General features: G+C 62.3%; 51 protein-coding genes and 1 tRNA gene. 25 read left to right on the top strand and 27 right to left on the bottom strand.

Going from position 1 to position 52,301, the window contains the following annotated elements; all coding sequences use genetic code 11:
* Both groEL and NKH90_RS27650 read right to left on the bottom strand, forming a co-directional pair.
* Positions 1 to 895: chaperonin GroEL (gene groEL / locus NKH90_RS27645; RefSeq protein WP_352822206.1), on the bottom strand; the 895-nt coding region annotated here is incomplete at its 3' end.
* Between the two features lie 101 nt (positions 896 to 996).
* A complete protein-coding gene (locus tag NKH90_RS27650; RefSeq protein WP_352471004.1) occupies positions 997 to 1,335 on the bottom strand; it encodes a co-chaperone GroES in 339 nt (112 codons plus the stop codon).
* 242 nt (positions 1,336 to 1,577) lie between these two features.
* Between NKH90_RS27650 and NKH90_RS27655 the strand changes: the two genes are divergently transcribed.
* On the top strand, positions 1,578 to 1,850 hold the full coding sequence (locus tag NKH90_RS27655; protein ID WP_352471005.1) for a hypothetical protein: 273 nt from the start codon (positions 1,578 to 1,580) through the stop codon (positions 1,848 to 1,850).
* The gene (locus NKH90_RS27660; protein WP_254819951.1) at positions 1,847 to 2,113 is read left to right on the top strand and encodes a DUF1488 family protein; all 267 of its coding nucleotides are present in this window, start codon (positions 1,847 to 1,849) and stop codon (positions 2,111 to 2,113) included. Before NKH90_RS27655 ends, NKH90_RS27660 begins: the two co-directional genes overlap by 4 nt.
* A gap of 30 nt (positions 2,114 to 2,143) precedes the next feature.
* Here the strand turns inward: NKH90_RS27660 and NKH90_RS27665 are convergent, their stop codons facing one another.
* Both NKH90_RS27665 and NKH90_RS27670 read right to left on the bottom strand, forming a co-directional pair.
* Positions 2,144 to 2,335 carry a hypothetical protein gene (locus NKH90_RS27665; protein ID WP_352501784.1) on the bottom strand — a complete coding sequence of 64 codons (192 nt, stop codon included), beginning with the start codon at positions 2,333 to 2,335 and terminating at the stop codon, positions 2,144 to 2,146.
* Positions 2,336 to 2,378: 43 nt separating this feature from the next.
* Positions 2,379 to 2,594: a hypothetical protein gene (locus tag NKH90_RS27670; RefSeq protein WP_352471007.1), complete on the bottom strand. Its 216-nt coding sequence runs from the start codon at positions 2,592 to 2,594 to the stop codon at positions 2,379 to 2,381.
* Positions 2,595 to 2,870: 276 nt separating this feature from the next.
* Between NKH90_RS27670 and NKH90_RS27675 the strand changes: the two genes are divergently transcribed.
* The 14 genes from NKH90_RS27675 (at position 2,871) to NKH90_RS27740 (ending at position 18,826) form a co-directional block, all read left to right on the top strand.
* On the top strand, positions 2,871 to 3,281 hold the full coding sequence (locus tag NKH90_RS27675) for a DUF3168 domain-containing protein (protein WP_352471008.1): 411 nt from the start codon (positions 2,871 to 2,873) through the stop codon (positions 3,279 to 3,281).
* 380 nt (positions 3,282 to 3,661) lie between these two features.
* Positions 3,662 to 3,961: a hypothetical protein gene (locus NKH90_RS27680; RefSeq protein WP_352471009.1), complete on the top strand. Its 300-nt coding sequence runs from the start codon at positions 3,662 to 3,664 to the stop codon at positions 3,959 to 3,961.
* A 64-nt stretch (positions 3,962 to 4,025) separates the two neighbouring features.
* A complete protein-coding gene (locus NKH90_RS27685) occupies positions 4,026 to 4,691 on the top strand; it encodes a response regulator transcription factor (protein ID WP_023718390.1) in 666 nt (221 codons plus the stop codon).
* 10 nt (positions 4,692 to 4,701) lie between these two features.
* Positions 4,702 to 6,129, top strand: a complete 1,428-nt coding sequence (locus NKH90_RS27690; RefSeq protein WP_352471109.1) for an ATP-binding protein — start codon at positions 4,702 to 4,704, stop codon at positions 6,127 to 6,129.
* A 121-nt stretch (positions 6,130 to 6,250) separates the two neighbouring features.
* Entirely contained in the window at positions 6,251 to 6,685 is a 435-nt protein-coding gene (locus NKH90_RS27695) for an RT0821/Lpp0805 family surface protein (RefSeq protein ID WP_352770670.1), read from the top strand.
* A 279-nt stretch (positions 6,686 to 6,964) separates the two neighbouring features.
* Positions 6,965 to 8,101, top strand: a complete 1,137-nt coding sequence (gene ccmI, locus NKH90_RS27700) for a c-type cytochrome biogenesis protein CcmI (protein ID WP_352770673.1) — start codon at positions 6,965 to 6,967, stop codon at positions 8,099 to 8,101.
* A 3-nt stretch (positions 8,102 to 8,104) separates the two neighbouring features.
* Positions 8,105 to 8,548 (top strand): cytochrome c maturation protein CcmE, encoded by a 444-nt coding sequence (gene ccmE / locus NKH90_RS27705; protein ID WP_352770675.1) that lies wholly within the window; start codon positions 8,105 to 8,107, stop codon positions 8,546 to 8,548.
* Positions 8,549 to 8,562: 14 nt separating this feature from the next.
* Complete coding sequence (locus tag NKH90_RS27710) at positions 8,563 to 10,551, top strand: heme lyase CcmF/NrfE family subunit (RefSeq protein ID WP_352822209.1); 1,989 nt, start codon at positions 8,563 to 8,565, stop codon at positions 10,549 to 10,551.
* Positions 10,548 to 11,012, top strand: a complete 465-nt coding sequence (locus NKH90_RS27715) for a cytochrome c-type biogenesis protein (protein ID WP_352770680.1) — start codon at positions 10,548 to 10,550, stop codon at positions 11,010 to 11,012. The genes NKH90_RS27710 and NKH90_RS27715 overlap by 4 nt, the downstream gene beginning before the upstream one ends.
* Before the next feature lie 116 nt (positions 11,013 to 11,128).
* The gene (locus NKH90_RS27720; RefSeq protein ID WP_352770683.1) at positions 11,129 to 12,685 is read left to right on the top strand and encodes a Do family serine endopeptidase; all 1,557 of its coding nucleotides are present in this window, start codon (positions 11,129 to 11,131) and stop codon (positions 12,683 to 12,685) included.
* A gap of 399 nt (positions 12,686 to 13,084) precedes the next feature.
* Positions 13,085 to 13,759, top strand: a complete 675-nt coding sequence (locus tag NKH90_RS27725) for a response regulator transcription factor (RefSeq protein WP_254819962.1) — start codon at positions 13,085 to 13,087, stop codon at positions 13,757 to 13,759.
* Positions 13,760 to 13,765: 6 nt separating this feature from the next.
* Entirely contained in the window at positions 13,766 to 15,235 is a 1,470-nt protein-coding gene (locus tag NKH90_RS27730; protein WP_352822212.1) for a sensor histidine kinase, read from the top strand.
* Positions 15,235 to 18,201: a bifunctional [glutamine synthetase] adenylyltransferase/[glutamine synthetase]-adenylyl-L-tyrosine phosphorylase gene (locus NKH90_RS27735; RefSeq protein WP_352770688.1), complete on the top strand. Its 2,967-nt coding sequence runs from the start codon at positions 15,235 to 15,237 to the stop codon at positions 18,199 to 18,201. Before NKH90_RS27730 ends, NKH90_RS27735 begins: the two co-directional genes overlap by 1 nt.
* A gap of 145 nt (positions 18,202 to 18,346) precedes the next feature.
* Complete coding sequence (locus NKH90_RS27740) at positions 18,347 to 18,826, top strand: EF-hand domain-containing protein (RefSeq protein ID WP_352770692.1); 480 nt, start codon at positions 18,347 to 18,349, stop codon at positions 18,824 to 18,826.
* 50 nt (positions 18,827 to 18,876) lie between these two features.
* On the opposite strand, the gene NKH90_RS27745 is transcribed toward NKH90_RS27740, so the two are convergent.
* Positions 18,877 to 21,204, bottom strand: a complete 2,328-nt coding sequence (locus NKH90_RS27745) for a PAS domain-containing sensor histidine kinase (RefSeq protein ID WP_352822215.1) — start codon at positions 21,202 to 21,204, stop codon at positions 18,877 to 18,879.
* A 189-nt stretch (positions 21,205 to 21,393) separates the two neighbouring features.
* Positions 21,394 to 24,039, bottom strand: a complete 2,646-nt coding sequence (gene pepN / locus NKH90_RS27750) for an aminopeptidase N (RefSeq protein ID WP_352822218.1) — start codon at positions 24,037 to 24,039, stop codon at positions 21,394 to 21,396.
* Between the two features lie 154 nt (positions 24,040 to 24,193).
* Here pepN and NKH90_RS27755 point away from each other — a divergent pair, with 154 nt between their 5' ends.
* Both NKH90_RS27755 and NKH90_RS27760 read left to right on the top strand, forming a co-directional pair.
* Positions 24,194 to 24,418 (top strand): hypothetical protein, encoded by a 225-nt coding sequence (locus NKH90_RS27755; protein WP_352616908.1) that lies wholly within the window; start codon positions 24,194 to 24,196, stop codon positions 24,416 to 24,418.
* Complete coding sequence (locus NKH90_RS27760) at positions 24,415 to 25,392, top strand: DMT family transporter (RefSeq protein ID WP_502897762.1); 978 nt, start codon at positions 24,415 to 24,417, stop codon at positions 25,390 to 25,392. The genes NKH90_RS27755 and NKH90_RS27760 overlap by 4 nt, the downstream gene beginning before the upstream one ends.
* Here NKH90_RS27760 and NKH90_RS27765 read toward each other — a convergent pair whose 3' ends face one another.
* From NKH90_RS27765 to NKH90_RS27775, 3 genes are all read right to left on the bottom strand, one after another.
* Positions 25,393 to 26,208: a helix-turn-helix domain-containing protein gene (locus NKH90_RS27765; RefSeq protein ID WP_352770701.1), complete on the bottom strand. Its 816-nt coding sequence runs from the start codon at positions 26,206 to 26,208 to the stop codon at positions 25,393 to 25,395.
* Between the two features lie 105 nt (positions 26,209 to 26,313).
* The gene (locus NKH90_RS27770; protein ID WP_352822220.1) at positions 26,314 to 27,195 is read right to left on the bottom strand and encodes a uracil-DNA glycosylase; all 882 of its coding nucleotides are present in this window, start codon (positions 27,193 to 27,195) and stop codon (positions 26,314 to 26,316) included.
* A gap of 37 nt (positions 27,196 to 27,232) precedes the next feature.
* Positions 27,233 to 27,877: a hypothetical protein gene (locus NKH90_RS27775; RefSeq protein WP_023677808.1), complete on the bottom strand. Its 645-nt coding sequence runs from the start codon at positions 27,875 to 27,877 to the stop codon at positions 27,233 to 27,235.
* Here NKH90_RS27775 and NKH90_RS27780 point away from each other — a divergent pair.
* The 3 genes from NKH90_RS27780 to NKH90_RS27790 all read left to right on the top strand — a co-directional run bounded on the left by NKH90_RS27780 (position 27,828) and on the right by NKH90_RS27790 (position 30,504).
* A complete protein-coding gene (locus NKH90_RS27780) occupies positions 27,828 to 28,010 on the top strand; it encodes a hypothetical protein (protein WP_198023574.1) in 183 nt (60 codons plus the stop codon). The two genes, NKH90_RS27775 and NKH90_RS27780, sit on opposite strands and share 50 nt — an antisense overlap.
* A 106-nt stretch (positions 28,011 to 28,116) precedes the next feature.
* Positions 28,117 to 29,796, top strand: a complete 1,680-nt coding sequence (locus NKH90_RS27785; protein WP_352471023.1) for an electron transfer flavoprotein-ubiquinone oxidoreductase — start codon at positions 28,117 to 28,119, stop codon at positions 29,794 to 29,796.
* Positions 29,797 to 29,907: 111 nt separating this feature from the next.
* A complete protein-coding gene (locus tag NKH90_RS27790; RefSeq protein ID WP_352770709.1) occupies positions 29,908 to 30,504 on the top strand; it encodes a DUF922 domain-containing protein in 597 nt (198 codons plus the stop codon).
* A gap of 30 nt (positions 30,505 to 30,534) precedes the next feature.
* Here the strand turns inward: NKH90_RS27790 and NKH90_RS27795 are convergent, their stop codons facing one another.
* The 5 genes from NKH90_RS27795 to NKH90_RS27815 form a co-directional block, all read right to left on the bottom strand.
* The gene (locus tag NKH90_RS27795; RefSeq protein WP_352770712.1) at positions 30,535 to 31,572 is read right to left on the bottom strand and encodes an endonuclease/exonuclease/phosphatase family protein; all 1,038 of its coding nucleotides are present in this window, start codon (positions 31,570 to 31,572) and stop codon (positions 30,535 to 30,537) included.
* Positions 31,573 to 31,652: 80 nt separating this feature from the next.
* A complete protein-coding gene (locus NKH90_RS27800; RefSeq protein ID WP_352540756.1) occupies positions 31,653 to 33,155 on the bottom strand; it encodes an AMP nucleosidase in 1,503 nt (500 codons plus the stop codon).
* 80 nt (positions 33,156 to 33,235) lie between these two features.
* Positions 33,236 to 33,430, bottom strand: a complete 195-nt coding sequence (locus NKH90_RS27805; protein ID WP_352454349.1) for a hypothetical protein — start codon at positions 33,428 to 33,430, stop codon at positions 33,236 to 33,238.
* A gap of 41 nt (positions 33,431 to 33,471) precedes the next feature.
* Entirely contained in the window at positions 33,472 to 33,624 is a 153-nt protein-coding gene (locus NKH90_RS27810) for a hypothetical protein (protein ID WP_023677802.1), read from the bottom strand.
* Positions 33,625 to 33,833: 209 nt separating this feature from the next.
* Positions 33,834 to 34,178 carry a DUF2147 domain-containing protein gene (locus tag NKH90_RS27815; RefSeq protein WP_023677801.1) on the bottom strand — a complete coding sequence of 115 codons (345 nt, stop codon included), beginning with the start codon at positions 34,176 to 34,178 and terminating at the stop codon, positions 33,834 to 33,836.
* A 459-nt stretch (positions 34,179 to 34,637) separates the two neighbouring features.
* Between NKH90_RS27815 and NKH90_RS27820 the strand changes: the two genes are divergently transcribed.
* Positions 34,638 to 34,904, top strand: coding sequence for an SEL1-like repeat protein (locus tag NKH90_RS27820; protein WP_010915070.1), 267 nt, complete (start codon positions 34,638 to 34,640; stop codon positions 34,902 to 34,904).
* Positions 34,905 to 35,294: 390 nt separating this feature from the next.
* On the top strand, positions 35,295 to 36,416 hold the full coding sequence (locus NKH90_RS27825; protein ID WP_352471026.1) for a branched-chain amino acid ABC transporter substrate-binding protein: 1,122 nt from the start codon (positions 35,295 to 35,297) through the stop codon (positions 36,414 to 36,416).
* Between the two features lie 99 nt (positions 36,417 to 36,515).
* Here NKH90_RS27825 and NKH90_RS27830 read toward each other — a convergent pair whose 3' ends face one another.
* The 12 genes from NKH90_RS27830 to NKH90_RS27885 all read right to left on the bottom strand — a co-directional run bounded on the left by NKH90_RS27830 (position 36,516) and on the right by NKH90_RS27885 (position 48,247).
* Positions 36,516 to 38,504, bottom strand: a complete 1,989-nt coding sequence (locus NKH90_RS27830; RefSeq protein WP_352822222.1) for an acetyl/propionyl/methylcrotonyl-CoA carboxylase subunit alpha — start codon at positions 38,502 to 38,504, stop codon at positions 36,516 to 36,518.
* Positions 38,505 to 38,820: 316 nt separating this feature from the next.
* Entirely contained in the window at positions 38,821 to 39,372 is a 552-nt protein-coding gene (locus NKH90_RS27835) for a hypothetical protein (RefSeq protein WP_352822224.1), read from the bottom strand.
* Positions 39,373 to 39,443: 71 nt separating this feature from the next.
* A complete protein-coding gene (locus NKH90_RS27840) occupies positions 39,444 to 39,818 on the bottom strand; it encodes a hypothetical protein (RefSeq protein ID WP_352822232.1) in 375 nt (124 codons plus the stop codon).
* Positions 39,819 to 39,930: 112 nt separating this feature from the next.
* Positions 39,931 to 40,461, bottom strand: coding sequence for an O-acetyl-ADP-ribose deacetylase (locus NKH90_RS27845; protein WP_352616871.1), 531 nt, complete (start codon positions 40,459 to 40,461; stop codon positions 39,931 to 39,933).
* Position 40,462: 1 nt separating this feature from the next.
* Positions 40,463 to 42,070 carry a carboxyl transferase domain-containing protein gene (locus NKH90_RS27850; protein ID WP_352540760.1) on the bottom strand — a complete coding sequence of 536 codons (1,608 nt, stop codon included), beginning with the start codon at positions 42,068 to 42,070 and terminating at the stop codon, positions 40,463 to 40,465.
* Positions 42,071 to 42,074: 4 nt separating this feature from the next.
* Positions 42,075 to 42,458: a type II toxin-antitoxin system VapC family toxin gene (locus NKH90_RS27855; RefSeq protein WP_023677795.1), complete on the bottom strand. Its 384-nt coding sequence runs from the start codon at positions 42,456 to 42,458 to the stop codon at positions 42,075 to 42,077.
* A complete protein-coding gene (locus NKH90_RS27860; protein WP_352770722.1) occupies positions 42,455 to 42,847 on the bottom strand; it encodes an AbrB/MazE/SpoVT family DNA-binding domain-containing protein in 393 nt (130 codons plus the stop codon). Before NKH90_RS27860 ends, NKH90_RS27855 begins: the two co-directional genes overlap by 4 nt.
* 82 nt (positions 42,848 to 42,929) lie before the next feature.
* A complete protein-coding gene (locus NKH90_RS27865) occupies positions 42,930 to 44,093 on the bottom strand; it encodes an isovaleryl-CoA dehydrogenase (RefSeq protein ID WP_352770725.1) in 1,164 nt (387 codons plus the stop codon).
* Between the two features lie 47 nt (positions 44,094 to 44,140).
* Complete coding sequence (locus NKH90_RS27870) at positions 44,141 to 44,803, bottom strand: TetR/AcrR family transcriptional regulator (protein WP_352822227.1); 663 nt, start codon at positions 44,801 to 44,803, stop codon at positions 44,141 to 44,143.
* Between the two features lie 150 nt (positions 44,804 to 44,953).
* On the bottom strand, positions 44,954 to 45,232 hold the full coding sequence (locus NKH90_RS27875) for an acylphosphatase (protein ID WP_352770729.1): 279 nt from the start codon (positions 45,230 to 45,232) through the stop codon (positions 44,954 to 44,956).
* 90 nt (positions 45,233 to 45,322) lie between these two features.
* Positions 45,323 to 46,429 (bottom strand): pyridoxal phosphate-dependent aminotransferase, encoded by a 1,107-nt coding sequence (locus NKH90_RS27880; protein ID WP_352770732.1) that lies wholly within the window; start codon positions 46,427 to 46,429, stop codon positions 45,323 to 45,325.
* Positions 46,430 to 46,945: 516 nt separating this feature from the next.
* A complete protein-coding gene (locus NKH90_RS27885; protein WP_352822229.1) occupies positions 46,946 to 48,247 on the bottom strand; it encodes an outer membrane protein in 1,302 nt (433 codons plus the stop codon).
* A 361-nt stretch (positions 48,248 to 48,608) separates the two neighbouring features.
* Here NKH90_RS27885 and NKH90_RS27890 point away from each other — a divergent pair, with 361 nt between their 5' ends.
* Complete coding sequence (locus tag NKH90_RS27890) at positions 48,609 to 50,261, top strand: tetratricopeptide repeat-containing sulfotransferase family protein (RefSeq protein ID WP_352770738.1); 1,653 nt, start codon at positions 48,609 to 48,611, stop codon at positions 50,259 to 50,261.
* A 253-nt stretch (positions 50,262 to 50,514) separates the two neighbouring features.
* On the opposite strand, the gene NKH90_RS27895 is transcribed toward NKH90_RS27890, so the two are convergent.
* Positions 50,515 to 51,666: a porin gene (locus tag NKH90_RS27895; protein ID WP_352770741.1), complete on the bottom strand. Its 1,152-nt coding sequence runs from the start codon at positions 51,664 to 51,666 to the stop codon at positions 50,515 to 50,517.
* Positions 51,667 to 52,115: 449 nt separating this feature from the next.
* Here NKH90_RS27895 and NKH90_RS27900 point away from each other — a divergent pair.
* Positions 52,116 to 52,206, top strand: a tRNA-Ser gene (locus NKH90_RS27900).
* Positions 52,207 to 52,301: the final 95 nt, after the last annotated feature.

Below are 52,301 nucleotides of genomic sequence, written 5' to 3' on the forward strand. Positions count from 1 at the left end.
GTCCGGCGGTGAGCACGGCGATGTCTTCCAGCATCGCCTTGCGGCGGTCACCGAAGCCAGGCGCCTTGACGGCCGCTACCTTGAGGCCGCCGCGCAGCTTGTTGACGACCAGCGTTGCCAGCGCTTCGCCCTCGACGTCCTCGGAGATGATCAGCAGCGGCCTGCCGCTTTGCACCACGGCTTCGAGGATGGGCAGCAGCGCCTGCAGATTGCCGAGCTTCTTTTCGTGGATGAGCACGTAGGGCTCTTCCAGCTCGACGCGCATCTTCTCGGCATTGGTGACGAAATAGGGCGAGAGATAGCCGCGGTCGAACTGCATGCCTTCGACGACGTCTAGTTCGGTTTCGGCGGTCTTGGCCTCCTCGACGGTGATGACGCCGTCATTGCCGACCTTGTCCATCGCCTTGGCGATCATGGCGCCTACGCTGGTGTCGCCATTGGCGGCAATGGTGCCGACCTGCGCGATCTCTGCTGAGGACTTGACCTTCTTGGCGCGCGCCTGAATTTCCTGGACGACGGCGCTGACGGCAAGATCGATGCCGCGCTTGAGGTCCATCGGGTTCATGCCGGCGGCAACGAATTTGGCGCCCTCGCGCAGGATGGAAGCGGCAAGCACCGTGGCGGTGGTGGTGCCGTCGCCGGCAAGGTCGTTGGTCTTCGAGGCCACTTCGCGCACCATCTGCGCGCCCATGTTTTCGAACTTGTCGGAAAGCTCGATTTCCTTTGCCACGGCCACCCCGTCCTTGGTGACGCGCGGCGCGCCGTAGGCCTTGTCGATAATGACGTTGCGGCCTTTGGGGCCGAGCGTCACCTTGACGGCGTTGTTGAGGATTTCGACGCCGCGCAGCATGCGGTCACGCGCGTCGGTGGAGAATTTGATTTCCTTGGCAGACATGATCTTTTCCAGTTCGGTTGTCGTGGCAAGGCGCTTGCAGCGCCTGAATCAAAGCTCGGAGCGTCCTTTGCGCGCGCGCGGGAGGGCGCGCGGCCTTCCAATCAGGCGGCCTTCTTGGCAGCCACGGTCTTGTCGATGATGCCCGTCTCGCTTTTTTCGATGATGCCCATGATATCGGCCTCCTTCATGATCAGAAGGTCCTCGCCGTCTATCTTGACCTCGGTGCCGGACCATTTGCCGAACAGAATGAGGTCGCCGGCCTTGACGTCGAGCGGGATCAGCGCGCCGCTTTCGTCCCGCGCGCCCGGCCCGACAGCGATCACTTCGCCTTCCTGCGGTTTTTCTTTGGCATTGTCGGGGATGATGATGCCGCCCTTGGATTTGGTGTCGCTTTCGGCGCGCCGAATGACGACGCGATCGTGGAGTGGCCGGAATTTCATGGGGACTCTTTCTGGGGCCAGCTTAGGCGGCCGCCCCTCTCTATAGGCGCCCTGGCACTCGATTGATAGGAGCGCCAAAAAATATTCATAGGGCACATGAAATATTGAACGTATTATCTTGCCTGGTTATCCCCTGGTGTTCGGGCCTTGCCGAATATTAATGAAATTGAATTTCTATCTTTGAACACCTATTTTCTGGTGAATTCACATTCACGACTTTCGCTGCAAGGGAGATTTTACCGATGGCCGAAGGCAATCAGAACATCATGGAAAAAGCTCAGGCCCGCTTCATGGAAAATCAAAAGAAGACGGCGGAGCGGAACAAAGCAACTGCCGAATATCTCTCGGAAGCCAAGGCGAGGAGCATCAAAACGGCAAGGCTGAGGGAATTGCGACTGGCCAAGGAAGAGGCGGACCGCGCGGCGGAAGCTCTGAATCCGGTCGCACCAAAGAAGAAGCGGGCGTCACGGGCAGTCAAGAAGGCCGTATCTGCATCGACGGAGGCGAAATCATGAGCCTGACATTTCCCAATCCCAGCCGCAGCTACGACGAGGCAAGCAAACGCATCCGCTTCGTCGGCCATGACGGGATGTTCCAGATTTCCTTCTCTGTCGCAACCGATGCCATCTCCAAGATGCAGCCGGGAACGGCGGCCTCAGAAGCTACCTACCTGGCAGCCTTCGACACGGCTTCCAACTCGATCCACGATGTCGCCAGGAATGCCTATGCCCGCACCCGCAGGAGCATATATGTGCTGACTGCGGCCGATTTTCGCTAGTCCGTCGCGATCCGTCCACAAGACGCTTTCTCAGGGCTTCCGGTCCGCCTTCGCTCGCCGCTTGACGTCGCGACCGTTCAGCCGGTCGACCATCGCGTCCGCATCGCGCGTGTTCAAACTGGCCGTGAGTTGCTGCTTGAGCTCGACCGGCTGGCCGGTGAAGACGTCGAAGACGGTCCAGCTGTGAGGATGTTCCATACGGAGCGCGTAGCGCTTTGCCATCTTGGGTCCTTTCGTTTCCGCCCAATCAATGAATGTCGCTCGATCAGGCCTGGGCGATGAAGAATACTGCCGCCACGACAAGCACCGTCCACAAAACGACGGACAGCTTCAGGGCCAGGCTACCGTACGCCGAGAGCACCTCCCGAGTGTGGTTGACCAGACTCTTGACGGTCATCGACATGGTCGACGCCGCAATCGCGACCGGCGGCGCCTTGGCCCCAAGCTTTCCGAAGACAGGCAGCAGCGACGGCTCGCGCACGAAAAACGACCTCGAATGTCTGGAAACCAGACATCGTCATAGCATCCTTTTTTCGAACTCCTGCATGCCAAATGACTTCGCGCAGGTTGGCATCACCCTCAAGGGTCCGTGGCGCGGACGGCCGGGGCGTCGCGCATTCCAGGAGCAGGGCTTATTGCCGAGATCATGAAGGTTCATAATCCGCATGAGACGCGCTGATTCGCGCTTTGGCGGGATGCCTTCATGCAACGCAGCTACGCAGCCGGGAGGTCGACGCGACGGACGAAGGGAAAGACGATGACCGCGCCGGCCGTCGAATTGCAGAAGGCCATATTCGAGGCAGTGAATGACGATCCCGATTTATCGGCGGCACTGGGCGACGCACGATTGTTCGACCGTGCGCCGGAAAATGTTGCGTTCCCCCACATGACCTTCGGCCGCACCAGCGTCTACGATTGGGCAACGGGAATGGAGAACGACGCAGAACAGTTGCTGACGTTGCATGTCTGGTCGAAATCAGAGGCCAGCAAGGAAACCAATGACATCATGGACCTTGTTAGCACCCGCCTGCGCGATACGGCTCTCTCGCTCGGCGAACATCGCCGCGCCTACCTCAAGCTCGAATTCGCCGAAGCCCGCTACGACGAGGACCTTTCGGCCCATCACGGGCTGCTGCGCTTCCGCGCCGTGATCAAGGACGAGGGCTGACCACCGGGCATTTTTTACAATCCGGCAATTTTGTTCTTGCTTTGTGCCAGCAGCTATGCTACTAATTCGGCTATGGTGCTGATGGCGCCAGCGACCCGCCGCAGAGGCGGGTTTTTATTTCCGGTCGGTTCGCCTGAATCTGCCTTCGGTTGCCGGATCGATTGTCGAAGTCGGGGCAAACCTGAAGCGATTGCCTTTCACTGCCAAACGATGCCCGGTTGTCGGCGAAGGATCGGAGGGCTAGGTTAAACTTGGCAATTTCGCGGGATGGGCGGCGAAATGGCAATCCGGTAATCTCGCGCTTCAGGGGTGTGGCGGGCATGCATTCGAGCGTTCACCGTTCATATCACGTTCAGCACCGGCGCGTTAGAACGCTGACCATGAAAACCCTTCGCTCCCACTTCCGGACCGCGGCACTGGCGCTGTCAGCCGCCGGTCTGCTTGCGTCGCAGGCGATGGCGATCCCCGTTGTCGTGCCCGAGCAGCCCCAACCGGTCGTCCTCGCCGCCTCCGACTGCTATGCGATCGGCCAGCAGGTGGCCGAGCAGAATGGCGGCACCTTGGCCAAGGCCTCGCAGTCGACACGCGGCGGCCAGCCGGTCTGCGTCATCGTCGTGCTGGTTCCGGGCAAGGAAGGGCAGCGTCCGCGTCGCTCGGAGATCGTCGTTCCGCTGAACTGAACCGTGCCGTTTCCCAGTCTGCCGGAATCGGCCTATATCTGAACAGCTTCAACAGGCCTTCCGCATGCGCGTACTCGTCGTCGAAGATGACAAGGATCTCAACCGGCAGATCGGCGACGCGCTGGTCGATGCCGGCTATGTCGTCGACCGCGCTTTCGACGGCGAGGAAGGGCACTTTCTCGGCGACACCGAGCCCTACGATGCCGTGGTGCTCGACATCGGCCTGCCGCAGATGGACGGCATCAGCGTGGTCGAACGCTGGCGGCGCGGCGGCCGCAAGATGCCGGTGCTGATCCTGACGGCACGCGACCGCTGGAGCGACAAGGTTGCCGGCATCGACGCCGGCGCCGACGACTACGTCACCAAACCCTTCCACATCGAGGAAATCCTGGCCAGGGTGCGGGCCTTGATCCGGCGTGCTGCCGGGCACGCTTCGTCCGAACTGACCTGCGGGCCGCTCCGCCTCGACACCAAGGCCTCCAAGGCCGACGTCGACGGCGTGCCGCTGAAGCTGACCTCGCACGAATTCCGCTTGCTTGCCTATTTGATGCACCACATGGGCGAGGTGGTGTCCCGGACCGAGCTGGTCGAGCATCTCTACGACCAGGATTTCGACCGCGATTCCAACACGATCGAGGTCTTTGTCGGACGGCTTCGCAAGAAGATGGGCATCGACATGATCGAAACTGTTCGCGGCATGGGCTACCGCATGCGTAAGCCGGAGGCGTAACGCGGAACCGCTGCCTACAAAACCCGCCGTCTCGAACACGCCGTCGCTGCGGTCATGGCCGCGTTCGGTGGCGTTTCGCGTCATCGCCTTTTCCACCGTCTGGGCGATCCTCACTCTGGTCGTCATCTTCACCTTGATCACCACGCTCTATCGCCAGGCCAGCGAGCGCGGTTTCGACAGCCTGCTTTCGGCGCATCTGTTCAACCTGATCGGCTCGGTCGGCGTTTCTGAAAGCGGCCAATTGACCGGCGCCCCCGACCTTGGTGATTTGAGGTTCTCGGAACCGAATTCCGGCTGGTACTGGTCGGTCGAGCCTGCCTCGGAAGGCGTGCACGGCGATCTCCATTCGTCGTCGATGACCAAGGCGATCCCGTCGCCAAGCGTTGCCGAGGTGCCCTTCAATGCCAGCTTCCAGCGCAGCTATTCAGCGGACGGCATCGAAGGCGAGCAGTTGGAGGTGTTCGAGAGCGAGTTCGTGCTCGATGCGAAAAACCGCGCCGCGCGCTTCCGCGTCATGGGCAACCAGACCGAGCTCGAGCAGGAAATCGCCACCTTCCAGCGGCGCCTTTTGACCTATCTGTCGCTGTTCGGCGTCGGCATGATCGCCATCAATGCGATTGCCATCCTGCTCGGCCTGCAGCCGCTGCGCCGGGTCAGGAATGCGCTTGCCATGGTGCGCGAAGGAACCGCGCAGCGCCTAGACGGCCGTTTCCCGGCCGAGATAGAGCCGCTCGCCAACGAGACCAATGCGCTGATCGAGAACAACAGGCGTATCGTCGAGCGGTCGCGCACGCAGGTCGGCAACCTCGCGCACTCGCTGAAGACGCCGCTTGCCGTGCTGCTCAACGAGGGACGGGCGCTGGGTGGCGCCAAGGGCCAGCTGATCGCCGAGCAGGCCGCTTCCATGCAAAAGCAAGTGGACCATTATCTGCAACGTGCCCGCGTCGCCGCGCAGCGCGACAGCGTCGTCTACCGTACGCCGGTGGCGCCGCTGGTCCAGCGCATGGTTCGGGTGCTGCAAAAGCTCAACCCGCAGACGGCGCTGTCGCTGTCGCTGCCGGCCACCGACATCGTCTTTGCCGGCGAACGCGAGGACCTGGAGGAGCTGCTCGGCAATCTGCTCGACAATGCGATGAAATGGGCAAGGAGCGCGGTCGCCGTTTCGGTCAAGCCAATCTCCAGCAAAGGTGGCGCTGGCACGGAAGGCGCAGCCAACCTGTTCGAGATCAGCATCGAGGATGACGGCCCCGGCATTCCCGACGACAAGGCGCGCGAGGTGTTGCAGCGCGGCCGGCGGCTCGACGAGACAAAACCGGGCAGCGGGCTCGGACTTGCCATTGTCGCCGACCTTGTCAACGAGTATGGAGGCTCTCTGGCGCTGGAACGATCCATCATGGGTGGATTGAAGGCGATGGTTCGATTGCGGAGCCTTCAGTAATGCTTTTCCAGATTGCTTTTCCAGGTGGCTGGCTGCGGCCAAATTTCCGACAAACATCGACATTATGGCCGCGCCAGCTGCTGACAGCGCGGCGGTCCAGCTCAAGAAAGCCGGTATTGGCATGAAGATTCGCGTCGCGCTCGTTTCCGCCCTGCTCGCCGTCTCCGGCTGCACGACGCTCGGCAAGGGCCCGGCCGTTACGGTGACGCCGGCCGCGACGCCCCCCAGCGGCGCCAAGGTGGCGATGACGATCATCTCCGCCATGGGCGGCGGCCTCGTCGGCGGTTCTATCGGCGCCGGCCTGAGCGAGACCGAGAAGCGCAGCGCGCTCGAGGCGGAATACAAGGCGCTTGAATACACGGCGAGCGGCCAGAAAGTGGCTTGGAAGAGCGACAGTTCGGCCCATCGCGGCGAAGTGGTCGCCGCCCAGCCCTATCGCGTCGGCTCGCAGGACTGCCGGCAATACACCCATACGGTGTTTACCGGCACCGCCGGCGCCACCGCGCGCGGAACCGCCTGCCGCAATGCCGACGGCAGCTGGACGCCGCTGACGTAGCGCAATTCCAGGAAAAGTGTGAAACGGTTTTCCGTCCGGAATTGCGCAAAAACAAAGACGCCCGGCCGTCGATCCGCCGATACCGGTCCGGCACTAAAGCGCGTCGCGTTCGACCGGCGTCATGCGACGCGCTATAGGTTCTTGTTTTGATGCATGGTCGTTATCGCAAAACCGCTGCACACTTTTGCGCGACATGCATTATCGATCGGAGCGGCCCCGCCAAAGCGTCGCAGCACGCTTGTGTTGGCAGGGCAAGGGTCTCGTTCTATTGGAAGAGCCATGCTGTTTTGGGTCATAGCCGCACTCCTGACGCTGGGCGCAAGCTTGGCGGTGCTGCTGCCGTTGGCCGGCGGATCGAAGAACGCGTCCGCTGCCGGCGATCACGACCTTGAAGTCTATCGCGACCAGCTGGCGGAGCTTGACCGCGATATGGCGCGTGGCCTGATCCGGCCAATGGAGGCCGAAGAGGCACGCGCCGAAATCGCCCGCCGCATCCTTCGCCTGAGCAATGCCGGCCACGCCGACGAGACGGCGACGCAGCCGTCGCGGTCGACAAGGCTGGTGGCGACGGCGGCCGTGCTGCTGGTTCCGCTGGTCAGCTGGGGCCTCTATGGCCAGCTCGGCTCACCCGACCTGCCGTCGCAGCCGCTCAGCGAACGCCTGGCCAAGAACCCCGCCGACAGCTCGGTCGACGAGCTGATAGCCCGCGCCGAGGCGCACCTGGCGGCCAACCCATCCGATGGCCGCGGCTGGGACGTGCTGGCGCCGGTCTATCTGCGCATGCAGCGATACGCCGATGCGGTGACCGCCTATCGCAACGCCATCCGCCTCGACGGCGACAGCGCCGCCCGCCAGGCGGGTCTTGGCGAGGCGATCGCCAATGCGGCCGGCGGCATTGTCTCCGCCGAAGCGCAGGCGGCTTTCGAGGCGGCGTTGAAGCTCGATCCGGCCAATCCGAAGGCCGCGTTCTATTTCGCCATGGGCATGGCACAGGAAGGCCGCATAGCTGAAGCCACGGCGGCCTGGCAAAAAATGCTTGCCGCCTTGCCGCAGGGCTCGCCGTGGCGCGGCGCCGTCGAGCAGGCGCTGGCCGAATCCGCCGCCCGCAGCGTCGCTTCGGAGGCGCCCGCCAAAGGGCCGACCGCCGAGGATATCGATGCTGCCTCCTCGATGTCGCCGCAGGACCGGCAAGCCATGATCAGCACCATGGTTGCCGGCCTCGACGAAAGGCTTCGGCAAAATCCGCGCGACGAGGAAGGGTGGATGCAGCTCGTTCGTTCCTATGCCGTACTGGGCAAGACAGATCAGGCGCGTGACGCGCTCAATCGCGGTATCGCCGTCTTTGGCGCGGACAGTGACCAGGCCAGGAAATTCGCCGCCTTTGCCGCCTCGCTTGGCGTGACGGCGACGGAGTAGACGATGACGCGCAAGCAGAAACGACTGTCGGTGATCGCAGCGGGGCTGGGGTTTCTCGGTGTTGCCACCGGGCTGACCTTCTACGCGCTTGGCCAGAAGGCCTCCTATTTCTACATGCCGGCCGATCTGGCCACCGCCAGCCTTCAGCCGGGCCAGCGCATCAGGCTCGGCGGTCTCGTCGAAAAAGGCACGGTCGAGCGTGGCCAAGGCGCCACCGTCGCCTTTTCGGTGACCGACAACCAGAAGAACGTCAAGGTCACCTATACCGGCATTCTTCCCGACCTCTTCCGGGAAGGGCAGGGCGTGATCACCGAAGGCTCGTTTGGCCCTGACGGAATCTTTGTCGCCGACAGCGTGCTGGCCAAGCATGACGAGACCTATATGCCCAAGGAAGTGGCCGACGGCCTCAAGGCCAAGGGCGTATGGCAGGAGAGCAAGAGTGACTAGCGGGTGCGGTGACAATGGTTGAAACCGGACATTTCGCCCTGGTCCTGGCGTTTGCGCTGGCCCTGGTGCAGACGATGGTGCCGCTGTTCGGTGCGCGCACCGGCAACCACAAGATGATGGCCGTCGGCGCACCGGCCGCGCTGACCGGCTTTGCCTTGACGGCGCTGTCTTTCGTGGCGCTGGCAACCGCCTACGCCGGCTCCGACTTCTCGGTTGAGAGCGTCTGGGAGAACTCGCATTCGCTGCAGCCGCTGATCTACAAGATCACCGGAACCTGGGGCAATCACGAAGGTTCGATGCTGCTCTGGGTGCTGATCCTGACCTTCTTCGGCGCGCTCGTCGCCGTCTTCGGCGGCAATCTTCCGGCGACGCTCCGGGCCAATGTGCTTGCCGTGCAGGGAGCGATCGGCGCCACTTTCTTCCTGTTCATCCTGACGACGTCGAACCCGTTCGTCAGGCTCAATCCGGCGCCTATCGAGGGCCGCGATCTCAACCCGATCCTGCAGGACCTCGGCCTCGCCATCCATCCGCCGCTGCTTTATCTCGGCTATGTCGGTTTCTCGATCTGCTTTTCCTTCTCTGTCGCTGCCCTCATCGAGGGCCGCATTGACGCTTCGTGGGCGCGCTGGGTAAGGCCGTGGACATTGGTTGCCTGGATGTTCCTCACCGGCGGCATCGCCATGGGCTCCTACTGGGCCTATTACGAGCTCGGCTGGGGCGGCTTCTGGTTCTGGGATCCGGTCGAGAACGCATCCTTCATGCCGTGGCTGGCGGGCACGGCGCTGCTGCATTCGGCGATCGTCATGGAAAAGCGCTCGGCGCTGAAGATCTGGACGCTGCTTCTAGCGATCCTGACCTTCTCACTGTCGCTGCTCGGCACCTTCCTGGTGCGCTCCGGCGTGCTGACCTCGGTGCACGCATTCGCCACCGATCCGACGCGTGGCGTGTTCATCCTCTGCATCCTGACGCTGTTCATCGGCGGCTCGCTGGCGCTGTTTGCCTTGCGCGCCTCCCGGCTGACGGCCGGCGGCCTGTTTCACCCGATCTCGCGCGAAGGCGCGCTGGTCCTGAACAATCTGTTCCTGACCACCGCCACCGCCACCGTGCTGGTCGGCACGCTCTACCCGCTCGTGGTCGAAGCCCTGTCTGCCGACAAGATTTCGGTCGGCGCGCCCTTCTTCAACCTGACATTCGGCCCGCTGATGGTGCCGCTCTTGGTCGTCGTGCCGTTCGGGCCGCTCCTCGCCTGGAAGCGCGGTGACATTTTCGCGGTCGCCCAGCGTCTGATGGCGGCTTTCGCGGCGGCGCTGCTCGCCGTGCTGGTGACGGGCCTGTTCATCGATGGCGCTTCGGTGTTGGCGGCACTCGGTGTCGGCCTTGCCTTCTGGCTGATCTGCGGCGCGCTCACCGATCTCGCCGTCAAATCCGGCTTCGGCACCGTCGCGCCAGCCACCATGCTCAGGCGCTTCGCCGGCCTGCCGCGCTCGGTCTTCGGCACAGCGCTTGCGCATCTCGGCCTCGGGCTGACAACGCTCGGCATTGTCGGCACGCTTTGCTTCGGCACCGAAAAAATCCTGTCGATGCATGCCGGCGAGACCGTCGAACTGTCCGGCCACAAGCTGCGCTTCGAGGGGCTCTACCCGGCCCAGGGGCCTAACTACAGTGAGGATCGCGGCCGCTTCGCCCTGCTTGGCGCCGACGGCAGCGTCGCAGGCGAGATCACCTCGGCCAAGCGCTCATATCCGGTGCGCCAGATGACCACGACCGAATCCGGCATCAGGACGATCGGCTTCAGCCAGCTCTATCTTTCGCTTGGCGACGAGGGCAGCGATGGCTCTGTGGTCGTTCGTCTGTGGTGGAAGCCGCTGGTGACGCTGATCTGGGGCGGCGGAATGGTGATGATGGCGGGCGCGGCGATGTCGCTGCTCGACCGCCGCCTGCGCGTCGGCGCACCGTCGCGCCGCAAGGCTGCGGCCGGCGTGCCATCGGCGAGCCCGCAATGAAAAGGGCCACGCTGGCCTCGCTGGTCCTGCTGCTGGCGCTGTTGTTCGCCGGCGCCACGCAGGCCGTCAAGCCCGACGAGGTGCTGGCCGACCCGGCACTCGAGGCGAGGGCGCGCGCATTGTCGGAAGGCCTGCGCTGCATGGTCTGCCAGAACCAGTCGATCGACGAGTCCGATGCCGACCTCGCCCGCGACCTGCGCATCCTTGTGCGCCAGCGCCTGGTCGCCGGCGATACCGACCGGCAGGTGATGGACTATGTCGTTTCGCGCTACGGCGAATTCGTGCTGCTGAAGCCACGCTTCAATCTGCGCAATGTTTTGCTCTGGGGGACGCCAGTTCTTCTGCTGCTCGTTGGCGGGACATTCATCCTGCTGGCCGCCCGCTCGCGCCGTTCGACGGTGACCGCTGCATTAACTGCCGAGGAACAGGCGGCGCTGGACAAGATGCTCCGCCGCGATTGATCGATACATTACGAAAGTTTCATGTACCGGAAATGGCGCCGTAATGTGCGGCTCTCTATTTCCTTTGTCGAGGATGCCAATCAAGGGGCGTCCCTTGAAAAGAGGATACGAGAACCATGAATGTTGCCCCCAATTCATATCTACGCACCCGCAAACGCCTGCTGGCCGCAGCCGCATCCCTGGCCATTGCCGGCGCGATCGGCTTTGGTGCTGTTGCCACCGGGACAGCCCCGGTGCTGGCCGACGCCGTGCGTGTCGAGGCACCGCAGGTCCCGAGCTTCGCCGATGTGGTCGAGCGCGTTTCGCCGGCGGTCGTCAGCGTGCGCGTCAAGGCCAAGATCCAGTCGACGGCCGATGACGGTTCCGGCCAGATGGACGACGAGGACGGCTTAGGCAATCTTCCCGACAACCCGCAGCTGCGCCGGTTCTTCCGCGAATTCCGCGGCTTTGGCGATCAAGGCGGCGATCAGGGCCCGAACGGAATGCGCCGATTTGGACACCGCGACCGCAACAACGACCAGCCGCGGCCGGTGGCGCAAGGGTCCGGTTTCTTCATCTCCGATGACGGCTATCTCGTCACCAACAACCATGTCGTCGAGGAGGGCACCGCCTTCACCGTGGTGACCAATGACGGCAAGGAACTCGACGCCAAGCTGATCGGCACCGATCCGCGCACCGATCTTGCCGTGCTCAAGGTCGATGACGGCAACAAGTTCACCTATGTCGACTTCGCCGACGATTCCAAGGTTCGCGTCGGCGACTGGGTGGTGGCTGTCGGCAATCCGTTCGGCCTCGGCGGCACGGTTACCGCAGGCATCGTTTCGGCCCGCGGCCGCGATATCGGCGCCGGTCCCTATGACGACTTCATCCAGATCGACGCCTCGGTGAACCGCGGCAATTCGGGCGGCCCGACCTTTAACCTCAACGGCCAGGTTGTCGGCATCAACACCGCGATCTTCTCGCCGTCGGGCGGCAGCGTCGGCATTGCCTTCGACATTCCCGCTTCGACCGCCAAGCAGGTCGTGCAGGATCTGATGAAGAACGGCACCGTGCAGCGCGGCTGGCTCGGCGTCGAAATCCAGCCGGTCACGCCCGAAATCGCCGAATCGCTTGGCCTTGGATCCGGCAAGGGCGCGCTCGTTGCCAGCGCGCAGGACAGCGGTCCCGGCAAGAAGGCCGGCATCACCGCCGGTGACGTGATCACCCAGGTGGACGGCAAGGATGTTGCTTCGCCGAAGGAACTCGCCCGCCTGATCGGCGCTTACCCGCCCGGCAAATCTGTCGATGTCACGGTGTGGCGCAACGGCAAGAGCGAGGCGGTCAAGGTCGATCTCGGCAAGCTGCCGTCGAGCGACAAGCAGGCCTCGGCCGACCAGCAGCCTGCCCCCGCGCCGAAGACCGACACGCTCGCCGATCTCGGCCTGACCGTCACCAAGTCTGACAATGGCAAGGGCCTTGTGGTGACCGATGTCGACCCTGACAGCGATGCCGCCGATCGCGGCATCCAGCCCGGCGACGTCATCACCTCCGTCAATTCGGCGGAAGTGAACGGCGCCGGCGACGTCGACAAGGCGATGGCCGACGCGATGAAGTCCGGCCGCAAGGCGGTGCTGATGCAGATCACCCGCGACGACAGCAACCGCTTCGTCGCACTGCCTGTCGCCAAGGGCTGAGCGCATGACCCCGAACACGTATTCCGTTTTCGGAAAGGCTCATGCGCCGATTCAAGGTGCTAGAGCGTCCTTTGCGCGTCCAAGAGGACGCGCGGCGCTCTAGTGGTCGACTTTTCCGGTGCGGCGGTTTTCAACACCCCCGAGCCGCCGCACGGGAAAGCACGGGGCCTGAATACGTTCGTCATCCATCGTGTTCCGCCCCAGCGGCAGCGGGCCTCCCATCGCCCGCTGCCGCTCGAACATGCCGCTCAAGGCGTGAGGCGGTTTTAGGCTACGACATGCTAAAACAAAGACTTACCGCGTATCCCTGAATCACTTTGTTCGCGATACGCCATGGAGAAGGCCACGATGCATATGCCGGCCACTCAATCTTCCAGCGAAATCGCGTATAACGGTTCTATGAAGATTCTCGTCATAGAAGACGATCGCGAGGCAGCCGACTACCTGCAGAAGGCGTTCGCCGAGGCCGGCCATACCGCCCATGTCGCCGGCGACGGCGAAACCGGCTTCGCGCTCGCTGATTCCGGCGACTATGACGTCATGGTCGTTGATCGCATGATGCCGCGCCGCGACGGCCTGTCCGTCATTGCCGGGCTCAGGTCCCGGGGCAATACGACGCCCGTGCTGATCCTGTCGGCGCTCGGCGAAGTCGACGACCGGGTCACCGGTCTGCGCGCCGGCGGCGACGACTATCTGACCAAACCCTACGCCTTTTCCGAACTGCTCGCCCGCGTCGAGGTGCTGAACCGCCGCGCCAGCGCCAGGGAAGCCGAAACCGTCTACCGGGTCGGTGATCTCGAACTCGACCGACTGTCGCACTCGGTCCGGCGCGCCGGGCGCGAGATAACGCTGCAGCCGCGCGAGTTCCGCCTGCTCGAATATCTGATGCGCCATGCCGGCCAGGTGGTGACCCGCACCATGCTGCTCGAGAATGTCTGGGACTACCATTTCGATCCGCAGACCAATGTCATCGACGTTCATATCTCGCGGCTGCGGGGCAAGATCGAGAAGGGCTTCGACAAGCCGATCCTGCACACGGTTCGCGGCGCCGGCTATATGCTGAAAAGCGGCTAGAACCCCATGGCTCTTTCCGTGCCGGCCATCATGAAGACGACGGCAGCGCGGCTTTCGGCGCTCTACTTCCTGCTGTTCGCCATCTGCGCGGTGCTGCTCGTGTTCTACATGACCTCGCTGTCGGCGCGCATGCTGACCGGCCAGACCCAGGACACGATCAACGACGAGGTGCTCGGCCTCGCCCGCGCCTATCAGCGCGGCGGCCTCCCGCTGCTGGTCCGCGTCGTCGAGCAGCGCTCCCGCCAGCCCGGCGCCAATCTCTATCTGATCGCCGATGCCAACGGCCAGATCCTGACCGGCAACGTGCAGAGCCTGGAGCCGGGCGTGATCGAGGCCGAGGGCTGGACCACCGAGCCGTTCTCCTACCGCCGCTTCGGCGAGGGCGAACTCGAGCGGCAGCGCAACCCGGTCTCCGACCCGAACGAGCCCGCCCAGAGCGAAGTACAGGCCGAAGGCGAGAAGGGCCATAACGCCATTGCCCTGGTGCTGCGCCTGCCCAACCAGATGATCATGCTGGTCGGCCGCGACCTCGGCGAGCCGGAGCGCTTCCGCGCCGTCATTCGCCGCGCTCTGATGCTGGCGCTCGGCATGATGGGCGTCGGCGGGCTGCTGATCTGGTTCTTCGTCGGGCGCGCGGCGCTGAAGCGCATCGACAGCGTGTCGGAGGCGAGCCGCCGCATCATGGGCGGCGATCTTTCCGGCCGGCTGCCGGTCACCGGCGCCGGCGACGAGTTCGACCGGCTGTCGGAAAACCTCAATTCCATGCTGGCCAGGATCGCCACGCTGAACGAGGGCCTGAAGCAGGTCTCCGACAACATCGCCCACGACCTGAAAACGCCGCTCACCAGGCTGCGCAATCGCGCCGAGGCGACGCTTTCCGGCAAGCACAACACCAGCGACTACCGGCAGGCGCTGGAAGGAACGATCGCCGAATCCGATCAGCTGATAAAGACCTTCAACGCCATCCTGATGATCTCGCGACTGGAAGCCGGCTATTCCTCGGAAAGCACCACGAGGGTTGATCTGGCCGCTGCCGTGCACGACGTCGTCGAACTCTACGAGCCGGTAGCGGAGGAGGCGGGCGTGACGCTCGAAACTTCGGTGCAAGGTTCCTTCGCCGTCAACGGCAATCGCGAGCTGATTGGCCAGGCGCTGTCCAACATCGTCGACAACGCGATCAAATATTCGACCGACTCGACCTCCAGGCCTATGGTTCGCGTGACGCTGGAGCGTGTCGGTAGCGAGATCAGACTCGCCGTCTCCGACAACGGCCAGGGCATTTCCGACGATGTTGACCGCGCCAGGGTGACCGAGCGTTTCGTGCGGCTGGAAAAGAGCCGCTCGCAGCCGGGATCCGGCCTTGGCTTGAGTCTCGCCAAGGCGATCATGACATTCCACAATGGACGGCTTGAGCTTCTGCCCGGCAATCCCGGATTGTCGGTCGTCATGAGTTTTCCCGGGCGGGAGGATCGCTGATGGTTGCGAGGATGGCAGTGCGACGCCTCGAAACGGACTGGCTGTTGAAGCCGGCGGTAGAGCTCGTTCCGCTGGATGCAAGCCGCGCCAGGCAGGAATTGTCGGAGATCGCCGACGCCGCGCGGCAAAAGGAACTGCCGCGACTGGCGAAATCTCTCGCCGGCAAGGGGGTCGTCCAGGATTTCCTCGCCGCCGTGTTCGACCTGTCGCCGTTCCTGCGCGATACCGCGCGCCGCCGGCCACGGATACTCGATGCGCTTTTCGACGGGAGCGTCGAGGCGCGGCTGTCATCGATCGGCGCCGCGGTCGACACGGCAGCACGCGTAGAGGCCGTCTCCGAAAGCAGCCTGATGATGGAGCTGCGCCAATGTAAGGCGGAGGCGCATTTCCTGATCGCCTTGGCCGATCTCGCCGGCGAGGCCGAGACCTCGCTGACGGTGCGGCGACTGAGCGACCTTGCCGACGCCTGCACGCGTGCGGCTGTCGATTTCCTGCTCCGCGACGCGCATGAGCAAGGCAAGCTCCGATTGCCGGATGCCAAAAATCCGGCGCGACGCTCGGGCTGGATTCTGCTCGGCATGGGCAAGCTCGGCGCGCATGAGCTGAACTTCTCCTCCGACATCGACCTCGTCGTCTTCTTCGACCCCGATGCGCCTGCCGTCGTCGATCCGCTCGATGCCACAGAGCTGTTTTCGCGCCTGACCCGCCGGCTTGTTCGTATCCTCCAGGACCGCACCGAGCACGGTTACGTCTTCCGCACCGATCTCAGGCTTCGTCCCGACCCCGGCTCGACGCCGCTGGCGATCCCGGTCGAGGCGGCGCTGCGCTACTATGAGGCGCGCGGCCAGAACTGGGAGCGCGCCGCCATGATCAAGGCCCGCCCGGTGGCTGGCGATCTTGCCGCCGGCGCCGCGTTCCTGAAGGAACTGCAGCCCTATATCTGGCGCAAATACATGGACTATGCGGCGATTGCCGACGTCCATTCGATCAAGCGCCAGATCCATGCCCACAAAGGCCATGGCGAGGTCGCGGTCAAAGGCCACAATGTCAAGCTCGGTCGCGGCGGCATCCGCGAGATCGAGTTCTTCGTCCAGACCCAGCAGCTTATCGCTGGCGGCCGCTTTCCCGAACTGCGCGGCCGCGAGACCGTGCCGATGCTCGGCGACCTCGCCGCGCGCGGCTGGATCACCGCCGACGCGCGCGATGCGCTCACCAGGCAATACTGGTTCCTGCGCCGCGTCGAACATGCCATCCAGATGGTTGCCGACCAGCAGACGCATATCCTGCCGGAGGACGAAGAGGGGCTGGAGCGCGTCGCCCGCATGCTGGGCTTTGCCGATGCGGCAGGCTTTGCCGAAACGTTCCGCGCGGCGCTGCACCAGGTCGAGCGTCACTATGCAGCGCTGTTCGAAACCGCGCCGGAGCTTTCGGCCGGCATCGGCAATCTGGTCTTTACCGGGGACGTCGACGATCCCGATACCTTGCAGACCTTGCAGCGGCTCGGCTTCCAGCGGCCGAGCGACATCTGCCGGGTTATCCGCGGCTGGCACTTCGGCCGCTACCGCGTCACCCGGTCGGCGGAGGCGCGCGAGCGGCTGACCGAACTGACGCCGGCGCTGCTGCAAGCCTTCGGTCAGACGCGGCGGGCGGACGAGGCAGTGATCCGCTTCGACGAATTCCTTGCCGGCCTGCCTGCCGGCATCCAGCTGTTTTCGCTGCTGCAGTCGAATCCGGCTTTGCTGAAGCTGATGGCGACTATCATGGGCGCGGCACCGCGGCTGGCCGCCATCATCACGCGCCGGCCGCATGTCTTCGATGGGCTGCTCGATCCGGCGCTGCTGAGCGAACTGCCAAACCGCGCCTATCTGTCGGCGCGCCTTGCCGCCTTCCTCGAAGGCGACAGAGCCTATGAAGACTTGCTCGACCGGCTGCGCATCTTTGCTTCGGAGCAAAAATTCCTGATCGGCGTCAGGCTGCTTGCCGGGTCGATCGACCCGCCGCGCGCCGGCCGCGCTTTTTCCGATCTCGCCGACCTGACCATCGAGGCGGCATTGCAGGCGGTGATGGCGGAATTCGCTTTGCGTCATGGCCATATTGCCGGCGGCCGGGTCGCGCTGCTCGGCATGGGCAAGCTCGGCAGCCGCGAACTGACGGCGGGCTCCGACGTCGACCTCATCCTGCTCTACGATCACGACGCCGATGCGGAGGAGTCCGACGGCGACAAGCCGCTTGCCCCGTCGCATTACTACAGCCGGCTGACGCAGCGGCTGATCGCCGCCGTTTCCGCGCCGACCGCCGAGGGCGTGCTCTACGAGCTCGACCTTCGCCTGCGGCCGTCCGGCAACAAGGGGCCGGTGGCTACCCATGTCGACGCCTTCAAGAAATATCAGCGCCAGGACGCCTGGACATGGGAGCACATGGCGCTGGCGCGCGCCCGCACGATCGGCGGCGATGCCGAACTCTGCCGCGAGATCGAAGGGGACGTTGCCGCAGTGCTCGCTCTGCCGCGCGATCCAGCCAAGGTGATGGCCGAGGCATCCGAGATGCGCGCCATGGTCGACAAGGAGAAGCCGCCGCGCGATCCCTGGGACATCAAGCTGATCCCGGGCGGCCTCATCGATCTCGAATTCATTGCCCAGGTTGCGCTGATCACCGGAAAGATCGAGGCAGGCCGCAGGGCCACCGGCACGGCTGAGGTCCTGTCGCGCCTGGCGCCGGATTTCGCCAGCGCGCAGGTCAGGCAGGAACTGGTGGATGCCTATTCGCTCTATTTGGCGCTGACCCAGATGATACGGCTTTGCCTCACCGGCGCGTTCGAACGCGACGACGTTCCGCCAGGGCTTTCGGATCTGCTTCTGGCCATCACCGACCTGCCGGATTTCGGGGTGCTTGAAGCGCATCTCGGGGAGACGTCGCAGAAGGTCAGAAAGGATTTCGACCTTCTGCTTCGTGCGAAACAACCGTGACGGCAACCAGCCGTACGGGCGAGAGCATCGGACCCAAAATTGCGACCTGCTTTGGGAGGTTCCGATGTTCAATCAAAGAGATGGAGCGGGGGATTGAAGGTCCGCCGCTCTAGCATCGGGGGTGACGATGCAACAGGAGAAGACCATGAGAAAGACAACCAGACTTGCACTCGTTTTCGCAGCCCTGGCCGGCGCCGTCGGCACCGCTGCCTATGCAGACGAGCACTCCGTGGCCGGGCCGCGCGACGGCATGATGATGCGCCTCGGCAAGGTCATGAAGGACAATGACGGCACGATCACCTTCGACCAGTTCTCCGACGCCATGAACGCGCGGCTGAAGAAGATGGTCGCCGACAATGGCGGCAAGCTGACCGTGGCACAGCTCGCCGACGCGCTGGAGAAAGCACGCTTCGAGCAGATGGCCAGGCGCATCATCGCCCGTTACGACACCAAGGGCGACGGCACGCTGACCGCCGATGACATCGCAAGCCGCCAGAAGAAGGTCTTTGCCATGCTCGACCGTGACAATGACGGGAAAATCGAGAAGAACGAACTGCCGAAGGGTCCCGGCGGTCACGGCCAATGGGACGGCGAGGGCAATGACGGCGCTGACGGCATGCAGTGAGAATTGATAACGCTCCGGCGGTGCGAGCCGCCGGAGACTTATTTTGTCATTCAGGCAGCCGCCTTGACCGCCTGCGCGGCTTTCTTGATCGGGATGCGTACCGAGACGATCGTGCCGGTGCCTTCGGTCGAGCGGATCTTCAAGGCGCCACCCTGAAGTTCGGCCAGCGAGCGCGAGATGGCGAGGCCGAGGCCGGAGCCGGCATGGCTCTTGGAGAACTGGTTTTGCACCTGTTCGAATGGCCGCCCGAGCTTGCTCAGCGCCGCCTTCGGGATGCCGCAGCCATTGTCCTCGATCGTCAGGATCAGCGCGCTGGAAATGCTGCGGGCTCTGACCGAGATGTGGCCGCCTTGCCCGGTGAACTTCACCGCATTGGACAGAAGGTTGATGAGGATCTGCTTGATCGCCCTGCGGTCGGCGAACAGCGTCAGCGAATCGGCGATGCGGGTTTCGACGGTGATCGACTTTTCCGCCGCCTGCAGAGAAACGACGCGAACCGTCTCCCTGATGAGCGGGCAGAGATCGATTTCTTCCTGATCCAAGGCGAACTGGCCGGCCTCGATCTTCGACATGTCGAGGATGTCATTGATCACACCGAGAAGATATTTGCCGCTTGCGTTGATGTCGGTGGCATACTCTTCGTAGCGCGGCGAACCCAGCGGCCCGAACAACCGCCGTTCCATCAGTTCCGAGAAGCCGATGATCGCGTTGAGCGGGGTGCGCAACTCATGCGACATGTTGGCCAGGAATTCGGATTTGGCCCGGTTTGCCGCTTCGGCGCGCTCGGTTTCCTTCATGTATTTGCGATTGAGTTCGACGAGCTCACGCGCCCGTTCTTCTTCCGCGCGGCGGGCAAGGCTGAGGTCATGGATTGTCGCCATCAGCCGGCGCTCGCTGTCGACCAGCTTCTCCTGGTGCAGCTTGATCTGGGTGATGTCGGAGCCGACAGAGACGGTACCGCCATCCCTTGTCCGCAACTCGTTCACCTGCAGCCAGCGGCCGTCGGCAAGCTGGCGCTCGAAGGTCACGCCTCCCTGCGGTCCGTTGGTGTTGGCAAGCCGCCGCTCCGAGGCGAAGGCCAGCATGCGTTCTTCCAGAACGGCGCGCGGAGCGCCCGGCATCACGTCGCGATCCAACAGGCCGTTGTCCTGCTGGTATTTGGAATTGCACATGATCAGGCACTCGGACGAATCCCACAGCACGAAAGATTCGTTGATGTTTTCGATGGCCGTCCTCAGGCGCAGGTCCGCCGCTTCGGAGCGCAGCGCCAGATGCCGCTGCTCGGTGACGTCGACGGCGATGCCGATCAGCTGGATCTCCGGCGCTTCCGGGTCGATAACGTGTGCTCTTGCGCGCATCCAAACCCATTGCCCGTCGGCATGGCGCATCCGGAACACCTGGTCGATATGGTCGATCTCGCGTGCGACGATCCTGTTGGCGAGTTCGAACAAATCGCCGTCCTCGGGATGAATGATTTCATCGACTTCGCCGAACGACAGCATCGTGTCACAAGGCTCGTAGCCCAGCATGTCGTACATCGAGCGCGACCAGTACATCTTGCCGCGCACCATGTCCCAATCCCACAGGCCGCAGCGGCCGCGTACCAGCGCCATGTCGATGCGCTGGTGGGCTTCGAGATAGATGCGATCGGCGGCCTGGGCGCGCGCCGCCTGGCCGAAATAGGCGTAGAGGATGATGATCAGCACACCGGCCGTCAGCACGAACAGCGTGACATTGAGTGACACCGTCTTGCGCCAGGCGTCAAAAACTGCCTCCCGCGGCACGAACGCTGCCGCGGCACCCTTTCGGCCGTTCGCCAGGCTCACTGCCGCGTACCAGTCCTGTCCGCCGATGCTGACCTCCATCACCCCGGCGCGGTCGCCGAACATGAACAGCGGCTGCCCGCCCTGTACGACGCCATCGAGCGACCGGCCCTCCCAGTGCATCGACTGCGGCGATACGGCAATGATCTTGAAGGCGCTATCGGTGATCGCCAGTACGTGGCTTCGGCCCATCGCGCCCTGACGACCGGTGCTCTCCAGCAGGTCCTGGATCGCACCTGGCGTGGAACCCATTGTCGCATCGGCAGCGATCGAACTGGCCAGTTGGCCGGCGGCCAGCGCAAGGATCGCCTTGGCGTCGCGCTCGATCTCGTCGCGCTCGTTCATCAGTGACAGAAAGCGCAGTACTGCGATGATCAACAGAAACATGATGATGAGGGCCGGTATCGATCGCCGCAACAGCGGCTCGGCTGCCAGCAGCCGTCGGTAGGCAGGTTCGGCGATTAGCCGCGTATTGCCCGCGAGACCGTCGCTTCGCGCCTCGCGCCGCCCAAAAGCCGTCCCACCGGGCGCGCCCCACGCGTCCGCCTTCGCCATAAATGGCACTCCCCGATTTTCTGTCCCGCTTGACGATCCGGCAACGCCGCACTTCCGAATCGTCACTAAAGAATCAAAGGTGATTCGCCTTGTCCAGAGGCGCGGCGAAAAAAGATTAAAAATCGACTAAAATAATGGGGTTTTCGAGTGGTCTTCCCTTTTTCCCACAAGGGGAGAACGGGAGGTCGCTTACGCCAGGGTGCGCTCGACGATGTCTCGCAAATCGGCCGACAGCTTCTCGGTATTGGCGATCGAAAGCAACGCCTCCCTTGCCTTGGCCTGCCGCACCGGTTCGAGCGAGCGCCACGACCTGAGCGCCGTCGCCAGCCTGGCGGCCACCTGCGGGTTGCGTTTTTCGACCTGCAGCACCGTTTCGACGAAAAGCCGGTAGCCTTGGCCGTCGGCGCGATGCAAGCCGGTCTGGTTGGCGCTGGAAAACGTGCCGATGAGTGCCCGTACCCGGTTCGGGTTGGCCATCGAGAACGCAGGATGGCCTGTCAAGGCGCGCACCGCGTCGACGGTTTGCGGGCCGGGCACGCTGGCCTGGATCTGGAACCATTTGTCCATGACCAGCGGATCGGTTGCATATTTCGCCTCGAAATCGGCCAGCGCCTTGGTCGCCTCCGGTGAGCCATGGTGACGGTGCGCAAGCACGGTCAACGCCGCGGCCCGGTCGGTCATGTTGGTCGCCGATTGGAAGTGCCCGGCGGCGAGTTCCGCACCTCCCGGCAGCAAGCACAGATAGTCCAGCAGGACATTGCGCAGCGCCCGCCGCCCGGCACTGGCCGCGTCCGGGCTGAACGGACCAGTGTCGGCGAGCCGATCGTAAAGTTTGGAGAATATCTCGCGGTTGGCCTCGGCGATCGCAACCGCCAGCGCCTCGCGCGCCGCGAAAATGGCGTCGGGGTCGATGTTCTTGCCGATGTCGCGGGCGATATCGGCCTCGCCGGGCAGCGCCAGCGCCAGTGCCCGATAGGCGGGTTCGAGCGCTTCGTCGCCGGCTGTCTTGCCGGCAAGCCCGGTCAGCCGGGCGCTGAACTCGGGTTGCCTGTGGTCCAGGATCTGGCGGAAGGCTGCAATCAGCGCATCGGTCAAAAGCGTGTTGAACGACTGCCAGCGCGAGAAGGCGTCGCTGTCGTGCCCAGCCAGAAAAAACTGGTCGTCGGGCCGCTGCTCGACCGAAAGTGTCACCGGCGCCGAAAAGCCGCGGTTGAGCGACATGGCTGGACGCTCGCCAATCCCGGAAAACCTGACGACATGGCGGCGTTTGCGGATATGGATGACACAGTCCTCGACGTTCGCCCCTTCGGCGCCGCTGTGGGCTATCGCCTCGCCACCGGCGCCAACCAGGCCGAAGGCAAGCGGAATGTGCATCAGCCGCTTGCGGCTTTCCGACGGCGTTGGCGGCACCGACTGCTCGATTTCGAGCGTGAATTCCCGCGCTGCCGGATTATACGCCGAACTGACGGTCAGGTTCGGCGTACCGGCCTGATGATACCACAGCGAAAACTGCGACAGGTCGCGACCCGAGACGTCTTCGAACACTTTGATGAAGTCTTCGATCGTCGCCGCCTGGCCGTCGTGACGTTCGAAGTAGAGGTCCATGCCGGCGCGGAACGTCTCGGCGCCGAGGATGGTATGGATCATGCGCACGACTTCCGAGCCTTTTTCGTAGACCGTCGCCGTATAGAAATTGTTGATCTCGCGGTAGCGGCGAGGCCGGACCGGATGCGCCAGCGGCCCTTGGTCCTCGGGAAACTGATGGGCGCGCAGCGTACGAACCTCGGCGATGCGCTTGACGGCGCGCGAGCGCTGATCGGCGGAGAATTCGTGGTCGCGGAAAACGGTCAGGCCTTCCTTCAGGCAAAGCTGGAACCAGTCGCGGCAAGTGATTCTGTTACCTGTCCAATTGTGGAAATACTCATGGGCAATGATGGCCTCGATATTGGCGAAATCGGCGTCGGTCGCGGTTTCCTGGTCGGCCAGCACATATTTGTCGTTGAAGATGTTGAGACCCTTGTTCTCCATTGCTCCCATATTGAAGTCGGACACAGCGACGATGTTGAAGACATCGAGGTCGTATTCGCGGCCGAATGCCTCCTCGTCCCATTTCATCGACCGTTTCAAAGCGTCCATGGCGTAGCCGGCGAGCCTCTCCTTGCCCGGTTCGACATAGATTCCGAGCTCGACCCTGCGGCCAGACAGGGTGACAAAACTGTCCGAGATCTTGCCGAGGTCGCCCGCCACCAGCGCAAACAAATAGGACGGCTTGGGGAAGGGGTCGTGCCAGACCGCATAGTGCCAGCCGCCGGCAAGCTCGCCGCGATCGGCCGGGTTGCCGTTGGACAAAAGCAGCGGCGCCTCATTGCGCTCAGCTTCGATACGCACCGTATAGACCGACAGGATGTCGGGACGGTCGAGGAAATAAGTGATGCGGCGAAAGCCTTCGGCCTCGCATTGCGTGCAATAGACGTCGCTCGAGCGATAGAGGCCCATCAGCGCTTCGTTCTGCGCCGGCGCCAACACGGTTTCAATTCTTAGCTGGAAGCGCCTTGTCGCAGGAGGGCTGATGATTGTCAGTTGATCGGCCGTGACGAGAAAATCCGCAGGGCTCGGCTCCTGGCCGTCGATGGCAATGCCGCGGAGCGTCAGCCCGTCGCCATCCAGCACCAGTGGCACCGACGCCGCAATCCCGTCGCGGCGTTCGACCGTCAGCACGGCGGTCACATGCGTTGCTTCAGGCGAAAGGCGGAAAGTCAGGCTGGTTTCCGGAATGAGATAATCACTGGGGCGATAGTCTTCGAGCTTGAAGACCTGGCCGGTATCTGTGCGCATTCCTTGATTTTTCCTGTCGATCCGGGTGCGGCGGGCGGGTCCGCTGGTCCAAATAATTTGAAGTCTGCGCTCTTTACACGAAACGCTCCCTCGACAAAACTGCAGCGACGTCTATTTCAGGCGATCATTTCCCAAGCATCATCGCGAGGCTTCCATGACCGTCGTCACGCCGAAATTCGGAACGAGCGCCTCTGTGTTGCGTCGCGAGGATGTGGCCTTCATCAAGGGCGCGCGGGAGGCGGGTACGATCGGGTCGACGCCTGCCGCGCTCAATGCGGTGACCGACGCGCACTACCGCACCTACGGCATCAGGCATATCGACATGCCGGCAACGCCGGCGTGCATCTGGGCGGCGATCGAGGAAGCAAGAGGGGCGTGACAGCCAGACCGGATTTGCCAGTGCTTGCAGTTGGCGACCTTGCCGGCGAGCACAGCACGCTGACCGGGATCTTGCTCAAGATCGTATCGGTGGCGGTCTTCGTCGGCATGTCGTCCTGCATCAAGGCGGCAGGCACCGTCCCGGCGGGCCAGATCGTCTTCTTCCGCTCCTTCTTTGCCATTTTTCCGATCATCGCCTTCCTCGCCTTCCAGGGAAAACTCGGAACCGCCTTTTCGACAAAGCGCCCGCTCAACCACATTGCGCGCGGCGTCGTCGGTGTCTGTGCCATGGGGCTCGGCTTCTTCGCGCTGACGCGGCTGCCGCTGCCGGAGGCGATCACACTGAACTACGCGCAGCCGCTGCTGGTCGTGGTGTTCAGTTCGATCTTCCTCGGCGAAGCCATCCGCATCTATCGCTGGAGTGCGGTTGCCGTCGGCCTGGTCGGGGTGCTGATCATCTCGTGGCCGGAACTGACGCTGCTCAGTTCGGGCGCTGCCCTTGGCGATCAGGAGGTGCTTGGCGTCATCGCCGCCCTGATAGCCGCGGCGATCTCGGCCATCGCCATGCTCCTGGTTCGCAACCTCGTCCAGAGTGAGCGGACGGCGACCATCGTGCTGTGGTTTTCGGTAACCGCGAGCGTCATGGCGCTGCTTTCGCTGCCATTCGGCTGGCAGGCGCTGACGCCAGCACAGGCGGGGCTTCTGATTGCCGCGGGTTTTTGCGGCGGGCTTGGCCAGATTCTGATGACCTCGGCCTATCGCCATGCCGAGGCTTCCGTCGTAGCACCTTTCGAATACACTTCGATGATCCTCGGCGTCGTCGTCGGCTATCTGGTCTTTGGCGATATCGCCACGATCAACATGCTGGTCGGCGGCATGATCGTGGTTGCGGCGGGGATTTTCATCATCTGGCGCGAGCGCCAGCTGGGTCTCGAACGCACCCGCACCCGCAAGGCCGTCGCGCCGGAAGGGTGATCAGCCCGCTGCGTCGGTCCGCTCTTTCGCCAGCCGCATCAGCACCGCCCGCGTCTGCTCGTCGGCGGGGAAAAAAGATTCGATCGCCAGCTCCGCCAGCGTCACGTCGAGCGGCGTGCCGAACACGGTGATGGTGCTGATGAACGACAGCACCGCGTCGCCATGGGCAAGCTTGAGCGGATAGACAATCGCGTTCGGTTCGACCGGCGCCGGCCGGCTGCTTTTAAGGCCGGACAGATAGGCCCGAAGCTCGCGCTCGAGCTCGACCAGAACCGGATCGGCGGCAGCGTCGTTCTGCCGCTTCAGCCGCTCCAGAAGATGCGTCCGCCATTCCGCAAGGTTGACGATGCGCGGCGCGATGCCGCCGGGATGCAGGCTGAGGCGCAAAACGTTGACCGGCGGCTTCAGCAGGGAGGCGTCGGCGACATTGGCGAGGAACGGGCCGATGGCGGCGTTCGCCGACACCAGGTTCCAATGCCGGTCGACGGCAAGCGCCGGGAACGGCTCGTGCGCCTTGAGCACGGTCTCGACCGCCGCCATCGCCGGTGCCATCGAGGCATCGTCAAGTGGTCGTTCGCTGAAGCTCGGGGCAAAGCCGGCGGCCAGCAGCAGCTGGTTGCGCTGCCTGAGCGGGATCGAAAGCTGCTCCGCCAGATGCAGCACCATGTCACGCGAGGGTGCGGCGCGGCCGCTTTCAACGAAACTCAGATGCCGCTGCGAGATCTCGGCCTCCATGGCGAGGTCGAGCTGGCTCATGCGCCGGCGTGTACGCCATTCGCGAATGAGACTGCCGGCGGAAATCTGGGCTGCTGTCATAACGAGATGACTAGGCCGGCAGTGGGCGCATTTCAATTACCTGCGAGATCATGATGCCGCCCTTCCTTCCTCGCGAGGGGAGGACGGAAGACGCGTTCTGCACCGTTACCCAAGTGCCCGCAACTTCGCCTTCACTTCGAGGAAATCCCGCCACGCCAGCTTCTTGTGCGCCGGCGTTCTCAACAAGTAGGCCGGATGCAGGGTCGGCATGGCGGGAATGGCGACGCCAGACGGGGTCGTGTGGACGCGCCAGTTGCCGCGCAGCCGCAATATGCCTTCGGAGGTGTTGAGCAGGGTCTTTGCCGACGGGCCGCCGAGATTGACCAGCACCTTCGGATTGACCAGTTCGATCTGCCGCTCGATGAACGGCCGGCAGATCTCGGTCTCGTGCGGTGTCGGCGTGCGGTTGCCCGGCGGCCGCCAGGGAATCACGTTGGCGATGTAGGCAGATGTCCGGTCAAGGCCGATCGCGGCCAGCATGCGGTCGAGCAGCCGGCCCGAGCGGCCGACGAACGGCAAGCCCTCTATGTCCTCGTCGCGGCCCGGTGCTTCGCCGACCAGCATCACCGCGGCAGTCGGATTGCCGTCGGCGAACACCAGGTTCTTGGCGGTGAATTTAAGATTGCAGCCGTTGAATGCCGCCATGTGCTGGCGAAGCTCGTCGAGGTTTGCCGCCGATCTCGCCAGTTGCCGCGCCAATGCCGCCTGCGCCTCGTCGGGCACCGTTGACATGGCCAGGGACGTTCGCACTGCCGGTGCCGTATTCGGTCTCTCGCCCATTTCGCCGCGCGACACGCTCGTCGAGCGATGAGGCGATGCATTTTCACCGGCCGGCAGAGCGGCCGCCGCAGGCACCCGCTCCGGCGGCCTGGCTTCTGCAAACCTGTTTACCGGCTGTTCTTCAAGTGCCTCGTCGACGCCGGCGCTGGCGTAGAAGGCCAGCAGCTCGGCGAGATCGGCTCGGCTAGTGTGGGGGGCGGCAGTCATGGTTTCACATTCGGCCGCGGAGCTTGAATTTGCAAGTTCAGCTCGACGGTATGCGCGGATCCTGCACCAGATAGAACGTCCAGCGCGGCGTGTAGTCGGTGATCAGGAAATAGAAGCTGGCGGTCTTCAGCGGGTCGATCTTGCCGTTCTTGAACAGCAGGCGGTCATACGGTTCGAAATTGCGGTCGAAATCGGCGTAGCTGCTCGACCAGATATTTTCGGGCGTTTTGTTGCGCTGGTCGAACGACAGGCCGTCGCCGAACACGCTCGGCTGGTCGAGGATCTCCTGGAGTTCGAACTGGAACTCGACCCAGGCTTGGCCGCTATTGTTGAGCACGTCGATGCGCATATACATCAGACCATTGGCGAAGTCTCCCGCCTTGCCGAACGGCTGGATCGGCCTTGTCGTGCGAATGGCCAGCGTTACCGGCGTCGCTGAATTCAGCTCTTCGGTGATGACCAGCGGATCCTCTTTCGTGCCGATGCCGGAAGCCCCGGTGATGCGGAAACCGCCGCGCTCGTCGGAAAAGGAATAGGCGCCGGTCGCCCAGACCAGTTGCTGCTCGGCACGGGCATCGAGGGCCGTCAGTGGCAGAAGCGCCAAGAGCGCCGCACGGCAAAACCGGCCGGGCGTGAAAAAAAAGCGCGTCGATGAAAAGCCAGCCGGCCCGAATATGCGCATGGCGGGAAGTATGGCCGATAAGCAAGCCGTCGAACAATTAAAAACATCAGTGCGACATATCTGTGCAAACGGAATAGGATTGAAGATTGATGCTCGTCACCGCGAATCTGTGCGGCAGGACGCGACTTTTTGACGAAATCGGTATTGTCACGTCCGCGCCGGTTTCCCGTCGCTATTTGATGCGCTATGCAGCGCGTGAGCCAGCAAGATGCCGGGAATAGCGAGCCAGTGAGGGATCGATGAGCGATATCGAACGCGAAAGCATGGAATTCGACGTGGTCATCGTCGGCGCCGGCCCGGCCGGCCTCGCCGCCGCGATCCGTCTCAAGCAGGTCAATCCCGAGCTTTCCGTCGTCGTGCTGGAAAAGGGCGGCGAAGTCGGCGCGCACATCCTGTCCGGCGCCGTCGTCGATCCGATCGGCATCGACCGGCTGCTGCCCGGCTGGCGCGAAGAGGAGGGTCATCCCTTCAGGACACCGGTCACCGACGACCATTTCCTGGTTCTCGGCCCCGCCGGTTCGTTCCGTCTGCCCAATATCCTGATGCCGCCGCTGATGAACAATCACGGCAACTATATCGTCTCGCTCGGCAATGTCTGCCGCTGGCTGGCGACCAAGGCCGAGGCGCTGGGCGTCGAGATCTATCCGGGCTTTGCCGCGGTCGGCCTGCTCTACAACGAGGCCGGTGCGGTCACTGGCGTCGTCACCGGCGACATGGGCGTCGAGAAGGACGGCACGCACGGTCCGGGCTTTGCGCCGGGCATGGCGCTGATGGGCAAATATGTCTTGATCGGCGAGGGCGCGCGCGGCTCGCTGGCCAAGCAACTGATCGCCAAATACCACCTTTCCGACGGTCGTGAGCCCGGAAAATACGGCATCGGCCTCAAGGAACTCTGGCAGATCAAACCGGAAAACCACCGGCCGGGCCTTGTCCAGCATTCCTTCGGCTGGCCGCTCGATTTGAAGACCGGCGGCGGCTCCTTCCTCTACCATCTCGAGGACAACCAGGTGGCAGTCGGCTTCGTCGTTCACCTGAACTACAAGAATCCCTATCTGTCGCCCTTTGACGAGTTTCAGCGCTTCAAGACCCATCCGGCGATCCGCGGCACCTTCGAGGGTGCCAAGCGGCTGGGCTATGGTGCCCGCGCCATCACCGAAGGCGGCTGGCAATCGGTGCCGAAACTGTCCTTCCCTGGCGGTGCGCTGATCGGCTGCGCAGCCGGCTTCGTCAACGTGCCGCGCATCAAGGGCTCGCACAATGCCGTGCTCTCCGGAATGCTGGCGGCCGAGCATGTCTGTGATGCGATAGCCGCCGGCCGCACCAATGACGAGCTGGCCTCCTACGAGGCCGCCTGGCGCGCCACCGATATCGGCAAGGACCTGAAGAAAGTGCGCAACGTCAAGCCGCTATGGTCGCGCTTCGGCACCATTGTCGGCGTCGGCCTTGGCGGCCTCGACATGTGGCTGAACACGCTGTTCGGCTTCTCGCCCTTCGGCACGATGAAGCACGGCAGGGCCGACTATGCGACGCTGGAACCGGCCGCCGCGCACCAGAAGATCGCCTACCCGAAGCCGGACGGGGTGCTGACCTTCGACCGGCTGTCGTCGGTGTTCCTGTCCAACACCAACCACGAGGAGAACGAGCCGGTGCATCTGCTCGTCGCCGACATGGACCTGCAGAAGCGCTCTGAGCATGACGTCTATGCGGGACCCTCGACGCGTTACTGCCCGGCCAGCGTCTACGAATGGGTCGACAAGGATGGCAATGCCGCCGCCGATCCTGCGGCCAAGGATGTGCGCTTCGTCATCAACGCGCAGAACTGCGTGCACTGCAAGACTTGCGATATCAAGGACCCGAACCAGAACATAAATTGGGTGCCGCCACAGGGCGGCGAGGGCCCGGTCTACCAGAACATGTAAGTCACAAGGTTTGCTCCGGACTAAACAAGATGAGGAGCAGCGCAACCGTAGGATTGTTGAATAAACCGCCTGCCTGTGTTTCCTTTCTGCGGCGACAGGGAGGAAGGAAAAATGCGCCTGGAAGTTCTGACGAGCGTTGTGGCGATCGGGGCATTGTGCGCCCCTGCAGCCTTGGCCGGCACTAAGGTGCTGGTCAAGACACGAACTTACAACATTGCCGGAACCACCGGCGCGGCCCTGATCGAGGCCATGGATCGCAGTGGGCCGAAGCACGGCTTCATGACCCACGCCATCGCGCAGACCGGCTACAGCGTCGATGATTGGACCTTCGACGCCCAACGGGAAAACGGCGTCTGCCGCCTGCGCCAGGCCAACGGGACGCTCAATCTCTTCTATACCTATCCCAAACTAGTCTCAGCCACGTCGCCTGCGCTGCAGAAGCGCTGGAAGCGGTTCTTCGCTGGCGTTCGCGCCCATGAAGAGACCCATGGCCGCATCGCCAGACAGATGATGCGGGCCACCGAAAAGTCGGTTCGAGGGCTGACAGTCGGTGATGACCCGCACTGTTTCGAGGCACGTCGCGAGGCAAAGCGCCGGATCAATGCCATCTATGCCGAATACGAGGCAAAGCAGATCGCCTTCGATGCGCACGAGCATCGCGACGGCGGCCCTGTCGAGCACCTCATCCGCGCTTTTGTGGGCCAGTAATAAGCCAGGTCGAGATTGGACTGCGGATTTTCAGCTTCGCGTCCCGCCAGGCAGCGCCGCAAGCGCGGTCGCCGTCTGGTGCTCGTCGAGCGGCTTTTGTTCATCCGACCGAAGCGAAAACTCCACCAGCACCGGCAGATGGTCTGAGCCGGTGTCCTCAAGGGTCGACGCCGAATGGATAACAATGGCGCCCTTGCTGAAGACCTGGTCGATCGGCAGTCCGGCGAAGCGCAGGAAATCCGGCAGCCTTCTGTAGAGCCAGGTCGGCCCGACCGACGGCATTACAGTCAGCTTGCCAAGCGATGCGACGCGCCGGACGGCGGCGCTCCATGGCGCTGCGTTGCAGTCGCCTGCCAGGATCGACGTCTGGCCAAGCGAGGCGATTTCGTCAGACAACCCTCCAATCTGCCGTGATTGGTTGTGCGGCCATGGCCAGGTGAGGTGGATGGCGGCGACATCGACGTCGGTTCCGCCGAAATCGACGGTGGCGATCGCCATCGCGCCGCGGCTGTCGCAGTGCGGCTCCGTGCCTATGCCAAACGGTCGTCTGGACAGCAGCGCAACGCCGAACACGCCATTGGGATATGGGCAGAGGATCCGGTAGGGATAGCCGCCGGATAGCAGCCCAAGCTTTGCCTTCCACGTTTCGGACACCTCGTCGAGGGTGATAACATCAGGCTGGGTCCGGCCGATCAGCGACAGCACCTTCTCAGGCGTTGGATTGTTGAACCTGAGGTTCATCTGCAGCAGGCGGTAGACTGGCTCGTCACCGAGTTTGGCTTCGTAGGCGGCCTGCACCTGCCATAGCCGCGAAAGCGGCAAGGCATTCTGCGTGGTGGCAAAGGAGGCTATCGCAAACAGCAATGCGACCGCGGCCTGCAGGCGAAACGAGGTGGCGAGCAGCGGCAGCGCGCAAAGCGCCATCAGCACCGAAAAATGGACGCGGAAATGAGCAAAGGAATCGAGGGCCGGATGCAGCGATCCGAAGAACCCGGCCACCAGCGCGGCCGAGAGTGCAAGCATTGCGACGAATGCCAGCGCAACCGTCATGTCCCGAACACGTGCCATCGCCTTGTCTATCGGCAGAAGTGCAGCTCAATCAAGATGACGAAATGTCCTGATCTGGACCGACACATGCGATTCGGCATTTACTGGAAGGCAGTTTCCGAAAAGCTCCTGAGTTTGCGCGAATGCAGTCGGTCCATCGGCATTTCAGCCAGCTTCTCCATCGCCCTGATGCCGATGGTCAGGTGCTGCGCTACTTGCCGCTTGTAGAACTCGGTCGCCATGCCCGGCAACTTCAATTCGCCATGCAGCGGCTTGTCGGATACGCAAAGCAGCGTGCCATAGGGCACCCGGAAGCGGAAGCCGTTGGCGGCGATCGTCGCCGATTCCATGTCGAGCGCGATCGCCCGCGACTGCGACAGCCGCTGGACCGGCCCGCGCTGGTCGCGCAGCTCCCAATTGCGGTTGTCGATAGTGGCGACGGTGCCAGTGCGCATGATGCGCTTGAGATCATATCCGGAAAGCCCGGTGACCTCGGCGACCGCTTCCTGCAGAGCCACCTGGATTTCGGCTAGCGGCGGGATCGGCACCCAGACCGGAAGATCGTCGTCGAGGACATGGTCTTCTCGTACATAGGCATGGGCCAGCACATAATCCCCGAGCGCCTGCGTGTTGCGCAGGCCGGCGCAATGGCCGAGCATCACCCAGGCATGCGGCCGGAGCACCGCAATATGGTCGGTGATCGTCTTGGCGTTGGAAGGCCCAACGCCGATATTGACCATGGTGATGCCGCCATGATTCGGCTTCTTCAGATGATAGGCCGGCATCTGCGGCAGGCGAGGCGGCGCAGCACCCTCACCGGGCGCGCCGTCCCCTGCTTTGGTCACGATGTTGCCCGGCTCGACGAACTCGACATATCCATCACCGCCATTGGCCATCAATTCGCGTGCACGGGCGACGAATTCGTCGATGTAGAATTGGTAGTTGGTGAACAGCACGAAGTTCTGGAAATGCTGGGGACTGGTCGCCGTATAATGCGACATCCGGTGCAGCGAATAGTCGATGCGTTGCGCGGTGAACGGCGCCAGCGGCCGTGCCTCGCCCAATGCCACTTCGAACGTGCCGTTGGCGATCTGGTCGTCGGTGCCGTCGAGATCCGGCACGTCGAACAGGTCACGGATCGGCCGTTTGATGCGCTCGGCAGCAGTCCCGTCGACATGCGTGCCTTCGAGGAAGGCGAAATGCAGCGGGATGGGAGTGGTCGATTCCGAAACCGTGACGGGAACGCCGTGGTTGCGCATGATCAGCCGAAGCTGTTCGGTGAGGTAGCTTTCGAAAAGAGCAGGCTGGGTGACGGTGGTTGAGAAATGCCCCGGCGTCGGCATGTGGCCATAGGCCTGCCGCGAGTCGATTTGCGTGAAGGAACTCGTGGTGACGCCGATCTCCGGATAGAAAGCCCGGTAGCGTTTGTTGTTGTCGCCGCCCGCGGCGAGCGCGGTAAATGAGTCGCGCAGGAACTTGGTGTTGCGGTCGTAAAGCACCTGTAGGGCGGCGACCGCCTTCTTGGCGTCGTTGAAGCTCTGCCGGCCAAACGGCTCCGGCGTGACCACCGATTCAATGGCTTGGGGATAGATTCGCTTTTCCATGACCCAATATAGAGAGTTGGACGCGCGGTTGGGAGGGGGTAAGGCGGCCTCAATACGCGCTGTCGGCGTTTTTCGGTCTGCTAGCCGCGCTGCAGGCTAACCAGCAGCACAAAGCCGAGGCCTGACTTCCTCAACGCAGGCGCCTCGATCGTCGAGCCGGCATTGGTGCGCATCGTCGGCACGGCCAGTACCGGTACCGAAAGAACAGTCAGGATGAGCGCCGCGCGCGGCAGCAGCCGAAGCGTCTTGAGGGTGTTGGCGGCGAGGCGGTTCATTGGCGTTTTGCTTTTCTCTAAAGGTTCAGCTCTTTGTCGTTTCAGTGGTGAAGATGGTTCAAGCAACCGAGTCGGCAGGAACTGGCGACGTCCCAGGAGCGGGACGGCCGGCCGGCTTCGGCGACAAGGACGGCGAACAACATGCCGAACAGACTCATCAGCAGGCAGACGATGGTGAAGCGGCGGGCAAGCATTGCGCGGTGTCTCCTTCAACACGCATGACAATGCCTTGCCCCGGCTGAACCGGCTCTGATCCCGGCGTTCATCTGCGGTTCAAAAATGGTTGATGATCTCTGAGAGGGTCCGCTGTGAGTGCAGCGACCCATGGCGACACCATGGCTGCGAGACCGATAACATGAAAACGGGCCGACTGGCCCCGCTCACCCCGGCAGGAAGGGCACGATCAGAGCTTGTGCCAGGTCTGGCTCTTGCAGATCAGCCCGCCGAGCACGCAGCCGCTCATCTTGAGAGAACTGCCGGAAAGCGAAGCCTTGCCCGAATAGGTCTTGTCGGTTTCCGGGTCGGTTATCGTGCCGGCATATTTGTTGTCGCCGGCAACCTTCAGTGAACCGATGTTCTTGCCGGCAAATTTGCCGGATTTGAGCGTAATCGAAAATGCCCCGCCGCCACCCGAAATGGCGGCAGTCGATCCGGCTTGCGTTTTCCAATTGCCTTCGATCGGATCGGCCCATGCCGCGCCGGTCATCATTATTGCGGCCGCGAGGGCCAGGCTCACTTGTCGAAACATGTCTTTCCTCCCTCAGGTAAGTCCAATCGGGCTCCGTCCCGGGTGTCTGCCCCTTACGCAAACGTAAGCTAGTCCAGCTCCCGGAAAAACAAAAGCGGTGCCGCCACGGAAGGGTTGCGGGTTTTTGCCCGCTCCCGAACGGCCGCGCCGGCGAAAAATGAAACGGGCCGCACACGTCTTTGTCTTCTGTGGTTAGCGGAGTCTTGATCCGCGCCTCGCAAGTTTTCTTCAAATCTTGTGCAAACCGGCGCGATTGCTGGCTTTGTATCCTTAACGAATTTTCGTGTTTACCTCTTGTTTTAGCTTTGTTTTCCTCAAATTAAGCACGCCATTTAACGACGGATTCAAGCCTCCGGGGCATTCTCGAAAGCATCGAAAGAGCGGCCGCCCCCGACGGTAATCAAGGACACCGAGGGACATACGGAGACAGCTCTCGGGAGCCAGAACAGGGGATTTGAAATGGCACGTTTTGAAATGCTTGAAGCCGGCTTCGGCGCCATGGGGGCAACCGCCCAGGCCGATATTCTTTTCGAGTTGGGCATGATGTATGCGACTGGCCGCGATTGCGAGACCGACGTCGTCGCCGCCCACAAATGGTTCAACATCGCCGCGATCAAGGGTTCGGCCCGCGCCGCGGAACTGCGCTCCGAATTGTCTGCCGCCATGTCGAAGGTCGAGATCGCCAAGGCGCTGCGCGAAGCTCGCGAATGGATGACGATGCACTGAATTCGCCGGCATCGACCTCACAAGGGGTACTGACCTCACGACAGGGACGCTTCGGGTCAAGGCCGCGCAGAGGGCCGGGCCCGAAAAATCAAGGCCGCGCAAGACGGCCGGGCCAACAAGATCAAGAACACGGCGGACGAGCCGCGCCATAAACCGTACAAACAGGGAAGGCGAGCGGATCCTGGTGGGGATACCTCGGGAACTCGATGAGAAAAGCTGCGACCGGCCGGAACAAGGCTGGCGCGGCTTTGTCTTTGGAACAGCGCATTACAGGCCCAATCGAGCGCCGACGATGCGTCTAGACAGCTCCGGTGAAGGATGAAATTCTCCCGCCATTCTGGAAGAGGCGCGGCCGGGATGGTCGCGCGAGAGTGGAGGAGTTGTGTCACCATGAAGAAATTCAGTATTTTCAGCGCAGCCATATTTGGCCTGATGATGACCGCGCCGGTCGCCTTCGCCGATGACATCACCTTTTCGGTGGTCGGACCGATGACCGGTCAGCTTGCCAACATCGGCGATCAGTTTAAGCAAGGCGCGCAAGCCGCCGCCGACGCGATCAACGCGGCGGGCGGCGTCGACGGCCGCCAGATCAAGCTCGACATCGAGGATGACCAGTGCGATCCGAAGCAGGCGGTTTCGGTCGCCAACCGCATCATCGCCAACGGTGTCAAGTTCATCGATGGCCACGCCTGCTCGGGCTCCAGCATCCCGGCCTCCGCTGTCTACGCCGAAGCCGGTGCGCTGATGATGAGTCCGGCTTCCTCGAACCCGGTGTTGACCGATGCAGCGGCGAAAGCCGGCTGGCCGACGATCATGCGCCTCTACACGCGCGACGATGCGCAGGGCGCTTTCATCGGTCCCTGGATCGCCAAGAAATATGCCGGCAAGAAAGTCGTCATCCTGCACGACAAGAGCGCCTATGGGCAGGGCGTGGCCGATGCCGTGAAGGCAACGATGAACCAGAACGGTCTCAATGAAATCCTCTACGAGGGCATCAACGCTGGCGAGAAGGACTATTCCGCTCTTGTTACCAAGCTCAAGGAGCTGAAAGCCGACGTCGTCTATTTCGGCGGCTATCACCCCGAAGCCGGCCTGATCCTGCGCCAGTCGGCGGAGCAGAACCTCAAGTTCCAGTTGATCATGCCGGACTCGATCGCTTCGCCGGAATTCTGGCAGGTTGCCGGTCCGGCCGGCGAAGGCACCATGTTCGTCTTCCCATCGAATCCGCAGGCGAAGCCCGAAGCCAAGGAGGCCATCGCCAAGATCAAGGCCGGCGGCTTCGTGCCTGAGGGCTTCACGCTGTTTTCCTATGCGGTGATCCAGGCCTTCGCCGAAGGCATCAAACGCGCCGGCAGCGACGATCCGGCAAAAGTCGCCGAAGCGTTAAAGAACGGCCAGCCGATCAGCACGGTTGTCGGCTCGGTCACCTTCGACGAGAAGGGCGACCTCAAGAACGCGAGCTACGACATCAACCAGTGGCATGATGGCAAATACGCGCCGATCCAACCGTGATGGCCGCGGCGCCGCAAGACGCGCTGCTGTAATCGAACATGGCCGGGGGTCAAACCCGGCCACATTTTTTTTGGCGACGCCTTTGTCACGCGTTCGAGATCACTTCGTGGATAGGGAAACAGCAGTCAACTGAGGTTCCTCGACAAAGCGAACCAGCACGGTGCCGTCGGTTACCTGCGCGCCTTCGGCAGCAATCTCGGCGATAACCCCGTCATGGGGCGCGGCAATGGTGTGCTCCATCTTCATCGCCTCCAGGATCAGCAGCGGCTGGCCCTTGATCACGGACTCGCCTTTGCCTGCACGCACCAATTTGACCAGGCCGGGCATTGGAGCGCGCAGGCTGACGGAAGCGGCGGCGGCTTCGTCGGCTCGGGCCAGCGGATCCGGCACGGCAAAACCGTAGCCGATGGCGCCATCGAAGACCGTGACGTGGCCCGGCCAGCGGGCGAGGCGAGGCGCCGCGCGGAGATCCCGCGAATTGACGCTGTCATAGGGCGCATCCAGCGCCACCTCGAACCGCCCGTCCGGCCGCACCGACACGCGCGCGCCGATCTCCTGCTCGCCAAACTTCAGCAGGGTGCTCCGCGCTACAGCGTGGAAATGCGCATAGCCGGCCAGTGACGACCAGGGATCGTCCGAGGACGGCAAGTCGCGCGCACCGGACGCGGCAAGTGCCGCGGCGGCAATCGTCTCACCGCTCGGCGGCGGAACCGCCGTCAACGCCTCCTGGTGCCTGGCGATCAGGCCGGTATCGACATCGCCCGCCGCAAAATCCGCATCAGCGGCCAGCGCGGCAAGAAAGCCAGTGTTGACCGTCGAGCCGGCGATTTCGGTCTGCGACAGTGCCGTGCCAAGCGCGATGAGCGCCGTCCGTCTGTCCTTGCCATGAACGATCAGCTTGGCGATCATCGGATCGTAGAACGGCGAAATCGCATCGCCAGCGCGTACACCGGTTTCGACGCGCATGGTCGCACCCTCCGGTGCCGGCTGCGGAAATTTCAAATGGTGCAAGGTGCCGGTCGCCGGCAAAAACCCTCTTGCCGCGTCCTCGGCATAGATGCGCGCCTCGAAGGCGTGGCCGGAGAGCGCGATCTCGCTCTGCGTCTTCGGCAGTTTTTCGCCGGCGGCTACCCGCAACTGCCACTCGACCAGGTCGATGCCGGTAACCATTTCGGTGACGGGGTGCTCGACCTGCAGACGGGTGTTCATTTCCATGAACCAGAAACGGTCGGCCTTCAGACCTTGCGAGGCATCGACGATGAACTCGATGGTACCGGCGCCGGAATAGTGGATTGCCTTGGCGGCTTTCACCGCCGCCTCCGTCATCGCCTTGCGCAGTGCCGGCGTCATGCCGGGGGCAGGCGCCTCCTCGATCACCTTCTGGTGGCGGCGCTGCGCCGAGCAGTCGCGTTCGTGAAGATGCACGGCGTTGCCGAAATTGTCACCAAACACCTGCACTTCGATGTGTCGCGGCTTGTCGACATATTTTTCCACCAAGACGCGGTCGTCACCGAACGCGGCTTTCGCCTCGCGCCGCGCGCCCGACAGTGCTTCCGAAAAATCATCGGGATGCTCGACGCGCCGCATGCCTTTGCCGCCGCCGCCGGCGCGCGCCTTGATCAGTACGGGGTAGCCTATCTCGCGCGCCTTGGAGGCGAGCAACACGATCTCCTGCGCTTCGCCGTGATAGCCCGGAACGACAGGCACGCCGGCCTTTTCCATCAGCCGCTTGGCCGCGTCCTTCAGTCCCATGGCACGGATCGAGGCCGCCGACGGGCCAATGAAGATCAGCCCCGCCGCGACCACCTGGTCGACGAAATCGGGGTTTTCCGAAAGAAAGCCGTAGCCCGGATGGATGGCCGCGGCACCTGTGGCCAAAGCCGCCGCGATGATCTTGTCGCCGCGCAGATAGCTTTCGTTGGCGGGAGAGGCGCCGATATGCACCGCTTCGTCGGCCATTTCGACATGCAGGGCGTGAGCGTCGGCGTCGGAATACACGGCGATGCTGCGCACACCCATCCTGCGTGCCGAGCGGATCACCCGGCAGGCGATCTCGCCACGGTTGGCGATCAGGATCTTGGCGAACATCGGGCCTCCACAGGCAGAGCTGCCGCCAACGGCGCGAATTCTCGTCACGCGAACTGCGGCAATGCCCTGCTTTGTAGTCTGGCGGTCAAAGGGTAGGCAAGCGAGGCCTGCCTACTTTGAGGCCGCGATTTCGCAAGCTCCCCCGGTCGTGACCCTGTAACGGTCGCGGGTGACCTGGCAGGATTTCATCGCCATATCCTCGGCAGCCTTTTGCGAGGGCGCATTCAAGCGCGAGCCGCACAGGATGTACAACGAACGCACCCGGGAATACGGAGTGGTCGCATAAGCTGAATGGCCGCTGGCCGCGACATAGGCCTTATATGCCTTGGTGCATGGCCGATCCGCGGTCGCCGGAAAATACGGGTAGAAGCGGACGTCGCCCTTGCTTCCAGCCAGCGATTCCGCCGCGCCGACATTGGGGCTCGAGATTAGAAGCAACCCGGTTATTAGCGAGAAGACTGCTTGTTTGACGCTTATAGATTTCATTTTTCCCACCCATTGAATATGTCGAAGGCCGACGAGTGTCGGTCCATTTGGAGGCAGCTATGGCGCAGGCCCCTGCAGTCGTGACCTTGTACTTGCTGCGCGCGGACTGGCAGGATTTCAACGCCAGCGCCTCCGCAGCCTTCTGGGATGTTGCATTCAGATAAGCACCGCAAATAGTGAATTCGGTTGCCCAGTTGAATGGCGTCATCGCATAGGCCGAGTGACCGCCAGCCGCCACATAGTCCTTGTAATTCTTGCCGCAGCCTCCGATTGTACCCGGTGCAAAATAGACCGGAAAACGGCTGTCGCCCTTGCTTCCCGCCAGCGATTCGGCGGCGCCGACATTCGGTGCAGAGGCCACAAGCAGTGCAAGTACCGACATGGTTGCTCGCTTGATTGATAAAGATTTCATTGCCAAACCCATTTGAACCCCAAACACTGAAATATATTCGCCTACTTGGAGGCAGCGATTTCGCAGCCGCCGCCTGTTGTAACTCTGTAACTGTTGCGGGCAGCCTGACAGGATTTCAACGCCAATTCTTCGGCAGCTTGCTGTGACGGTGCATTCAAGCGCGAGCCGCAGATGATGTACAGAAAACGCACCCGGGAATACGGAGTGGTTGCATAGGCTGAATGGCCGCCGGCCGCTACATAGGCCTTATAGGCCCTGGTACACGGATCCTTCGGGCTCTGTGGCAAATAGGGATAGAAACGGGTCTCGCCCTTGCTTCCCGCCAGCGACTGCGCTGCGCCGATGCCAGGGGTCACTAATATAAGCAACCCTGCAAGTAAATTCACAGTTGTTCTCTGAAAAACTCGCCGCCTCATCTTCGCCCAATCCCCATTGGTATTTGCGATGATCAATAGCCGTGATTCTTTCGTCTGGCCAGATCGAGAAGCAAAAAATAGTCTGGAGATGTGGGTTGTCTCCCGCGCAGGGTCACACCCTGCCGAGTGCAGCGACGACCCGCTGATACAATTCGGCCGTCGGCTCGTCGAAGCAGCAGAAAATGACGGTTGCCGGAGCGATGTTCTGGCCGATGAAGGCGCTCACGGTCCCGACAGCAATTTGCGTCGCCTGATCCTTCGGATAGCGGTAGGCCCCGGTCGAGATCGCAGGAAACGCCACCGTCCGGCAGTCCTTTGCGGCGGCGATTTCGAGCGACCGGCGATAGCAGGAGGCGAGCAGTTCGGCTTCTCCTTTGCTGCCACCTTGCCAGACCGGCCCGACCGTATGAATGACGTAGCGCGCGGGCAGCCTGTAGCCCTTGGTGATTTTTGCGTCTCCGACCTTGCAGCCATGCAAGGTCCGGCATTCTGCCACAAGCTCGGGGCCGGCCGCGCGGTGGATAGCGCCGTCGACGCCGCCGCCTCCGAGAAGAGAGGTATTGGCGGCGTTGACGATGGCATCGACCGCCAGCTTCGTGATGTCGCCGGTTTGAATGCGAATCCTCTGGCCGATTTCGCTCATCTCACATCCTGAACACGCCGAATTTTGTCTCCTCGATCTCGGCGTTGAGCGCGGCCGAAAGGCTGAGCGCCAGCACCTCGCGGGTCTTGGCCGGGTCGATGATGCCGTCGTCCCAGAGCCTTGCCGACGAATAGAGCGGGTGTCCCTCGTGCTCGTACTTCATCAGGATCGGCTTCTTGAATTTCGCTTCCTCCTCAGCGCTCCATTCCCCGCCCTTGCGCTCGATGCCTTCGCGCTTGACCACGGCCAGCACCGTTGCCGCCTGCTCGCCGCCCATCACCGAAATGCGGGCATTCGGCCACATCCACAGGAAGCGTGGCGAATAGGCGCGTCCGCACATGCCGTAATTGCCGGCACCGAACGAGCCGCCGATGATCACGGTCACCTTCGGCACCTTGGCCGTTGCGACCGCCATGACCAGCTTGGCGCCGTCCTTGGCGATGCCGCCGGCCTCGTATTTTCGCCCGACCATGAAGCCGGTGATGTTCTGCAGGAAAATCAGCGGGATCTTGCGCTGGCAGCACAGCTCGATGAAGTGCGCGCCCTTCAGCGCGCTTTCCGAAAACAGCACGCCATTGTTGGCGACGATGCCGACCGGCATGCCGCTGAGATGGGCGAAACCGGTGACCAGCGTGGTGCCATAATTCTGCTTGAACTCATCGAACTCGGAGCCGTCGACGGTGCGGGCGATTACCTCGCGCACGTCATAGGGCTGGCGCAGATCCGTCGGCACGATGCCGTAGAGTTCATGTGGATCGTGAAGCGGCGGAATCGATTTCTGCAAGGCCAGGCTTACATTTTTGTTCCGATTCAGGTTTTTGACGATACGCCGGCATATGGCCAGCGCATGCTCGTCGTCGAGCGCATAGTGGTCGGCAACGCCGGAAAGCCTTGTGTGCACGTCGGCGCCACCGAGGTCCTCGGCGGTGACGTCCTCGCCGGTGGCCGCCTTCACCAGCGGCGGCCCGCCGAGAAAGATGGTTGCCTGGTTGCGCACCATGATTGTCTCGTCCGACATCGCAGGCACATAAGCGCCGCCGGCCGTGCACGAACCCATGACGCAGGCGATTTGCGGAATGCCGGCGGCCGACATGTTGGCCTGGTTGTAGAAGATGCGGCCGAAATGATCGCGGTCGGGAAACACCTCGTCCTGGTTGGGCAGATTGGCGCCGCCGCTGTCGACCAGATAGACGCAAGGCAGATTGTTCTGCAATGCGATCTCCTGTGCACGCAGATGCTTCTTCACCGTCAGTGGATAATAGGTACCGCCCTTCACCGTGGCGTCATTGACGACGACCATCACTTCGGTGCCTTCGACGCGGCCGATGCCGGCGATGAGGCCGGCCGAAGGGATGTCCTCGCCATACATCGACCATGCCGCGAACTGGCCGATTTCGAGGAAGGGCGAGCCTGTATCGAGCAATTGGGCAAGGCGTTGCCGCGGCAGGAGCTTGCCGCGGGAGACGTGCCGCTCACGCGCCTCTTCCGCGCCACCGCCCTCGATGGCGGCGGCTTTTTCAGCAATATCGGCGACCAGCGCCCGCATGCGCTCGGCATTGGCGCGGAAAATATCGGAGGCGGGCGACATCTGCGAGGTGAGGGGGGCCATGGCGCTACCGGATCAACTCGATCTTGCAGCCGACATCGAGGTCGCCCCAATCGCGATCAGCGGTGACGGCAATGGCATTCTCGCGAATTGCCAGCGCCAGGCAAGCCCGATCGCCCAGCGACAAGCCGCGATGCCGCGTCAATTGGCGAAGCTGCCCGGCGGCGATGCCCATCGCGTCGTCGAAAACGGCGATCGGCATGCCGAGACTGGCGAGGTCGTCCGCAGCCTGTTCCATGCTGCGTCCCTTGTCGATCAGTTTGGCGATGATTTCGGCCGCATTGACCGAACTGCATTGTGCATCCGGCGCGAACCCCAAAGCATTATCGGTGCCTTGCTCGTTGAGCAGGATTGCGAGCGCCGCCGAACTGTCCATGACATAGGGCTTCATTTCGTCCGCTTTCCCGTCGTCCCTTCGGCGTGAAGACGGTCGAGACGCTTGTCGCTTCGACGCTGCTCTTCCCGTCGCTCTTTCAGAAATTCGTCGACGACGCTTTCACCGGGCTGTTTCAACGCTGACAATTCGGCCTGGACGCGTCGCAGATTCTGCAGCCACGATCTTACCCGCAGCTCGCCGTTCTCGACATGCAGGATCATATCCTCGCCAGGCTTCACGCCCATCTGCTCGCGCATCGCGGCAGGGATGACGAAGCGCCCGCCCTCGCCAAGCTTGACACGCTCGCGTTTCGCCGGAAGCCGAAACGGCGTTTTGTGAGCGCCGGCATCGAACCGTGCTTGCGGGTCTTCGTCAAATCCGGACTTTCCCGTTCTGCCAGCCATGGTCCGTCTCGCCTGTGTTGTGGCACATATTCCGAAGTGTGCCACATCGTGCGGCTTCTGGCAAAATCTCAAAAAGACGCCATCAGGCGCCCTCCACCATGATTTCCCGCCCGATCAGCCAGCGACGGATTTCGCTGGTGCCGGCACCGATCTCGTAGAGTTTGGCGTCGCGCAAAAGCCGGCCGGTCGGGTAGTCGTTGATGTAGCCGTTGCCGCCCAAAAGCTGGATGGCGTCGAGCGCCATCAGCGTTGCCTTTTCGGCGGCGAAGAGAATACAGCCGGCAGCATCCTTGCGGGCCGTCTCACCGCGATCGCAAGCGGCGGCCACGGCATAGACGTAGGCGCGCGCCGCGTTCATCGTCGCATACATGTCGGCGAGCTTGCCTTGCACCAGCTGGAATTCGCCGATCGGCTGACCGAACTGCCTGCGTTCATGCACGTAAGGGATCGCCACGTCGAGGCACGCTGCCATCAGCCCGACCGGCCCGCCGGCCAGCACGGCGCGTTCGTAGTCGAGGCCCGACATCAGCACCTCGACGCCGCGCCCTTCCTCGTGCAGCACATTGTCGAACGGCACTTCGACATCCTCGAACACCAGCTCGCCGGTGTTCGAGCCGCGCATGCCGAGCTTGTCGAGCTTTTGCGCCACGGAAAAACCGGCAAAGGCTTTTTCGACGATGAAGGCGGTGATGCCGCGCGAATTGAGTTCCGCATCGGTCTTGGCGTAGACGACCAGCGTCTCGGCATCCGGCCCGTTGGTGATCCACATCTTGGTGCCGTTGAGCACATAGCGGTCGTTGCGCTTTTCGGCGCGCAGGCGAAGCGACACCACATCAGAGCCGGCACCCGATTCCGACATCGCCAGTGCGCCGACTTTTTCGCCGCTGCAGAGCGAAGGCAGATACCTTTCCTTCTGCGCCTGCGTCGCCCAGCGGTTGATCTGGTTGACGCAGAGGTTGGAATGGGCGCCGTAGGAGAGGCCGACCGAGGCCGAGGCGCGCGAAATCTCCTCCATCGCCACGACATGGGCGAGGTAGCCCATGCCGGTGCCGCCGAAATCGGGATCGGCGGTGATGCCGAGCAGGCCGAGCCCGCCGAGCTCCGCCCACAGATGTGCCGGGAATTCGTTCGAGCGGTCGATCTCGGCGGCGATCGGTGCGATCTTTTCCTGGGCGAAGCGCCGCACCAGGTCGCGCAGCGCCTCGATGTCTTCGTCAAGCCCGAAGTTGAGCGTATGCGTGTACATGCCGTTCCTCCCGGCGCACGATCCCGAAATCGGGATCATGCGCGAAATCAAGTTGCTAGAGCGTCCTTTGCGCGCCCGAATAGAGGCGCGCCGTCGTAGCTCGTTGACGCGCCATCGCTCTTTGCTCCAACAAGGCGCATTGTCATTGCAAGATATGTAGCGGTGACTTCGGCGATCGACAGCCGTTCGCCCGGCCGGAACCAGACGATGACGCCGGTCATCATCTGGATCAGCGCCATGGCGGTGAGCCCGGTGTCTTCGATGCTGAATAACCCCGCTTCGACGCCGTCGCGCAGGATGGCGCGCAGCTCCTTCTCGTAGGCCGTGCGCATGCGCAGGATCTGCGTGAGTTTTTCATGCGACAGGCTGCGCAGCTCCATGTTCGAGACATGGGTGGAGTGGCGGCGTTCGATATGGAAAGCGATGTGGTTTTCGACATAAGCGGCAAGCCGCGCTGCCGGATCAGCGCCGACAGGGCGCGTTGCGCGCCACGCCTCGATCAAGCCTTCCATATGCTCACGCATCAGCATGAACAGAAGGTCTTGCTTGGTCGGGAAGTAGCGGTACAGCGCCGCAGCCTGGACACCGACCTCGGCCGCCAGCTGGCGCATCGACATCGCCTCGTAGCCGAGACGCGCAATCAGGCTGACCGCTGCCTCGCGGACCGCAGCTTCGGTCTTTTCGCCGTCGGAACCGGTCGTGCGCGCCATGACAAGTCACCTTTCACAAAGCAATAAAACAAACGTTCAATTAATTCAAGGGCCGAGCCATGCCCGGGCAGGGCAATGGCTTCAGATTTGCTCTATCTGCACCCTGGAGAATCATGTGCGATGGCGGCGAATGAGCAGGACCATGCCTTGCTAGGCAACAATCCTGAAATCGGCCGACGTGTCGCGAGCCTCGATCTCTTCGACATCGACCTTCGAAACCGCTGCCCCTGGCGGCCCTTGCCAAAGCCGTTCGATCATTGTCGAGACCGCCGCACCGGTCCCCGCAATCAAGGCTGTCACCGAGCCGTCAACTTCGTTGCGCACCCACCCGGCAAGGCCAAGCGCCGACGCCTCGCGCCGCGCCCAACCCCGGTAGCTGACGCCTTGCACCTTGCCGTATATGCGTACCTGCACCGTACGATCGGTCATCGCGCTCTCCATCGTTTGAGTCGAGTCTGGCGCATCGCCGTGCAAATTCAACCGCGTTGCCGCCGGTCAGCCACATAGGGCGAAGGCTCTTCAATTCCCTCGCGCTGCCGCCAGCGCGCCAGGCAGTTCCTCGGCAAAGATGTCGAGCTCGTGGTCGAGGCCGACACTGACCCGGATGCAGCGGTCGAGAACCGGCACCATCGGCTTGCGGATGAAGACGTCGCGTGACAACAGCGCCTGCAGCACTTTCAGTGCGAAAGCGCCGTCGCGGCCGCAGTCGATGGTGACGAAATTGGTCGCCGAAGCCAGCGGCTTCAGCCCGTTCGCTTCGGCTGTTGCGGCAATGCGTCGACGGCCGGCGGCGACCCGCGCCACCACGCTCTCCAGCCAGGCCTGATCGGCAAGCGCCTCGACACCGGCGATCTGCGCCATGCGGCTGACGCCATAGTGGTTGCGGATCTTCTCGAAGTCCCGAATCACCTGGGCCTCGGCCACCGCATAGCCGCAGCGTATGCCGGCCAGCCCATAGGCCTTGGAGAAGGTGCGCATGCGGATGACGTTCGGCCGCGCCATATCGATCGGCGGCAGCGCTGAGGCTGGCCCTAATTCGCCATAGGCTTCGTCGAGTACCAGCATCGTGGTCTCCGGCAAGGCTTCGATGAAGCGGCTGAGCTCGGCGGCTTCCCACCAACTGCCCATCGGATTGTCCGGATTGGACAGGTAGACCAGTGGCGCCTTTTCCTTGGCCACTGCCGCCAGCAGGCCGTCGAGGTTTTCCCGATCGTTCTCGTAGGGCACTGCGACCAGCCGGCCGCCGACGCCGGCAACATGAAAGTTGAAGGTCGGATAGGCGCCCCGCGAGGTCACCACCGCGTCGCCGGGCGCCACATACATGCGCGCCACCAGGCTGAGCAGCCCGTCTATGCCTTCGCCAATGACGACGTTTTCGCCACCGAGGCCGAGATGCCAGGCGGCGGCCACCCTCAGATCGTGATTGTCAGGGTCGCAATACATCCACATGTCGCCGGCAATCTCAGCCATGCGGGCAATGACGCGCGGGGAAGGGCCAAAGCTGCTCTCATTGGCGCCGATGCGGGCGCGAAAGGCGCGGCCGCGATCACGCTCCTGCGCCTCCGGGCCGACAAACGGTACCGTGGAGGGAAGCGCGTCGATGAGCGGCGTAAGGGGAGGGCGCATGGCAAAAGGCTCGTTCGAAAAGGGGCCTTCTTGCTAGCCTGCCGGCTTGGCCTGCGCAAGTTCCAGGGCAGGCGGGAACTGTCGCATTAGGGCCTGATAAGAATTGGGATTGAAGGAAGCCGCTGGCGCGGCGCGCGGGTTTGCGGATGAGGCTTCTGTTTTGAAGGATTGCGACTGTTGGAGCGCAATCTTGAGAACAGGACATGAAAGACGGCCGAGTTGAACCCTCTGCGCCGCCGCATATACATACATATCGCTCCGCACCTACAATCGCCCTCAGCGCTGGATCGACCGCGGGGATCAGCGCAAGTTGTGCCGGGTTGGGCTGTCGTACTCCCGTCGCATTCTTGCGATAGAGAGGGATGGTCGATCGATTTGCCGGCTGCGGATGAACCGGCGGAAATCTCGACAACCGAGGAAGCGGGGCTTTGGCTCCGCTTTTTGTGCCCGCATTGTTCGCACAAGAAAAAACCCGCCGGGATTAGCCGGCGGGCTTGAACGATTTGCTGGAGGGCCTTAGTTGAACTTATACTTCGCACCGATGCGGACGGTGTGGAAAGAAGGAGTGGTGGTGAGGACATCGCTCGGCCCCCCAAACTCCTCCAGAATATCCTTCTCGGCAAACTGCGAATAGCGATATTCGAGACCGACGGTTACGTTGTTGGTCACGGCCGCTTCCAAACCACCACCGACCGAGAAGCCGCTCGAGCCCCAATCGATGATGTCACCGATGGGTGAAGATGCGTTCAGATCGAAATGCTGCCAGCTGTAGCCGCCAAGCACGTAGGCGAGGGTCGATTCGTTGACTTTCAAACCGACCCGGCCCAGCACATCGAAGCCATAATCTGTGTCCAGATTGACGGATCCGCCGGGCACTTCCAGCTCCGTAGTCATGCCGGAGTAGCGAGCATCAACCATGACACCCGCAACCCAGCTGCCGAAATCATGGTCGTAGCCGGCGTTTAATTCGCCAAACACGCCTTCGCCGCCGATACCGTTGAATTCCAGGTCGCCAAGCGGCGGAACATTGATCTGATGCACCGACGCGCCCGCGCCGCCCGCACCGCCAATATAGAAGCCAGTCCAGTTGTAGGTAGGTGCCTCAAAGGAAGCGACACCGCCATTCTGGGCGCCAAAGCGATAATTGGCTGCCACCTGGAACGTATGACGCGATGTGTCGAGATTGAGCGCGCCATCCGGTGCACCGAACTCAGAGAGGAGATCATCGTTGGTGCTAAATTGGGTATAACGATATTCGGTTTTGATAGTCCAGTTGCTGTTGATGGCCGTCTCAACGCCGGCTCCGACGAAATAGCCGCTCTGGTCCCAGTCAAGGTCAAAACCTGCGTTCGTGTCGAATTTGTACTTCTGCCAGGAATAGCCGCCAAGCACATAGCCCAAAGTGTTTGGCGTGAAGAGGTAGCCCGCCCGCAAGCCAGCGTCGAAACCATAGGTCTCTTTGACCGACGCGTCGAATCCAGCAACGTCGAGGGAAGTTTCGATGTTGCCGACATGAGCATCCAGAAGTCCGCCGATCAGGAAGCGCGGCGCCACCATATAGTCGTACCCAACGGTGAGCTCACCGTACACGCCTTCGCCGCCAATGCCGTTGAAAGAGACGCCGGGAAGAAAATCGCTGCTCAACTTGTGGACATTGGCCCCGGCGCCAACACCAAAGCCGACGTAGAGCCCACTCCAGTTGAAGCCTGCCGTCTCGACCACCGGTTCGACCACGTCGGCGGCGTGGGCCACCGACCCAAGCGCCAGAATGGAAACTGCGCCAAGAAGAAGAGATTTAGCGGATTTTCTGCTGATCATTTGCCCCACCTTTAATAAACCCAAAATCCTCTTAGCATCGGGTCATTATGGCGGATGTAACAAAAAAGCCACACAAAGGGCACATTGTACGGAATGCCGGCAACGCCGGCTGTCGACTGCGAAAATTGCCTGTGAACAACCAGGGCGAAGGCTCCCGCTCCAGATCGACGCCGAAATCTACAATGGTGTCATCTCATCGAAAACTTGTTCGCCAGGCTCAAAGGTTCCGAAGGCCCGCAATGCGCAGCGAGAAAACGGATCAAAAATTCCCGGCAATGATCTACGCGGCGCCGCCGTCATCACTCACGTTGACTCTCTACAGGCCCTGGATTCCTTCAGCTCTTTTTGCTAGCGAGGCACGATGAGCAGCCGACTGCCGCCCGCCTTCTCCAAGCATCTTAAGGGCCGACCTGCGCCGAAAGCGGAGCCGCCGAGGGTGAACCCGCTGTCGCGTGCGCAAGCCGACGATATGCTCCTGAGGCAGGCGCTCGAACTTCAGCGAGCCGAGCGGTTCCCGGAGGCCGAGGAGTTATGCCATCGCGTTCTCGCCCGCACCCGCAACCACCCGCTTTCGCTCTACATCCTCGGCACGTTGGGGCTCGGTGTCGATGACGAGTTGGCCTTGGAATATTTCGCGCGGGCGGTCGGCGAGGCGCCCACAAATCCATATTTCCATCTCAGTCTGGGCGAGGCCTATCTGAAGGTCGGCGAACAAATGCCCGCCATCAGACACTTGCAGCACGCCTGCGAATTGAAGCCAGACCTGGTGCAAGCGCTTTGCCTGTTGGGGCGTGCCTATGTCGAGCTTGACGAGGCCGACATAGCTTTGCCGCTTTACGAGCAGGCGCTCAAGATCGACAGCAATAATGCGCTGGTCAGAACCGGTCTGGCCAGGGTGCTTACCAGCCTCGGCCGCATGGATGAGGCCACGACCTATTTGAAGGAGGCGATCGAGCGCCGGCTCGACGTGGGCGAGGCCTACAACGATCTGGTGCACACCCGCAAATTCGTTGACGAACCTGCCGAACTTGGATCTATTTTATCGGAACTTGCCAACCCGAAGCTTCCCTCAGAAGTCGCGCAGCTGCTCCATCACGCCGCCGGCAAAGTGCTGAACGACATTCGGCGCTATGAAGAGGCGATGGATCACTTCCAAAGAGCGAAAAAGGCGGCTGGCTACCATTTCGACCTTGAATCCTATCGTCACTGGGTCGATTCGATAATCGACTTCTTCACCCCGGAGATGCTGGCAGCCAGGGCCGGTTATGGAAACCCGTCGGACGTGCCTGTGTTCATAGTCGGCATGCCGCGTTCAGGGACGACTCTGACTGAGCAGATATGCGCTAGCCATCCGGATGTTCACGGTGCTGGCGAACTTAACAAGCTGCGGCGAGCCGCGAATGGACTCGGTTTCACAAGTCGTTCCGCAGGAGCGTTACAGGAATCACTCACGACGCTGACCGCTGACCTGGCCAAGATGCTGGCGGAAGAACATTTGGCTTACCTGCGGGAGCGAGCTCCGGCCGCGCTTCGCGTAATCGACAAGAGACCTCATAATTTCGAGCTTATCGGCCTCATTGGCATTCTGTTTCCCAATGCCCGCATCATTCATTGCCGTCGCGATGCCATCGACAATTGCCTCTCCTGCTTTGCTCTGAACTTCACCGAGGCACACAGTTATAACGCCGAGTTGAAGACATTGGGGCTGTACTACCGTGAATATGACCGCTTGATGCGACACTGGGACAAGATTTTTCCAGGACGTATTCTCGAAAGCAGCTATGAGATGCTGGTTGCGGATCAAGAGGCGCAGTCGCGCCGTCTCATCGATCATCTAGGGTTGCCTTGGGACGATGCCTGCTTGCGCTTTTTCGAGAAGGACAGGTCGGTCAATACGCCCAGCCGCTGGCAGGTCCGGCAGCCGATCTACAGTTCCTCCATCAAGCGGTGGAAAAATTATGAAAACAAAATCCAGCCGCTGATTGATGCCTTGGGCGACTTGGCCGAACTTTGAATGAGTCCGGCGCGCTCGATAGGCCGATATCGATCGTTGCTGTCGAGACTGGTTGATCCTGCGGGCCAGCGCTTCAGATCGAGCCAAGGATCTCCTTTTCTTTTGCGCGCCCGGCGCAGGAATTGCAATTGACCTGCCCAGTTGCGGGCCGATCGCTGTTCAGCAGCCGGATTTGCGCAATTGCGAGCGGCATCACCCGGTACGAAAAACCCGGCGGTTGCCCGCCGGGTTCGATTTCAGTCGGACTTCCCTGTTAGAACGAGCGCTGGAAGCGGAGCATGCCGCCAATGCTGTCCTTGTCGTCGGCATTGGTCCAGTTGCGATCATAGGCCTTATCAAACTGACCGTCGTGGGCCCAATCGACTTCAGCCGTGATCGTGAAGCCGGGCACGAAGTCGTAAGCGACGTTCGCCGCGACGCCGTAGTTCTTGTCGTCGTCAACCGAGGCCTGGAGATTGAAGGAGGTCTTCTCGTTGATGGTGTAGGTGCCACCACCCCAGACGGCCCAGTTGCCGCCCCACTGCTTGTAGAAGTTGCGGTCGATGTTGTCGTCCGAACCGTAACCGGCCATGAGGAACAGCGTCAGGTTCTGTATCGGCGTAACGTCGACGCGAACCTTGCCGGCCCACTCTTCCCAGGTGCTGTCATAGGCGGCGACACCGGTGATCGAGCCCCAGCCCTGCGTGTATTTGATACCGCCGACGACATACGGGACATAGCTGTCGATGGAATCATTGCCGCTGTTGCTGTCTTGGAAAACGCCAGGATCCGCATCGGCACTGCCCGAACCGGTTTCCAATGAAGCCACGGCCGAGAAGCCGTTGCCGGCGTCGAAGTAGTACTGGACGACATTGGTGTCGAAGCCGCCATAGGGAACCAGCGTATCCTGGATGACGTTGCCGGCGTAGCCGATGAACGTGTTGAAGGCCGATTCGTCCTTACCGACGCGCAAACCACCGAGCTGGACCCAGGCGAAGTTCAGCGAAACACTTGTGCCGCCATTATAGTTGTCGTCGAGGTAATCGTTGTGGTTACCCCAGTTGAAGCGGGTTTCGGTGTAGGTCTTCAAGGTGCCGAGCTCGGTTTCCTGGCCGGTCCAGGTCTTCAGCGTGAAGCGGGCGTGCTTGTAGTAGGTATCCTGCGAGTCGCCATCCTGCTGATCGGTAGTCTTTGCACCGTCAAATGAGCCGACGTCACCGATGCCGATGTCATAGCGGACGTAGCCGCCGATGCGCAGGCAGGTTTCGGTGCCGGGGATGTAGAAGTAGCCAGCGCCGTAGACGTCGCAGATCTTGACGTATTCAGCGGGTTCCGGCTCGGCGACGACAACGGCGTCGGCGGCGCGCGCACCGGAAACTGCGATCAGTGCCGCAGCGGAGCCGAGAAGCAGGCTCTTGATGTTCATTTTCTGACCTCCAGTCAAAAGTTAAAAAACGGGTCTGGGTATTCTTTGCTGAAGGACAGCGTTCCCTGCCCCATCCCCACTACCGAAAAAGATGCGCACCGCGCCGCTCCTTCAAACCCGACATTACCCATGAGACGGCGGCGTTCAACCACGATCGTACCGGCAAAAGGTTTGTGGTGGCGCTATCGCCTGGCGTTGTTGCACAAATGACACGATTTGGCCTCACTCCGAAAGCTCCCGTTAACCATCGGCCCTTCGCAAGCCGTTGCAAACGGCGGATTCCGGCGATGGTCGGCCCGAAATGTGACGATGGCCCGAGTCGCGAACCAGGGAATTGCCGCAGAATCGCCACATCGCTGGGCGGCGCTTTGGCGAAGGGTCGATTTTTCAAGGATAATAGCGCAGGCTTGTTGATTGTGCCGGCGCTTTTCTTTATCCACCGGCGCAACGGAGAGGTGGCCGAGTGGTCGAAGGCGCTCCCCTGCTAAGGGAGTAGAGGTCAAAAGCTTCTCGTGGGTTCGAATCCCATCCTCTCCGCCATCCTGCTTCGTGTCCAACCCGGAGACATGGGTAACAGATTGTACTTAAGACATGGGTGACAACCTCGTGCCGAACGGGTTGTCGATGGTCTGCAA

Source organism: Mesorhizobium sp. M0898 (assembly GCF_040319695.1).
Classification (GTDB): Bacteria; Pseudomonadota; Alphaproteobacteria; order Rhizobiales; family Rhizobiaceae; genus Mesorhizobium.

Bases quoted from the DNA above. Each gene is read 5' to 3' on its own strand.
- NKH90_RS27745 (WP_352822215.1), bottom strand. From the start codon at position 21,204: ATGGCGAAGGCGGACGCGTGGGGCGCGCCCGGTGGGACGGCTTTTGGG.
- NKH90_RS27695 (WP_352770670.1), top strand. From the start codon at position 6,251: ATGAAGATTCGCGTCGCGCTCGTTTCCGCCCTGCTCGCCGTCTCCGGC.
- NKH90_RS27720 (WP_352770683.1), top strand. From the start codon at position 11,129: ATGAATGTTGCCCCCAATTCATATCTACGCACCCGCAAACGCCTGCTG.
- NKH90_RS27665 (WP_352501784.1), bottom strand. From the start codon at position 2,335: ATGGCAAAGCGCTACGCGCTCCGTATGGAACATCCTCACAGCTGGACC.
- NKH90_RS27820 (WP_010915070.1), top strand. From the start codon at position 34,638: ATGGCACGTTTTGAAATGCTTGAAGCCGGCTTCGGCGCCATGGGGGCA.
- NKH90_RS27805 (WP_352454349.1), bottom strand. From the start codon at position 33,430: ATGAACCGCCTCGCCGCCAACACCCTCAAGACGCTTCGGCTGCTGCCG.
- ccmE (WP_352770675.1), top strand. From the start codon at position 8,105: ATGACGCGCAAGCAGAAACGACTGTCGGTGATCGCAGCGGGGCTGGGG.
- NKH90_RS27790 (WP_352770709.1), top strand. From the start codon at position 29,908: ATGCGCCTGGAAGTTCTGACGAGCGTTGTGGCGATCGGGGCATTGTGC.
- NKH90_RS27840 (WP_352822232.1), bottom strand. From the start codon at position 39,818: ATGAGGCGGCGAGTTTTTCAGAGAACAACTGTGAATTTACTTGCAGGG.
- NKH90_RS27715 (WP_352770680.1), top strand. From the start codon at position 10,548: ATGAAAAGGGCCACGCTGGCCTCGCTGGTCCTGCTGCTGGCGCTGTTG.
- NKH90_RS27810 (WP_023677802.1), bottom strand. From the start codon at position 33,624: ATGCTTGCCCGCCGCTTCACCATCGTCTGCCTGCTGATGAGTCTGTTC.
- NKH90_RS27830 (WP_352822222.1), bottom strand. From the start codon at position 38,504: ATGTTCGCCAAGATCCTGATCGCCAACCGTGGCGAGATCGCCTGCCGG.
- NKH90_RS27650 (WP_352471004.1), bottom strand. From the start codon at position 1,335: ATGAAATTCCGGCCACTCCACGATCGCGTCGTCATTCGGCGCGCCGAA.
- NKH90_RS27875 (WP_352770729.1), bottom strand. From the start codon at position 45,232: ATGACCGATCGTACGGTGCAGGTACGCATATACGGCAAGGTGCAAGGC.
- NKH90_RS27775 (WP_023677808.1), bottom strand. From the start codon at position 27,877: ATGCGCATATTCGGGCCGGCTGGCTTTTCATCGACGCGCTTTTTTTTC.
- NKH90_RS27895 (WP_352770741.1), bottom strand. From the start codon at position 51,666: ATGAACATCAAGAGCCTGCTTCTCGGCTCCGCTGCGGCACTGATCGCA.
- NKH90_RS27890 (WP_352770738.1), top strand. From the start codon at position 48,609: ATGAGCAGCCGACTGCCGCCCGCCTTCTCCAAGCATCTTAAGGGCCGA.
- NKH90_RS27710 (WP_352822209.1), top strand. From the start codon at position 8,563: ATGGTTGAAACCGGACATTTCGCCCTGGTCCTGGCGTTTGCGCTGGCC.
- NKH90_RS27855 (WP_023677795.1), bottom strand. From the start codon at position 42,458: ATGAAGCCCTATGTCATGGACAGTTCGGCGGCGCTCGCAATCCTGCTC.
- NKH90_RS27765 (WP_352770701.1), bottom strand. From the start codon at position 26,208: ATGACAGCAGCCCAGATTTCCGCCGGCAGTCTCATTCGCGAATGGCGT.
- NKH90_RS27730 (WP_352822212.1), top strand. From the start codon at position 13,766: ATGGCTCTTTCCGTGCCGGCCATCATGAAGACGACGGCAGCGCGGCTT.
- NKH90_RS27740 (WP_352770692.1), top strand. From the start codon at position 18,347: ATGAGAAAGACAACCAGACTTGCACTCGTTTTCGCAGCCCTGGCCGGC.
- NKH90_RS27795 (WP_352770712.1), bottom strand. From the start codon at position 31,572: ATGGCACGTGTTCGGGACATGACGGTTGCGCTGGCATTCGTCGCAATG.
- pepN (WP_352822218.1), bottom strand. From the start codon at position 24,039: ATGCGCACAGATACCGGCCAGGTCTTCAAGCTCGAAGACTATCGCCCC.
- NKH90_RS27845 (WP_352616871.1), bottom strand. From the start codon at position 40,461: ATGAGCGAAATCGGCCAGAGGATTCGCATTCAAACCGGCGACATCACG.
- NKH90_RS27825 (WP_352471026.1), top strand. From the start codon at position 35,295: ATGAAGAAATTCAGTATTTTCAGCGCAGCCATATTTGGCCTGATGATG.
- NKH90_RS27850 (WP_352540760.1), bottom strand. From the start codon at position 42,070: ATGGCCCCCCTCACCTCGCAGATGTCGCCCGCCTCCGATATTTTCCGC.
- NKH90_RS27815 (WP_023677801.1), bottom strand. From the start codon at position 34,178: ATGTTTCGACAAGTGAGCCTGGCCCTCGCGGCCGCAATAATGATGACC.
- NKH90_RS27885 (WP_352822229.1), bottom strand. From the start codon at position 48,247: ATGATCAGCAGAAAATCCGCTAAATCTCTTCTTCTTGGCGCAGTTTCC.
- NKH90_RS27680 (WP_352471009.1), top strand. From the start codon at position 3,662: ATGAAAACCCTTCGCTCCCACTTCCGGACCGCGGCACTGGCGCTGTCA.
- NKH90_RS27725 (WP_254819962.1), top strand. From the start codon at position 13,085: ATGAAGATTCTCGTCATAGAAGACGATCGCGAGGCAGCCGACTACCTG.
- NKH90_RS27755 (WP_352616908.1), top strand. From the start codon at position 24,194: ATGACCGTCGTCACGCCGAAATTCGGAACGAGCGCCTCTGTGTTGCGT.
- NKH90_RS27800 (WP_352540756.1), bottom strand. From the start codon at position 33,155: ATGGAAAAGCGAATCTATCCCCAAGCCATTGAATCGGTGGTCACGCCG.
- NKH90_RS27735 (WP_352770688.1), top strand. From the start codon at position 15,235: ATGGTTGCGAGGATGGCAGTGCGACGCCTCGAAACGGACTGGCTGTTG.
- NKH90_RS27870 (WP_352822227.1), bottom strand. From the start codon at position 44,803: ATGGCGCGCACGACCGGTTCCGACGGCGAAAAGACCGAAGCTGCGGTC.
- NKH90_RS27785 (WP_352471023.1), top strand. From the start codon at position 28,117: ATGAGCGATATCGAACGCGAAAGCATGGAATTCGACGTGGTCATCGTC.
- ccmI (WP_352770673.1), top strand. From the start codon at position 6,965: ATGCTGTTTTGGGTCATAGCCGCACTCCTGACGCTGGGCGCAAGCTTG.
- NKH90_RS27865 (WP_352770725.1), bottom strand. From the start codon at position 44,093: ATGTACACGCATACGCTCAACTTCGGGCTTGACGAAGACATCGAGGCG.
- NKH90_RS27685 (WP_023718390.1), top strand. From the start codon at position 4,026: ATGCGCGTACTCGTCGTCGAAGATGACAAGGATCTCAACCGGCAGATC.
- NKH90_RS27655 (WP_352471005.1), top strand. From the start codon at position 1,578: ATGGCCGAAGGCAATCAGAACATCATGGAAAAAGCTCAGGCCCGCTTC.
- NKH90_RS27675 (WP_352471008.1), top strand. From the start codon at position 2,871: ATGACCGCGCCGGCCGTCGAATTGCAGAAGGCCATATTCGAGGCAGTG.
- NKH90_RS27860 (WP_352770722.1), bottom strand. From the start codon at position 42,847: ATGGCTGGCAGAACGGGAAAGTCCGGATTTGACGAAGACCCGCAAGCA.
- NKH90_RS27660 (WP_254819951.1), top strand. From the start codon at position 1,847: ATGAGCCTGACATTTCCCAATCCCAGCCGCAGCTACGACGAGGCAAGC.
- NKH90_RS27770 (WP_352822220.1), bottom strand. From the start codon at position 27,195: ATGACTGCCGCCCCCCACACTAGCCGAGCCGATCTCGCCGAGCTGCTG.
- NKH90_RS27880 (WP_352770732.1), bottom strand. From the start codon at position 46,429: ATGCGCCCTCCCCTTACGCCGCTCATCGACGCGCTTCCCTCCACGGTA.
- NKH90_RS27835 (WP_352822224.1), bottom strand. From the start codon at position 39,372: ATGTCGGTACTTGCACTGCTTGTGGCCTCTGCACCGAATGTCGGCGCC.